Below are 55,106 nucleotides of genomic sequence, written 5' to 3'. Positions count from 1 at the left end.
AGGCAGCTTCATTGAAATTGATTACGAAGCGCGCATTGCAAGCAATAATCGCATGTTTGATACGACTAAAGAACGTATTGCAAAACAAAACGGGCTTGAAGGCTCGCCAAAACCGCAACGCATCATTATTGGCGCGCAACACGTTATCAAAGGTCTTGATGCTGAACTCAAAAAACACACCGTTGGCGATTCATTTTCAGTTATTATTCCTGCACAAGATGCATTTGGTTCACGAAACCAAAAACTCGTGCGTCTTATTCCGCTCAAAGAATTTCGCGAAAAAAACATGCGACCACTGCCCGGCATGGTTTTGGATTTTCAGGGCGTGCAGGGAACTATTATGAGCGCGTCAGGCGGCCGCGTGCGTGTTGACTTCAACCACCCGCTTGCAGGACGAACCGTTGTGTATGATGTGACGATTAATCGCGAAATTACTGACAAAAAAGAACAAATAGGTGTGATTCTTGATGTGCGCTTAAACGAGCAAAACCCTGATATTACCATTGCAGACAAAAAAGCAACAATCACTCTTGCTCAGAAACTGCCAGAACATTACACAAAACACATTTGTGAAGAAATCGAAAAATACACCGGTCTTAAGGCAGAATTTGTAAAAAAAGAAGAGAAAAAAGAAGATACAACAGAAAAGAAACCTGCTAAAACCCCTGCAAAGAAAGCCGATAATGAATAATCATAAGATACATTCACTTTTATCTTTTTAATTTTTTACAAGCACAATGTTTGTTCCTTCCCGTTTTACGAACTGCTCTTTACCGTTAATAATTGCAAGCGCAGTGCATTCATCTAATGCAACACCTTCAAGATTGAACTTTCTGCACGCATCACGAAGCACTTGCTCGTTATCTGTCTTATTGCTGTGAACATCGCAAATCATTCGAACAATACCGGTGCCACGAATGAGTGTTTTATCATCAGTAATTCCATACGAGCACAACGCGATTGCGCCTGCAGAATTGCCTACAATGACCTTTGTTTTGCTCAAAATCTTTAGTTGGGTTTCAAGACTGAATTTCTTTAATGATTCAAGCAGCCACTTTGTTTTACCGCCCCATAGGTAGATAATATCCGATTCTGATAATTTCTTAATCATATCCTGTAGAGAATCAGTTGCTTTGAGTGCCTGCGTTTTGAAATGGAGTTCATCTCGATAAATCTTGTTAAAACGATCAAAGGCTGAGGACTGAAACTTTTCTTCAAGAGCAAAAGGAATCAATACTGCAGTTGCTTGTTTTGGAACGTGTTTTGCAATCTCTTTATCAATATAACGTGTTTCACCACGTTCAGGATGTCCGCCACCAATAAGAAACAGTTTCATAGTGTTATTGAAGTGAGTTTGTCTATATCCTCCTTTTCTTAGTTTAATTAAGGCAATTGTACTGTTTTCTTAATTTGCGTATCTTTTTCAAGTCCAACTCTGCAAATATAATTCCTTCACGTTTCTTGATTTTATTCAAAACGTTCATCGGACTACAAATATAGCTTTCCCCTAGAACTTCGTCTGTGAAAGCGTCGCAACTTACAAAATATGCAAGATTCTCAAAAGCTCTTGCGAGGGGAATGCTTTGAAACACTTCTTTTGAGATGTGTGCGTTATCTAACAGATACGACGGACAAAACAATATTTGAGCGCCTTGTTTTGAAAGTTTTTTTACATATTCTGGAAATGCAAAATCTCAACAAATAATAATCCCAATCTTGCCAAAATCGGTTTCTACAACATGATTGTCTGTTCCAGGAACAGACTCACCTAAGTCAAGACCAGGAAATAAATGTACTTTGCGGTACACATATGCAATGTTGCCCGTGCGGTTGATAAGGATTGCAACGTTAGAGACTTTTTCCCCTTCTTTTATGTGTGCCCCAATAATTGCGTAAATATTATTTTTTTTGCAACTTGCTTTAATTTGCTCAATTTCTTTGCAGTGCATGTCCAAAAAGTCTTCACCAAGGCATGATTCAGGAAAACACACAATATCTGTATCTTTGAACGCAGCTTTTTCTATGTATTCTAGCACTTTAGAAACATTCTTTTTGAGCTCGTCAAACAGTTCAATTTGCGCAAGAGCGACTTTTGCCACAATCCTTTGCACATTTCTATTTACTTAAATACGTTCACGTTTATTTTACTACAATATTGTAGCGAAAAAAAGAATTTCGTATGCTTAAAGTAAATAAAACATATAAAGAAGCTCTTGCTCTAATTGGGATGTCATGGATATACTATCCTCGGGGAGTGGCAGCTTGTTTCAACCCCCTCAACAATCACAATCGCATTCTGTTAAAGAGTTTAGAAGCGAGCTTTCGCGCACAAAAGATGTTGACGCAGAACTTGAAGAACTTCTTGCAACAAAGCGCGCAACAATCCGTGTTATCGGTGTTGGCGGTGCGGGTAATAATTCGCTTACGCGCATGAGCGAGATTGGCATTAAAGGCGCAGAACTCATTGTTGTAAACACTGATGCGCAGGATTTACTCGTCGCACTTGCTGACAAGAAAATCTTGATAGGAAAAGAAGCCAGCAGCGGCATGGGTGCTGGAAGCAATCCAAAAGTCGGCGAAGAAGCAGCGCGTGAATCAGAATCAGAACTCAAAAAATCACTTGCTGGTGCTGACATGGTCTTTATCACGTGCGGTCTTGGCGGCGGAACGGGCACAGGCGCAGCACCAGTCATTGCTGAGATTGCAAAAAAGAATGGTGCACTCACTGTCGCTGTGGTGACGCTTCCCTTCACTATTGAAGGAAACAAGCGCATTGAAAACGCGCTTTATGGTCTTGAGCGCATGGAAGGCATTGTTGACACGCTTATTGTGATTCCAAATGATAAACTCCTTGAAATAGCACCAGACCTCCCGCTTCAAACCGCGTTCAAAGTAGCTGATGAAATTCTTACAAACGCGGTCAAAGGAATTGCTGAGCTTGTCACAAAACCGGGTCTTATCAACCTTGACTTTGCAGACATTCGCGCAGTTATGGGTCAGGGCGGTGTTGCCATGATTGGTGTTGGCGAGAGCGACTCGGAAAACCGTGCAGTTGAAGCAGTTGAAAAAGCGGTGAACAATCCCCTTCTTGACGTGGACATTACTGGCGCTAAAGGCGCGCTTATTAATGTTTCTGGCGGCCCAACTATGACCCTTGATGAAGCAAAAGAAGTGGTTGAAGCGGTTTCGTCGCGTCTTGATGAGAATGCGCAAGTTATTTGGGGCGCGCACATCACTGATGACATGGACACGGTTATTCGAACCTTGCTTATCGTGACTGGCGTGAAGTCGCCGCAAATTTTTGGCCCACGAACAAGAACGACTGACCGTCGTAAAAAAGAGATTGAAAATGACTTGGGCATTGAATTTATTTAGTGAGTTGCACAAATCCTAAAAAACACGTATCCTCTTTGTCTTGTTTATGAGCCGGCTTGAAGAGTTCTTGCGTGTCCCTGATGCGCTTATTAGTTTTAAGACCACATTCTTTCGAGAACCGTATCTCATGTCCAGCTATTATTTGCTCATGGACAGGTATCTTTTGGAGCATGAACGCGTGCGCGTTGGTTCAATTGCGTCTTCAGACGGGAAAGAAGCGTATTCGCTAAGCATGATTCATTTGCTGCTTCCAAAACACATGTATGAGATTCATGGTTTTGACATTAACCCTGCTGGTATCAAAACCGCACGTGAGGGTTGCTATACTATGACGCGCACGTTTGATGACCTCTTGCGCGGCCTTTCGTATGTTTCAATCAAACAACCAGAACTGGATGCAACGCGAGATGAACTCCTTTCTTTTTTTTCCAAGCAGCAAGCACATGACACATTTACGATTCCTTCCTGCATCACGCGCCCCTGCACTTTTCATGTGATGGATGTGATGGATGTACCCAAAACAGAGGGGTATGACGCGATTATGTGCCAAAATTTTGTCTACCACTTTAAAAAAGAGGGCATGCTTTGTATTCTTGAAAAACTGGCGGGCATGATAAAACCCGGTGGCGTGCTTGTTCTTGATGCATGGTACCCTCCAGAAAATGAGTATCATGCCCGCTTCAATGAAGATTATTTTGAGGTGATGCGCAAAACACGCCTGTTTTCTCAAAAGAACGTGCGCGTACTAAGCGATTTTTCGCCGCACAAATAGGCTGGGTGTTTCCACAACCTTTAAAAATGTGGTTTCTGTTTGTTACATAATGAAACTTAACACGGTTGGTGACAACCTAAGCAGAGTGTTTACAAATCTCAAATACTCGCTTGCCCACTACCGACGCGTACTTCGACGAACCAAACGACCATCAAAAAGAGAGTTTATCGATATTGTTAAAATTACGGGCATTGGTATGGTCATTATGGGCGTGATAGGTTTTGCACTACAAACACTTTTTGTGTACGTAATCAAACTGTGATGTATCATGAGTGACGAAGAAAAACAATATGGAGAAATATTCATTGTCCGCGTTACTGCCGGCAGAGAATCACAACTTATTAGCCGTCTTTATGCACGACTTCTTAAAGAAAACCACGGTGTGTACGCGGTTTTGCGCCCAGAACAAATCAGAGGCTACTTTTTTATTGAAGGAGCAAATATTGACGCAGTTAAGGAAGCAGTATATGGCCTTCGCCACGCAAAAGGCGTGATTGAAAACCCAATCGCGTTTGTTGATATTGAACACTTTTTCGAACCAGCAGTCAAGAAAATGGTCATTGGCATCAACGACATTGTTGAACTTATCAGCGGACCCTACAAAGGCGAGAAAGCGCGTGTTAAACGCGTGGACAAGGCAAAAGAAAAAGTCATTGTTGAACTGCTTGAAGCTGCGGTGCCAATTCCAATTACTATCAGCCTTGATAGTGTGCGCGTGATTGACCGTGTAAGCTCAAAAGGAGAAATATGACTCTCTACCCAAACACATAAAAAGACCCTACGTTTTGAGGTGCATCACACATGAGCGAAGAAATCATTAATTTGATGGTTGAAGGCGGCGCAGCAAAAACTGGCGCAACCCTTGGCATGAAACTTGGTCCGCTTGGTATTAACCTTGGAAAAATCGCACAAGATATAAACGATGCAACCAGCGGTTTTAAAGGCGTTGAAGTTCCTGTCACGCTCACTGTTGACAAAAAAACAAAAGAATACACCATCAAAGTGGGCACACCCCCTGTTCCTCAGCTTATCAAAAAGCGCGCAAAACTTGAGAAAGGCAGCGCAACCGCAGGAACCGCGTTTGTTGGAGACATTCCTGTTACTGAGCTTATTGAGATTGCAAAATCAAAAGTGTCTGGCACTATTTCAAAAGATGCAAAAGCAATGCTTGGACAAGTTGTTGGAACATGCGTGAGTATTGGCGTGACAATTGACGGCAAAAACCCGCTGGAAGTCTCAAAAGCGGTTAAAGCAGGCGCGTTTGACGCGCAACTCGCCTAATTCTTGTGGTAGTAAGATTTAAAAATCAATGCAGAAGGGGAATTGGGAATGATTCAACTATGACACCAGATTACCCCGTCGCGGAGTTTATCACGTTCTTTCCGGGAAAGAGCATTGACTCTCTTGAGCAGGAAATGGGCAGACAAGATCCACGTGTACTCACTTTGAACACATTTCTTGGACTCCAAGACCTTCTTAAAAGGGAACTCAACGAAACAGCACTTGCTGTCTTGCTTAAAGATGAGTGGTACGTGCTTCCAAATACGCAGTACAATCCAGAGTTCAACAGTTTGCACGTGTGCCCAGAATCAAGTGTGCTTAACCTTCCCGCACAAAAACACGCATCATTCCGGATGTATGGCGGTCTTCGTGCGTTTGAAGAGTATGGTGACAACGAGCTTAAAATGTCTGATAAAGACATCATCAACACCCTTATGCTTGGCGCAGTCATGCAAAATTTTGAAACCCAAGAGCTTGGCGTGCTCTACATGTTTGGAAACAAACCCTGCTTTAAGTATCTTAGCGGAGACGTTAATGGAGAACTCACGCTTGGTGAATACCTGCTCAACACAGGAATCACCCCGCTTGGAAAACAACTTTCTAAACAGTAAATCTTATAAATAGCACGCGGTTTGTCTTGCTTACTTCACTGCTTTGGCAGGAGGTTTGACTCTACAATGGTAGAAAAACAAGCCGCGCTTGACGCGATAGCACAGCTAAAAGAGCAAGCGAAATCTCGCAAATTTACTCAAAAGTTTGACCTTATCTTCTCACTGCGCGAGTTTAACATCAAAAAAGGCGATAAAATTGATGACTACCTCCTTTTGCCGCATGGCACGGGAAGAACATCAAAATTTTGCGCGCTTGTCGGCAAAGAACTCATTGTTGATGCAAAAAAAATATGTGACACTGCTATTCTTGTTGATGATTTTGAAGAGTGGGCAAGCAATCCTCGAAAAATCAGAAAACTCGTGCGCTCACATCACTATTTTATTGCGCAAGCAAACATCATGCCTCAAATCGCGAAAACGTTTGGTAAATATCTTGGCTCAGTAGGGCGCATGCCAAACCCAAAACTCGGCCAAGTCATCGCACCAAACGCTGATTTGAAAGCAACGGTTACCCGAATTAACAAAATCGCAATCCTCAAGGCAAAAAAACAGCCAAACCTTCACCTGCTTATTGCAAACACAGAGATGGCAGATGAAGATATTTGGAATAATATTCGCGTTGTTTATGATAAAGTCTTAGCGGACTTACCAAAAGGAAAGCAACAACTCCGCCATGTCTTTATCAAACTCACCATGTCAAAACCAATAATCTTGGAGTGAACAGCACAATGGTACAACAGTGGAAAAAGGATAAAGTTGAAGAAATCAAGCAACATCTTCAAAGCGCAAGCGTTGTTGCCCTTGTTGACATGAAAGGACTTCCTGCAAAACAGCTTCAAGGCATCAAACAGGAAATCAGCAGTATAGTTAACCTTAAGATGACCAAGAAAAGCGCGATTCTCCGCGCGCTGCAGGGAAGCAGATATGAATCACTCAGAGAAAAGCTGGGGGACATGCCAGCACTCATGTTTACCAAAACAAACCCCTTCAAACTGTACAAAACCCTCAAAAAAAGCAGGGTAACTGCGTTTGCAAAAGCAGGCGACACGTTGCCAGTTGATGTAACAATACCTGAGGGTCCAACAGACTTTACGCCAGGTCCAATGATTGGCGAATTTGGTAAGTTCAAAGTAAAAACAAGAGTTGAAGGCGGAAAAATTGCAGTCATAAAAGACACCGTTGTTGCAAAAGCAGGAGATGCAGTTACTGCAGAACTTGCTTCATTTCTCAAAAAAATGGGCGTGAAACCAATGAAAGTTGGTCTTAACATGACCCATGCAATGGAAGGGACAACCGTGTATGACAAAACCGTACTTGACATTGATGAAGAATCATACCTACAGAACGTCATGCTTGCAGCACAACACGCGCAAAACCTCGCTGTTGAAGCAGGCATCCTCACTAAGGAAACGATTGAATTTGTTATTGTCAAAGCAGTACAAAACGCGAGAGGTCTTGCTCTTGAAGCAAGTATTCTCTCAAAAGATATGATTGATGAGCACATAGCAAAAGCACAGAATCAAGCGCTCGCACTCAAAAACGAAACAGGTGTATAATAATGGAATATGTATATGCGGCACTACTCATCCACAAAGCTGGAAAGCAAGTTGATGAAGCAACCGTAAAGAAAGTAATGGAAGCGGCAGGCGCAAAGCCTGACGAGGCCCGAATCAAAGCACTTCTTGCTGCGCTTGAAGGCGTCAACATTGATGAAGCCATCAGCAAAGCAGCAAGCGCGGTCGCTGTAGCAGCTCCAGCAGCAGGCGCAGCACCAGCTGGCGAAGCTCCAAAAGCAGAAGCAAAAGAGGAAGAAGAAGAGCAAGTCAGTGAAGAAGAAACCGCACAAGGCCTTGGAGCACTCTTTGGCTAAACCCAAAGACCTCCTCTAAAAACTCTTTTACTTTACTTTACCCCATCTTTTTGCTCTTATCAACCGCAACATTAGCAACGCACATTTCTTGCTTTGCTAAGGCGTGACACTTTTAAACCCTGACTTTGTTAGTGTGAGTTACTATGCCAGTAGAATACGCAGAATACAAAGGACACAAACTTATTGTTCTCAAACGCGAAGAAGACACAAAATTTCCTTTTCAATTTGGCAAAGGAAAAGCACAACTTATTGTGAAATATTTTGATGAAATCAAAAAATTCGCAGAAGAAGAGGACGAGCAAAAACCCGAACAAAGCCAATAAACTTGGCTTTCTTCATTTTTTCTTAAATTCCAAATTGCACACAATAGGGTAATGGTCTGATGCTATTTTAGCGCGTTGTGAGGTAATAATACGCGCATCCCTCACTTTCACATCTGCTGAGGTAAAGCAGTGGTCAATGCGCACGTTTGCAACAAAATTTTTTCTTACTGCAGGAGTAGGGTGTGTGGGTACTTTTTTAAACCCTTCAAACGCGTCTTGCAAACCCTGTTCGCGCAGGAACGGGATAAAACGCGCGTTTGTCAGGTTTTCAACTACGTTCCTGCCTTTTTTCTTGCCATCAAGGCTTTGCCATGCTTTAAGCAATTTTTCTTTGTCATACGTGTCTTCATCACTAATTGCGTTGTAATCCCCAACAAGCACAAACGGCTTTTTCGCGCTTTTCAAAACAGGTGCAATAATAATTGCGCGCTGCTCGTCAGTGATGACGGGGTGTGGGTGAAACACGTTCACTTCCAAACCCTTAATGCTTGCGCGTATCATGTTACGGTGTCCGGTGTCAACTGTTTTTGCGTGCATTGCTTGCTTTGAGAGAATGGCGTTGCCAAAAAACCAGTCCGTGTATGCTGCAAAGTACCCTGTGCTAAATCCAAACTCTGCTACGTACTCTTTAAACCCGTAATGCGCTGGTCCTGAGATTGCTTCATTGAGCACGAGCACGTCAGGGTCTTCTCGCTTGATAATGGCTTTTGCTGCGCACAATCGTTTCTTGTCAAGCGTGTGCAGCGTGTTGTCAGTGTAAAAGCCATACCAGATATTATAGCTCATCAGCTTGAGGCGCATATCATAGTGTAGAACTGTTTTGCTTAATAAGACCTCTCACGCTAGAGTTGGGAAAAAAAATAGGTAATAAATAAAATAAGTATTTGTTTTTTTTACGAAAAAACGTTGTTTATGCGTTGCGTACGTTAACTGCTTTTTTGCCGCGTTCGCCTTCTTCTACGTCAAATTCGACCGCGTCGTTGTCAGTTATTGAAACGTCTTCAGCAAGACCAGTTTGGTGTACAAAATAGTCTTCGCCATCTTCGCCGGTTATGAAACCGAAGCCTTTTGTTTTGTTAAAAAATTTTACTGTTCCTTTCATGGTTTGTTTCACTTTTTATTTTTTTGTTAATCAGAAATTATTTTTTTCGTGTGAGGGTTCTTTTAAAATTCCAATTACTGGTATAATACCATAACTAAAGCCTTTTTAGGCGTTTTGGTCGTGTTGCGCTTAGCTAATTTCTTGATTTGACCGCGTAAAACCACGTTAATCATGGGAAACATGTGAATAAAAAGTGTAAGCACGCGCTAAAATCGAAAAAAATAATTATTATCCTGCACGTTAAATCTTCTGTGAACACGAAAATAGAAGTATGCTATGACGTATTTTTAGACTGTGTTATGGACGTGTCAAAAAACTTTGACCTAGTTTTTAGTGATGAAACCTTGCAATATGGTCTTGATAAGAAAAAAGAAATAATAAATCGCGCAAAAAAAGAGTTTCCTGAATTCAAGAAGACTTGACAAAAAAGAAATCAAGCCGATTGAAGAAGAGTACAAGAAGTCATTCAATTGCAAGAAAATTGGTCGCATCACAATGAGTACCCAACAATCATTGAATTTGTGTGTCCTATGATTGATTCTTACTTGTAATTAGCTGAGTTTAGATATTAAAACGTATTAATTCAATAGTTTATGTGTAGAAACATTTATATATCTAATTTTAAGATAACGTTGTTACGGTGCTGTTATGAATACTAATCTGGAAAATATCGCTGATGAGGAAATCCTCATAAAAACGGAGAAAAAAGAGAAGAAACTGCTTTATAATGGAACTGAAGAGACGGAATTGAATCAATATCTTGACACAAATCCTCGCTATCACAACTGGAGCATGTCTTGTGACGTAGGTCACTAAACAGTATAATACTCTTTTTTTATTTTTATGTCAACTTTTGAATCCTTGATAATGAAACGTTACTCCGATAAGAATTTTGCTAAAAAATATTATGCTGCATCAAAAAATGGCCTAAAACCTTTTGAAAAAAAGCTTGTTGATACTTATCTTTCAAATACTAAAAAGCTACTAGTTGTTGGTTGCGGTGCTGGGCGTGAAACGGTGTCACTTGCCAAATCTGGTTTTGATGTTACTGCTATTGATATTGCGCCTGAGATGGTGCGACAAACAAAGAAACTCTGCGCTGAAAAAAAAGTTGTCGCTTCTGTTTTAACAATGGATGCAAGTTCACTTAATTTTAAAGAGAACACATTTGACGCAGTTCTTTTCTTTAATTGTGTGCTTGACCAAATACATTCTCATGTTAAGAGAGCAAAAACCGTTAAAAAAGCATATTCCATATTGAAACGGAATGGCATTGCTATTGCAGTTTCTAATAATGCCTTGCAACCGGGAGAGAAGTTTATGTATTGGAAAGAGCATGTTAAACATGGTTTTACTTACTTAAAAAACAGAAAACATGACTTCTTTGACCGCGTTTATGAAGATGACCTACCTGTTTATGTTCATCTCTCAACACCGTTTTACCTAAGAAAATTGTTTAAAGAATTCAAAACGATTCAATGCTCATCAAGTGATGCAATTATGGATAGAACTAAAGAAGGCGTATCAACCTATTTTGATCCTCTTATTATTATTGTTGCTAAAAAGGTGAAAGCATGAACTACTTCTACGCTGCTCCATTCTCGATAATTAAAAATGAACATAACTATTCTGTCCTAACTCAATTAGGGGGTGCTCACATACTTGATAAAAATACGCTTATCGAATTGCTGGGGCTATTAGGAAAAGAAGACAAGACGCAAACAGTAGGAGAAGTAGCAGTAAGTATGATATTAAACAGAGCCAAAAACGATTACAGCTCCTTTTAGACTCTCAAGTTCTCACAAAATCACAATACCAACGAAATAATTCCTTTAATTACGAAGCTGTCCTTAAACGAGTATTCAATGATGAAGGTTCTGTCGGAGATTTATTGAACATAGGCAGTTTAACATTAGCAAGCGTAAAATTTTGCCCCTCCTCAGGTAAGGGATGTTACGCTTTATATCTAGATCAAGTGAAAGATGCTGAAGTAGAAGAAAGCAGATTATTGCAAATTCTAGATGAAGCAGCTCACATGGGCTGTCAAAATCTTTCATTAAGTGGTGGTGAAGTTACTGCATCAAAACACAATCTTAATCGAACACTCAATCTTATGAAACACGCACGTTCCGTGGGAATTAATAAAATAGTACTGATAACTACTGGTTATCGTTTGGATGAACACATTGATAAATTTATTGGTGCTGGGGTAGACCATATTCAAATTTCCATTGATGGCCTTGAAGACTTTAATGATTCCTACAAACGTTCAGAAGGTGCCACAAAACGAGCGTTTAATGCAATAAATGCGTGCCGAGAAAAGGGGGTGCATTTTAGCACTAATAGTGTTGTTTCGCATTCAAATCTTGATTTGATGCCAAATTCTTACAACAACTTGTTAATGTTGGAGTGAGTAGTCCGCGATTCTCTAAAATTTTGACAGTGGATGAAGAGTTTGCATTAACTATTGATGACGCTAAACGATTAGATGCAATTGTACAAGAAATCAATACCTTCCCTGATATGAAGGCGACAAGCGCATTTAGTAACCCCTACATTCTTGAAGATCATGTGACCTGCGTGGCAGGAAAGTTGTCTGCTCATATAACCTATGCTGGAGAGGTTTTACCTTGTGCATTTATGAATGATAGAGGTTTAGGTAACATAAAGACTGTTTCCCTTCAAGAGTTATGGAATATACAAAACCCAGTTATGGATGAACTGTCCGATGGCGTTTCTTTAGATTCAAAATGTTCATCTTGTGAAGATAGACTCCATTATTTTGGTAATTGTATTATTAATTATGAGTACAATAAATCACGTTGCAAAAAATGAATAGCCTATTAAATCATCTTCTTCGAATAGAAAATAGAGTTGATACAGTTACGCCTACTCTTCAAAGTATAACTAATGATATCGGGGATAATAGTTTACCTGAAATAAGTAAGCAGCTGCAAAAAATTGTTTTTCAAGACTACAAGTTCGCATATTCAAAAAAGAGTCATAACTTCTTTTCATTTATTGATACTCGTTTAGGTCATTGCGTTGATTTTTCTCTTCTCTACTATTTTATTTTTGATACTCTTGAAAAAGAGAGTAGTATCATTGCAGCCCCGTTCCATGCCCTTGTGCATGCAACTGATAAGGCGGATAATTATTATATTGAATCTACAGATGGAAAACTTGCAAATCTTGATTTTTATATATCTACAAGAAATATTCCCGTCAAATCAATTGAAAATGAGATATATCTTTCAGATTTACGTGATAATGATGTTATCGCAATTTATCTTAACAGAAAATCTGAATTATCTATTATGCAAGAAGATTTTGAGAGTGCTAATACTATTTTGAAAAAAGCATTAATCTACTCTCAACGCGTGCCGGAAGTATACTATAATCTTGGTTGCGTGAGCAAAAAATTGGATGCAATTGATGAAGCTGCACAGTATTTTACTTCTGCAATTAAATTACACTCAAATTTCTCTCAGGCGTTTAATAATCTAGGAACATGTTATATTCAAAGTGGTAATCGTAAGAAAGCAAAATCTTGTTTTAAACGAGCTATTGAACTTGACCACTCAAAAGAAGCAGAACACAATCTTTTGCAACTGCTTAATTCATAACCATCAACGGCTAGTATCTCTTTTTTTGAGGGTATAAATTGCTAGTCTAATGCATCACCATATTTTTTTCTATATTAAGAGATATTTTTCTGATTTATTGTTAGTTGCAGTTAAATTTGCTCGTTTTGTTAAGAATGCTCTATTTAGTAAACTATTTGCTGTGGCTTTTTGTTCTCTAGTCTCAAATAATCCATTTTTCACGTTGATCTTTAGTGAAAATATGATGTTTTTCTAATTTGTAGGTATCTCCTGCTCAATACGCACATCACGTAGCCGCTTTTCCTGTTTGAGCGCTTCAAACACGCGCTGGTAAAACCCTCCTGCTTTTGCAGTATTGTGCACGCAAAACAGGTCAAAACCGTTCTCTTTTGCGCGTGTAACCACAAATGCTAAATTTGAAATCTATACTTTTATTTCTGTTTAACATTCTTTGGGTGTGCAAAACCCCCGTTGAAAATAAACCACTTTCGACGCCTTTTTAATACACATATGATAACAATTGTTATGAAAATGTGGTTTCTTGTTCTCTTTCTTGCGCTTGTTTTGTTCCTTCCTGCGCTTGCCTTTGTTTCAGGCGGGTTTACCGGAAAGACCGTTGTTATTGGAGAGTACAACGCGCCTGTTGAAGGTTCGCATGATGCTCTTGCATCAAGCACGCAGAGTGGCGTGTATGTTGGCGGTCTTGCGCCTGAGTTTAGCGTGCAACTCATTAATGGAGAGACATTCTCACTCTCAGATGCAAAAGCGCGCGGAGAATGGTCAGTGCTGTATGGATTTGCCACGTGGTGTCCTTTCTGTTCAAAAGAGATTCCGCTCATCCAAGCTTCGTACAAGAAAAACGAGCCTGCTGGCGTGAATCTTATTGGCATTGATGTGGACATCACTGAATCAGCGCAGCAAATCAAAACCTATCAAGAAGAAAAAGGCGCGTCTGCTTTTGAGTTTGCGCAAGGCAATCGTGACATTCTCTTAGACTATCAAATCCAGAGCACGACAACAAAAATTATTATCAACCCGCAAGGCATCATTGAATACATTGGAAGCGGCGTGTTTAGTGAAGAAAACTGGGACACTATTTTTGCCTTTGCCGCACAAAGCCCATGATTGACATTCCCCTTGTTTCCTTTGCTTTTTCTGCCGGGCTTGCCGCTTTTTTTGCGCCTTGCGCGTTTGTACTGTTGCCCGGCTACGTTGCTCACCAGCTCGCATCAGAGTCAAAACATTCACGAGTCGTGCGAGGTCTTTGGTTTGGCGGTCTTGCGTCACTTGGTTTTAGCGCTCTTTTTTTTGTCATAGGTCTTCTCATTTTGCTTTTTGGTCAGGCAATCAAGTCAATTCTTCCTTTTGTCGTGGTCGCAACCGCGCTTGCGCTCATCACAATTGGTGCATTGCAACTTTTTGGAAAAGAATTCTTTTTTTCTCTTCCAAACATTCGTATCAAACCAGATAAGAACGGCTCAATTCAGAGTGTGCTGTTCGGGTTCGCATATGGGGTTGCGAGTCTTGGCTGCGTTTTCCCGCTTTTTCTCACTGTTATGGTCTTAGCATTCGCATCAAAAACCGTGCTTGGCGCTACTCTTCCCTTGTTTGCGTATACTTTTGCCATGACTATATTAATGGTTGGCGTGAGCGTACTTGCCGCGACAAGCCAAACACTTCTTTTATCTAAACTAAAAAAATCAATGCCTTACATCAAAAAAGCAGGCGCTTTGATACTCATACTTGCCGGCTTGTACATGCTGTATTGGGAATTCACTACGCTCAGGTGACGGTCTTTTAAAGCATTGCCAAGCACATTTGATTTTGTAAAAGACCCTGACTGGTGATAACGCAAGAACCGTGGATGATTGCATTGATATTTTTTTTACCGGTCACGTGTTATATATCCTTAAATTTTGAATTCGTATATCTTTTCTTTTATGCGCATTGCAGATATCCCAAAATCAGAGCGCCCGCGAGAACGATTATTTTCTTATGGCGTTTCTTCATTGAGTACTGCTGAACTGTTAGCGCTTATTCTTGGTCAAGGTACGAGGGATATGAATGTAATTGATTTATCAAACAGTTTGTTGTCCGAGTTTGGTTTTGATTGTTTTGCTTCTTGTTCACTTAGTGAATTGAAGACGATTAAAGGTGTTGGGCCTGCAAAAGCAAGTCAAATTTTGGCACTTGTTGAATTTACAAAGCGCTTTACTAGTTCTAAGATGCGGGGTGTTCGTTTTTTGGGAGGTAACGACGTGTTTAATTATTTGGCGCCTAAAGTGCGGGATTTAGATAAAGAGCACTTTTTTGTCTTACTTCTTGACTCTAAAAATCGTTTAATAAAGGACTCTGCAGTGAGTGTGGGTATTTTGAATAGTGTTCTTGTGCACCCGCGCGAAGTTTTTAAGCTTGCAGTAAAAGAAAGTGCAAACAGTATTATTGTTGCGCACAATCATCCTTCTGGCGATCCTGCTCCTTCACATGAGGACGTGGTTGTTACAAAACAATTGCAAGAAGCGGGTAAAACATTGAACATTCCACTCCTCGACCATGTAATAATTGGAAAAGAAGAATATTGGAGTTGGAATGAAAATGAATAATGGTCAATTTTAGGAAATGAGAATAAATACCCTCTGCGCGGTTCTTATGTGTGATATGAAACAGTAATCAAAAAGCTCACTACTTATGTGAATGATTATATGAATACAAAGCGAGTCGTACTTTCCGCACATTATCAGGTTCAAGTCCGCAAACGCAGAGGTATCTCAACAGGTTGGTTTATTTCAAAACTTAAGAATCTTGAAGCAATAGAATTTGTTGAAGAGGAAGAGCCAAGTAGTGAGGATGGTGATATTGCACGTTTTCAAGGATTATTGTACGATTCATAGAAATCAAGTTTCTGCTGTGAGAGATACAGTTGGTCATTTAATTAAAGATTCACCACCGTGGTTAGTGCTGTTAGGAGCGGGTGTTGTTGCGTCTTGGTTTTTATTCAACTAAAACTCAAGAGGGTACTGTAGACGGTGCAGTAATTAGGGTATTATTATACAGAAATATATAAATATTGTTATTATATATAGATATATAATATGTCTGTATCAACAGTTGCGCATAGTCCAACATTAGACTCAGTACTTATGGTAGAGCGAACTGTGCAAAGACATAGCCAAGAATGTGGAAAATATCAATTATGGAAGAAACTTCCCAAAAAAATGATGTATCAAACATTTCAAGTAATACTGGACTATTTAGAGAAATCTGGAAAAATCATTGTTGATAAAGATGGATGTGTTATCTGGACATACAACCCTCAAAGAATCCAGAAACTCATAAGAGAAGAATTGATTTTTAAATGAATAAGAATATTACTGTTGGTTTTGTTACTCAAAAGCTCAGAAAAGAGTTTGAGTCTCTTAGACAAGGCGTATTTGAAGACGCAAGATTATATGACGCTATTGACAACGCTACAGACGAGTTAAAGAAAGATCCGACCTGTGGTACGAGAATAAAAAAGAGCCAATGGCCAAAAGAATACATAACAAAATATGCTATTACCAACTTATGGAAATACGACCTTCCAAATGCATGGAGATTGATATATACCATCGAAACGGATGAAATAACAATTATGAGTATTGTGCTCAAGTGGATAAATCATGATAAGTACGAACGAAAATTCAAATATTAACTTGTGCTAACTCCCCCTTAATCTTTATAAATTAATTCTCATTAAATGTCAATTATGCCTGTATTGACTGACAAGGAAATTAAAAAGAAGTACACAAAAATATTCCCTCAAGACCCAGACCGGTACTACCCTACAAAATACTTGAAATCAATGGGCTTTGTGCGCGGACAATGCAGTAAGTGCGCTAGGTACTTCTGGAACCAAGACAAAAACCGAAAAGTCTGCGGTGACGTGTCTTGCGTAGGCAAATTTAGCTTTCTTGAAAAGCCACTCGCAAAAAACCACTTCTCATATCTTGACATTTGGAAAACATTCTCAAAACACTTCAAAAAAGTCGGCAACTACACACCAATCAAACGCTACCCCGTGGTCGCACGATGGCGAAGCGACTTGCACTTTGTGGAAGCAAGCATTGACGACTTCATACCCTACGTGGTTAATGGTGTAGTAAAACCACCCGCAAACCCGTTAACCGTGCCGCAATTCTGTTTGAGATTTAATGATATTGGAAATGTTGGCATTACCGGCAGTCACTATACTGGTTTTGTTATGATTGGCCAACACCGATTTGAAAAACCACAAGACTATGACACAAACGCGTACATGAAACACTTATCCTCATACTTCTTTGACGTGCTTGGCCTTGACCCAAAAGAATTAACCTATCATGAGGACGTGTGGGCAGGAAGCCAAAACTTTGGACCAAGCGTTGAACTCTTTGCAGGTGGCATTGAACTCTGCAACCAGGTTTATATGCAATACCACTATCTTGGCGGCAACCCAGAATTTGAAGACTTGAAACTCAAAGTTGTAGACATGGGTCTTGGCCAAGAACGCGTCGCATGGTTTTCAAACAATGCACCAATCAGTTACGAATCAACGTATGCGAGCGTGCTTGAAAAACTCAAACGAGAAACTGGCGTCAAAATGGATGCAAACATCATGAAAAAATTCTACCCCCTTGCGGGCAGACTCAATCTTGATGAGACTGATGATATTAACAAAGAATGGGCTGGCATTGCAGAAGAAGTGAGTATGAACGTAGATGCGCTCAAAAATGCAATTCTTCCACTCCAAGCACTCTATTCAATTGCAGACCACACGCGAAGCTTACTCTTTGCATTATCCGATGGCGCGCTGCCTTCAAACAGTGGGGGCGGATACAACCTACGCGCAATTTATCGACGAGCATATGACTTTAATCGCAAGTACAAATGGAATCTTGATTTTGGACAAATTGTTAAATGGCATGCTGATGCATTGAAGTCACAATACCCTGAGCTTCAAGACCACTTAGATGACGTGCAGAAAGTCTTGGCTGTTGAAGCAGAAAAATATGAAAAGACATTGGAAAACATTGCGCGCATCATTAAAAGTATCAAAGGAAAAATCAAGACTGAAAAGATGATTGAACTCTACGACAGCCACGGCGTCACGCCACAATCACTCAAAGACGCAGGCGTTGATGTAAACGTTCCTGATGACTTTTACTCATTAATTGCAGAGCGCCACCGAAAAAGTGATGAAAAAGAAGAACGCTACTTGCTCAATGTTTCAGATATCAAAAAAACTGAGAGACTCTATTATGCTGACTACAAAAAAGATTCATTCACCGGAAAAGTAGTCAAAATCATTGATGATTACGTGATACTTGACAAAACCATATTCTACCCAACAAGCGGCGGACAACTCCATGATATTGGCTATTTGAATGATGAACACGTTATTGACACCATTGTCCAAGACGGAGTTATACTGCACAAAGTGGAACACGCAAACAAATTCAAAGTTGGCGACGCCGTTAAAGGAAAAATTGACAAGGAGCGAAGAATCAAACTTGCAAAACACCACACAAGCGTGCACATCATCAACGGGGCAGCACGAAGCGTGTTAGGCGCCCATGTGTGGCAAGGCGGCAGTGAAAAAACACCCCAAAAAGCACGACTCGACATCTCGCACTATGAAGCGCTCTCAAATGAGCAAATGCGTGCAATCGAGAAAAAAGCAAATGAAATCATCAAAAAAGCAATTCGTGTTGAAAAGTTTGTGCTCCAAAAAAGCGAGGCAGAAAAGAAATATGGGTTTATCCTTTATCAGGGGGGTGCAATACCGGGAAGCGAATTGCGCGTCATTAAAATAGCTGATTTTGACATAGAAGCGTGTGGTGGCACACACCTTGATAATACTAAAGAATCAGAACTCATCAAACTCACCAAAAGCACAAAAATCCAGGACGGACTTGTCAGATTGGAGCTTAAAGCAGGAGAAGCCGCTAAAAAATACACCCAAGAACTCACTGACGAAGCAAACCACGTGTCAAAGCTGTTAGGATGCTCATACAAAGAGATGAGCGCTCTCTCTGATGAGCTCTTTCTTGTGTGGAAGCGAGTTCGAAAAGGAAAATCTGGCAAATACACGCGTGGAAAATATGTTGAGGCAAAGCCAAAAACGTATGAACAAATGCTTGCTGTAGAAGAAGCACTTGAAGACGCGGCAGACGTGCTTCGAACGCAAAAAATCAAAACACATCGCACGGTTGAACGATTCTTAGCAGACCTTGAAGCAAAAGGCGCGCTCAAATAACCTCCTTTTGTGTGGCTGTATGTTAGGAAAACACCGGCATCTCGTAGTCGCGCTTCTTCTTGTGCACAATGTTTAACAAACAGGCTTGCTCTTTACTTAGGATATGGTAAGTATCCTGTTTTTTGTTTTTGCGTTCTTTGCAGAAGTGGCGGGGACCATGGCCGGCTTTGGCTCGTCAACTCTTTTTCTGCCTCTTGCCTTGCTCTTTTTTGACTTTAAAACAGCACTCCTGCTTGTTGCAATCTTTCACATATCAGGAAACCTAGGACGTCTCACCTTCTTTCGACATGGCCTTGACAGAAACCTACTTTTGCGCTTTGGTGTTCCAAGTGTGATTGCTACTGTTATTGGTGCATTACTGGTGAACTTGATTGTTCAGGACGTGCTCAAACTCGTGCTGGGCATCTTTCTTCTTGCCTACGTGTTTTTTGCATGGCATGGGCAGCGCTCTTTTAAACCAACAAAACAAAATAGCCTGATTGGCGCAAGCCTGTCTGGATTTTTTGCAGGACTTATTGGAACAGGTGGCGCGTTGCGCGGCGCGTTTTTAAGCGCATTCAAACTCAAAAAAAGCGTGTATCTCGCAACTGCAGCCGCAATCTCACTTTCTGGTGACCTCATGCGCATTCCCATCTATTTTGGTAGTGGATTTCTTTCTCCAAACTTGTACTATCTTATTCCAATCCTGTTTGTTATAGCTATTTTTGCGTCATTTACTGGAAAAAAAGTTGTTACCAAAATACCCCAAAAAACGTTCAGGAAATGGGTTCTTTTTGCAATTGCGCTTGCAAGCCTTACATTCATCTATTCGGGCATGCGCGCGGTGTTACTGTTTTAGAGAAATTCTTCAATTGTTTCCAAATGAGTATACACGCCCTGTGTATCAAGAAGGGATTTCATAGTTACTCAAATTCAATGAGATAATTTCTCTTATCACAATCTCCATAACACAAACGCAACGTATACATGCCCTGCGTTAAATAATGTGGTGTCGTAAAATTTACTTCTATCGGGATTGAAAGCGAGTCAGTGCTGTTTTTGATAGTGATAGCAGAATACGCAAAAGAAACAGCATAGTCTGCGGGCACTTGTATGGTACTACTGGTAAACGCTCCTTTGTCATTATTGTATTTGAGCCATTGGATTTCTTCGCGAAGGTCATGTATACTCTGATAAAATTCGCGCACGCCGTCAACCTGTTGGTATGCGTTGTACGCGTAAAAACTCAGGCTTGCGCCAATTGCTCCAAGAAATAAGAAAATAAGAAAACTAAATCCAAGTCCTTCAACGCCTTTGCGATTCATTGCGCGACGCCAACTAGTATTCCACGCTCAACACTCGCATCAGTTTTAACAACAACAAGACTAACTGAAATTTGGTCGCCGTTGCTTGCAAGAGAACTAAGCCCAAATGTAAGCTGTCTAGTGCTCTCGCCGGGCTGCAGTGTTCGGTCAGTATTTGAGGTGTCTGTTATGCCGTTAAAGCTTGCATTAATGTAATCAATGTCAAGCGCAGTTACGCCGGTGTTTACCAGTGCCACTTTCAAATCGCCCGTGGTTGCGTTAAAGCTCCATGAGAGAACGCCCACATTTTCAAAACCAGTCACATACGTGTTGCCACGCGCAGCATCAATAACAAGGCCGGTTGTTTGTTCGCTGATTACACTTGTTGAATCTTCAACACTTGTTTGGATAGTATTTGTCATTTGCACGGCAATACCAATCACCAGTGCGCCAACAAGCGCGACCACGACATATTTGAGGGGAAGACCTTCAATACCTTTTTTGTTCATCATTGTATTATCACACGCCAAATGATAATTTGGCAATTACAACCGTTAATGCGTAGATTAATACGGTTATTGGCAACATGCGGGCTAATTTGTGTTTTAAAAGATTGTTGTCCTTCCCATACATAATAAACACGGAAAAACGAAGCATAATAACTGCAAAAATGAGCATGTAAGCGCCAACAATAAGGTGCAATATACTTGAACTGATGCCGGTGCTTCCAAAAAATGAAAAGAATGAAACACCAAGACCGCTCGCATCCAATTCAAGCCGCGTTTTTGTGAGTGCACCCTCAATCAGTTGATTTAAGACAACAATTAACCCGCCGATTGCTGGCGCAAAAAAGATAGCAGTACTTTGGATCATACCCATGCTTTGGCTCAGTTTGTTCTGCATATCATACTCAACACTCTTTAAGCTCATCAAGTGTTCATGAAACGCAAAGAGGGTCTTAGAAACAATACCACTTCCTTTCATGTGTGCAACACTCAAAAATCGGAATAATGCATTAACACGTTTTGAATGAACCGTTCTGAGCACGCCAACATTCTTGTCAAAAAATGCATCTTCAATGCTTTTGTGATGGTTTTTAACTAGTTTCCATGCACCAACAAGAATTTCCTCAAAACCGCCTGCGCCGCTACTTGCATTTTTAATCGCTCGCTCAAATGGTAAACCATTATCAAGCTCACTTGCAATTGCGTATGATACATCTGCGAGTTCATCATCAAGCTGCGATTCTTTTTTCCACTGCAAAAAACCTCTTCTGCTCGTAACAAAGCAGTACACGCTTGTGCTAACACCAAGTGCAAGAATAAGCGGCATTGTGTCAAGAAAACTTACAACGTTTCCAAGCGTGCCTGAGACAACAAGCAAACCCTGAGACTGAAGCAAGGAGAGGACTCCTGGAAATGCAATAACCGCGCCAGCAAACACGGCAATGGCAAGTGCGCGAAAAGAAAAACCACCTTCAATGCTGTGCGTTTTACTCACCACAACCGGTTTTTCCATGAGTATTATAGTTGTGTATGCAAATATGCCAATTGCAAGCACTCCTAAAATACCAATAATAAGACTCAGCATGTTTGACGATTCAAACACATTAAGGATTGGAAGAATCGACACAAGCGCAAGAGGAACAATGGTGCCCACACTAAATACAACAAGCGAAGGCGTTACTAATCGCTGAGAAAATTCAGTAAGGTCTCTTCGCACTTCATCCAAAAAAGAGGACAGGCTCTTGTCAAGAATTGTCTGGCGTTTCTGTTCATTCGATTCACTGAGGCTTGCTCGCACTAAAAATAAGCAGCGCTTAAATCCGCGTGAATACGCGCTGAGCATAAGCCCTGTTTTTGTAAGTGCGTCAGTTATTCTTCCTTTTCGCACGCTCTCTTGCACGATGTTTCGCAACACTTTTCTAAGAAATCCCTCTTCAAATTCTGTTGCATGCGTGATTGCCCATTCCACATTTGGTGAGAGTTTAAGATACGAAACTAGCTGAGCAAGAATTAATGGAGATGATGAGAGTGAGTCAACAACACGAACACGCGCACGAAATTGAGGGTATATCCATATAATCCCTGCGCCGATTGCGCCAAACAACACCCCCAGCCCAGCAAAAATAAGCGGGCTTACGCCAAAAAAAGACATGATAATACCTAACACTGAGAATATAAGAAACAAAAAAAGAAAAATACCCTGTGCTGCATAAAATACATCATGTGGACTAAGAGTATAAGATACTATTGAAAGATAATTCTCTAAATTATTCTCTGGAATGTTTGCAATAAGATTGAGTCTAAATGTCCTGCAAATAGTTTCGTAATTTATCTTATGTCTCATACTGTTTCAATATTTTTGATAATTCATTTTTTGCGAGTTTTGCATAATTTTTCGTGTTAGAACGTGCTATTTCTTGTTTTATTGGGTTGAACCGTGTTTTAAGTTCTAAAAAACGCACCATGTCTATGATATTTTTCTGAGCAAGCATTTCATAGAACACCGCACCGCATGTGATATGGCGGAGCAATTCGCTAACATTTGTTTGTTTTGAAAATGCAATTCGTTTTAGAATGCTTGAATTTGTTAAATTCCTGACAGAAAACACCTCCCCTGCATACACACCAAGTGTGATGAAACCCGACTCTTCCATGGGAGTTTGTGTCCAATCTTTTCCGACTTCGGTGATTCCCACTACTTTGCGCGTTTTTTCTAAGCTTCCTGTCTTTTGCAGACTTGCAAGTGAGACAACAACATCTGTTGCCTTAAAGCTGCTTTGCGGAACGCCAAGATCATGCACAACACGCTCAAACGTGTCTCGCGCGCCTGAACCGTGAATAGTGCCAAGAACTACGCGACCTGCTGCGCCTATACGCATAGCTTCAAAAAGGGCTCGTGCTTCGCCACCCCTGACTTCGCCTACTACAAGAGCGCTCTCACCAAGACGCAAGGCGGAATGGACGGCATCTTGTGCACTTAACTCATAATTATTCTCTTTTGTTGTTGCTTTTGTGCGCACGTGCTGAATTTTAAAGCCCAGTGCCCGCAACTGAGAAACAGGAAGTTCTGCAGTATCTTCAATCACAATTGCGCGATAGTGCTTTGGCACTTCCAAGAGCAATGCATTAAGAAGCGATGTCTTTCCCGCTCCGCGAGCTCCGGTTATGAGAATTGCACTTTCTCCTTCAACAAGAAGGGAGAGTAGCGCTGCTGTGCGTGCGCTTAGCGTCTTATTTTGCACAAGACCTGCAAGCGTGAATGGTTTTGTTGTGCGTTTTCGAAAGGCAAATGCAATTCCACTAAAGGTAAGCGGCTCACAAATACCTGACACGCGCACTCCATACTCATCAAGACTAGCATTAAACACAGGATGTGCTGCATCAAATGGTCTCCCGCTCATAATTCTTAGCTTGCTTGCAATCTTTTCGAGCTCTTCATCACCCACATACACATTTGTGTTGCACTCACCATACTGTTCGTGTAATACATGAATCGGGCTTTGTGCTGGAGAGTCAACAAACACATCCTGTAGTTTTTCATCACGAAAGAAAAGTTCCAACACCCCAAACCCATCTGAATACCGCGAAACTACATCTTGCAAGGGCGCGCTATCAAGACGCACTTGTTTTTTCCCTCTTCCAAACTCTTCTTCAACACGCGAATCAAATGCAGTATGTGCTGATTCAATATCCTTCATGCTGAGCGTGCATTCTACCGGTTCAATAACGTATGTTGGCGCAAGCTCGTGTGTTTTTATAATGCGAACTGTTGCTCCTGGAATAGGATACTCTTCAAGCACGCTGCCATGCGCATTACCAAACACATAGGAGACAAAACGCGGAATCAAACGGCCTTTTGCATTTTTTGGCGCTGAAATCTCATCTCGCGTGTACACCCTGCTAAAACGCACCCCCATAAATGCAATCATATCCGGCTCGTGTTTCAAAAGCGCATCTTTAAACTCCTTTTTTTCACATTCTTTGTCAAGCGCAACAATACTTTTAGAAGAACAATCTACTTCCAACACCCGCAGCCCCGATTTGTTCACTATTGAGTAGTTACTGTTCATGTTGGTTGTTTTCAAAAATCAGCAGTTACTTTATTATTCTTGCGGTAATATCACACCTCCAGGCATGGTTTTTCTGCCTTTGTAAGGCACGTTTTGGTTTACCAGAATCCTTTTAAGCGCTTTGACAATTTCACACGTCAATTATGATTGAATCCTTGTTCACCACACTTGCCATCATTTCTGGTATTGTTTGCGCTGAATTTCTTGCAACTGCTTCTTTTGGCTCGTACCAAAACAAAGTTGCAACTGTTCTTGAACTCGTGGGCATTATTGTTTTTGTTAACCTGATTTCAAACACGCTTCAAATACAGCCCTCCCTTTTTATTATTATCATTGTTGGTTTTATCAGCGGTTTTTTCCCTGCTCTTACAGTTAAAGCAGCGGTGAGCTTGTATGTCCGCCGGGTGCAACCACAAAAACGCCTTAGTGAAAAATCAATGCTCATACAGCTTATCAGAAGTTTTCAAAGTGAAGGTGTTTCAAAACTAAAACTTGAGCGCGCATTCAAACGTGCAGGTATTACAATAGAAGAGTATCTAAAATATTTCTAAGAACAGATAACCGCACAGTCTCTGCCAAATACATAATACGGAAATGCGCGGGATGTCTGTGTGTCTTCATATACAAACACGCGCAGAGGGGCAGGAAGACCCGCACACACGTCAACACCCCAGGTATAATTTGTTTGGTTGAGCGCATTACATTTGTCCTGGTCAATTGAAGGACAGACGCATTGGGCAATTGATTCGGGGCTAAGCCCTTTTGTTGTTTCAATATATTTTTTTGCAGGGTAATTTGTGATAACCGTTCTATTCTCTGCGTGCTCAAACGCGAGTTTTGATTCATTTCCAGCAGAGAAAAAAGTGTATTGAGTCGTGATACTGGTGTCGTTCCATTCAAGAAAGCCTGGAATTTCATCTGAACTGTTTGTGTATTGGCTTGCACGAATAATTTCAAACGAGTGATTTGTATCATTAGTAACAATGCTTCGTTGAATCGTATATTCTTCAAAACGCAATCGGTCAAGAAGGTTATGATAGCTAAGAAAATTGCTTTCTTCCCGTGAGACATATGACATGATGCTCAAGGTTATGAAAAGCGCGCCTAGCAGAATGCTTATTCCAATCACTGTTGTTGAACTCATAGGCTGGGAAAAACATTGATGACCTTATAAGTGTTTATCGCAAGATGCCGATTATTGTTTGCACACAGCGTATCATAACTGGTTTTCCGCTCCCGCCTTTGTATGTGGCAACTTTTTTGTTTTTCTAGTATGCAACAAAATTCCTTTTTGACTGTTCTTTGTTTGGATACGCTTTTGCACCCTCGTAATCCAGGAAAAAAATAGGTGTTTCCACTGCTCTTCATTCTCGTGATGGTCTTTTGAATTCCCACTTAGTTTGAGCGCGTTAAATACATTTTTCTTTGCGTACACTGCGTCGAGAGGAAATATGATTTCATCAAGTGTTTTTGCCGTATTCAGCACTTGCATACGGGTTACCAGCTATGCTTAGTCTTAATGTGTGCATTCTTAATAATTATTGCCATTACCTATGCTTTTAGTACGTTTTAAGCATCAATTATTTATTTGCAGCATTCCTGTATATTGCACATGGGTAAACTTGTGTATGTTATCATTGATGGACTTGGTGATGAGCCAGTGAGCTTGCTCAAAGACAAGACCCCCCTTGAAGCAGCAGAAACCCCAAACCTTGACTATTTTGCGCAAAAAGGAGCCCTTGGGCTCGTGCAAAACTTTCGCATAGACCATAAAGAATTCATTGCAGAAAATGGCTCAAACTTTGGCGGCATCAGCTTGCTTGGCCAAAACCCACGCGACACAAATTGGAAACGCGGACCTCTTGAATCACTTGGCGCTGGCGTGAATTTTAGGGAAGGAAAAGACCTTGCTATTCGCTGCAACCTCGCGTTTGTTAATCTTAAAGGAGAGGTTGAAAACCGCCGGGCAGGACGCATCTCAAACGAAGACGGACACACTATTATTGAAGAAATCAAAGAAAAAATCAAATACAGCGGCGACTTTGAGCTCAAACACACGCTCAGACACCGCGCAGTGCTCATTCTCAAAAGCTCTCAACCCCTTGGTGAAGAAATTCGCGGTTCAGACCCCATTGAAGAGGGCGAGCATATGAGACATGTGCTTCCCACTAATAGGGCTGAAGAGAATGTGCGTTCAGCAAATATGCTTCGCTCATTTGAAGAGCGCGCGCACGAAGTCCTGCGCCAAAGCAAATCCAACAATGACCGGCGAAGCAAAGCAGGATACCCTGTCACGCACCTTATCACACGCGGTGCAGGCACCAAACTGCCTGAGCTTCCGGTATATGATAATGTTGCAGCAATCTGCACCTCGCCTGTTGAGTTTGGTCTTGCAAAAGCTGCGGGCATGACCATTCTTGGCATTGAAAACGTAACTGAAGAATATGAAAAAGACATTGAAAAAACCGTTGCCCTCCTTAAAGACCAGTGGGGAGCGCACGAAAAATTTGTGATTTTTATCAAAGGACCTGACACGTATGGGCATGAAGGAAACTCAATGAAAAAGAAAAACTGCATCGAATACCTTGACAAAACCCTTTTTGCTTTTCTCAAAACCCAACTTAGCGCGCAAAGCGATGTGCTCTGCGTTACTTCAGACCATGCAACGCCAACAAAACTCATGCGCCATGCAGCAGAGCCAATACCCCTTCTTATATGCGGAAAAATCAAACCCGATACGATGAGCAATTTTGCAGAAAAATATTGCGAGCGCGGTTCTCTTGGTCTCATTCAGGGTTATGATGTGATAAAAAAGCTCTACCAACTCTACCGGCAATAATGCGTGCATGCCAGATACACTAAAAAAGATTGGTTGCGCAGTATTAACACCTGTTTCCAAGCAAAAAACTTCAAGAACTTCTCTACCTCAAACGCGATGCAAACCCCAAGAAAATTAAATTCACGCACAACGACTTAGAAGAGATTCCGCTCCAACTATTTGCTTTCAGATTCACGGAATAACAACGCCTCTGCACGTTGTATGCATGGGTGACTCACACAATGGAAATCGAAGTTAAAATTCTCAACATAAACAAAGCAGACGTAGTGCGCACGCTTCACGCGCTTGGCGCGAAAAAAACGTTTGAAGGAACCGTCCACTCCTATTTTTACGATTTTGATGATAAACGATTAGGGCACGAAGATAAGATACTGCGCATTAGAATGCTTGGTCAAACTGCACTGCTCACGCTCAAAAAAAGGGTCAGCAAGAAAAAAGCAAAAATCATGCATGAACATGAAATACGCGTGTCAGACCGGGACATTCTCATGAGCATTCTTTCAGACTTGGGGCTGAGCGTGTGGGATGCTGATAAAAAAACACGCACCTCCTACGAACTTGACACAGTCCACGTTGACATTGACACCATACCGGGGATTCCCTCCTTTCTTGAAATTGAAGCGCCTAATCTTCAAACACTTAAAGACTACGTGAAAAAACTCGGCTTTTCTATGAAGCACGCAAAACCTTGGTCGCGCCAAGACCTCTTGGACCACTACCAACACTAAATCCTTTTTTTTTAGAATTTGACAGGGTTATGTCTGGATGTGTGTCACCAAGAATGCTGCGCGCAAGAGTAAGACCCTTACTGTGAACACTAGAACGTGGGTAGCTAATGTGGTGGCGGGCAATGCACCTGTTGTGTTATGAGATTTTCTACTTCCAAAAGTCTTTAAAATGGGAAATGGCGTGGTTGATTCATCACGTGAACTGTTTGGCAGTATTATCGGGCCACTTTGTGTTGAGACTATTCTCATCCCAGAACTCGAACTTTACTGCTTTGAAAATTGCATACAAACTAAAACACGGAACACATGAGGAACTTACCCTATGATACTCGTCTTTGATTTTGGAAGTCAAGTCGCGCATCTTATTACGCGAAGAATCAGAGAGCTTGGCGTATACGCAGAACTCATCGCACCAGATACGCCCGCACAAAAAATAAAAGACCTAGAACCACAAGCGCTCATTCTTTCAGGCGGACCAAAAAGCGTGTATGAAAAAGACGCTCCAACTATTGACCAAAACATCTTTGCTCTAGGCTTGCCAATTCTTGGCATTTGCTATGGCCACCAGCTCATGGCACAAAGCCTTGGCGGAAGCGTACAAAAAGGAAAAGGCGAATACGGTAGCACAATCATCAACGTGCGCGACTCATCAAACCTTCTCAAAACATTCTCTCACGAACACGAAGTGTGGATGAGCCACTCTGATTATGTTCAAACGCCGCCTAAAGGATTTCTTGTTACCTCACTCTCAAGAAATGGCTACATTTCGAGCATGGCACACCAAAAAAAGCAATTCTACTCTGTTCAATTCCATCCTGAAGTCACGCACACGAAAAATGGTCGTGACGTGTTTGACGCGTTTCTTAGCAGTATTAATGCAAAACGAGACTGGAGCTTGCAGGACTTTATTGAACAGAGCATGCAGAGCATCAAATCGCGCGTGGGAACTAAGAATGTGCTTATGGGTGTGAGCGGAGGCGTTGATTCAACGGTTGCGGCAACCCTGCTCAACAAGGTAATTCCAAACAATTTGCACTGCGTGTTCATAAATAATGGTTTACTGCGCGAAGGCGAATTTGAAGAAGTGATAACCTATTTTAACAATTTCAAAAACTTTCATGCAATTGATGCAAGCGACCGTTTCCTTTCGCAGCTCAAAAACGTAACAGACCCTGAAGAAAAGCGAAAAATCATTGGCAACACGTTCATTGACGTGTTTGACAAAAAAGCGCAAGAACTCGGTGACTTCACGTATCTTGGTCAAGGCACGATTTATCCTGACCGTGTTGAGAGCGCGCAAACGTCAAAAAACGCGTCAAAAATAAAAACGCACCACAACGTGGGTGGACTGCCAAAAAACATGCGACTTTCTGTTCTTGAACCATTAGCAGACTTGTACAAGGATGAAGTCAGAGCAATAGGTAGATTGCTTGGCATCCCAAACCAGCTCATTGACCGCCAGCCTTTTCCGGGTCCGGGACTTGCAGTTAGAATTGTTGGCAGCATAACAAAAGACCGACTGCGCATTGTTCGCGAATCTGATGCTATACTACGCGCAGAACTTATAACACAAGGCGTACCTGATTTGTGGCAAGCATTTACTGCGCTTCTTCCTGTCAAGACTGTTGGCGTGAAAGGAGACGAACGCTCCTATGAATACCCGGTTGTTATTCGGTGCGTGCGCAGCGTTGATGCTATGACTGCAGAAGCCGCGTGCCTTTCCCTTACGTTACTAAAACAGATTGGCGCACGCATTGCAAATGAAGTCTCAGGAGTAAACCGCGTATTATATGACCTGACTGATAAACCTCCCGGAACTATTGAATTTGAATAGCTAGCACTAGCCCTAACATATTCCACAGGAAACAAGGGGGTGCGTTGAAGTCTATCCAACACATTGCACAACCACTCACTCGTGCTTTTTTTGCAGAAAACCACTGATTTTTCATGCTCTGACCCTATGTTACTGGGTTTACCTAAATAAAACAGCACTTAACCTCACACAACACACTGAAAAATAGGCATTTAAAGAGTTCTTATGACTTATTTTATTAATATGAACCATCTTATTTCTTATCTAATTAAGATAACACTTTAAATATGATATTTAATTATATGTTATATATATTCGTATTAAAACTAACGAAAACAGCCGTTTTATTAGGGGACATGGCAATATTTTTTGTACTGCTATATTGAAGTTAATTAAAGCGTACAGTAACGGTTTAGATTTGGATAACTGCAACACCCTGTTTTGTAAGTTCTGTTTTAAGCCAATCCTTGCGTTTGGTTGATTTCTTGTCAAAAAGCGCTACTGACGGGCGCGGAACAGTTTTTTCAACCATTTGCTGCACAAGCTCATCTGTTAATTTAGATATAGCATACTTTGGACAGATATGTCCCACAGCGTATATACTGTCTAGAATTGCTTTTGTGTGTTTGTTAGCATAATGTGAACCGCCAAACCCTATTGCAGAATGCTCACACTTTAACGGAGCGGTCAAGAGCTCATAACAAACTTGAGTGATTATCTCTCTGCCTTTTTGCCATTCCCACTCTTTTTTTGAGCCTCCAACTTCAACAAAAATGCTTGGAGACTGTGTGTACGGCCCATGGTGGGTCACTTCAAGGCCGACATCACACGCGGGGTCAGGGTTGTATTCGCGCAATTTGTGCAAGGCAAAGCGGATTGCTGCACTGTTTGCCCCTGATAGTGTGCACGCCTTGCCGCCATGGCTCTTGTCATCACTAAATAATCCGGTGCAGTGCGCAGAAAATAAGGGCTTTTTTGCCTGTGAACGATGTGTTGAGGGAAAAATAAACAGTTCCGCTTCAAAATCAAGGCCCGAAACGTGCAGCACGTCTGTTTTTGATATAATCATATAGTTGTTTCCGTTTTGATAGGTTTCAAACCCATACAGTTTAGGCGCAGAAACAAACCCATATTTCTCTTTGAGAATGTTGCCCACCGCGTTTCCAACTACGTTCTTTTCAGCAATAACAATGACGCGCATACCTTTTTAGGCAGTTTTTTGCTTTTAATTCTTGCGCGCAGCAGTGAGAAAATCTTTAAATACGCTTTTGCAGTTAAAGAGCACTAAGTGAAGCATTATGAGAATGATTGGACAGCGATTAACACAACTACGCGCACAGCGATTCCCTGTTGAGCAAAAAGCAACGCCCGGACCTATTAGCACCAACGCGGTCCCAAAAAACATCCGCATTGGTGAAGGAAAAATTGGCGAAAACATCCCGCTTATTGTGGAATACGAACTTAAATCAGGGTATACCTATGAAAAACCTGCAGGAAAGAACGCCGCAGAAATCATTGTTGCTGGCGAAGTCATCTTTGAAGCAACAAAAAAAGAATCAGACGAGCTCATTGCGGGCTGGAAGAAAGACAAATTAGTTGTAAAAGACTATATGGAAGTTGTTCTTCAGGCAATTCTAAATTCATCGGAAATGCACGCAATCACGCTTGCAAAAGACATGAACCTGCCAAGCCCTATTCCCCTTCCACGTGTTGGCGTAGGTAAACAGGAATAAGCATTTCAAAGCCGTTTTAACAGCGTGCATATCTTTTTTGTATCCGCGCATACAAGCGCGGAGAGTTCTCTTTTATTGCGTCGTGCCAGCGCCAGGACGTTTGCAATTCTTCTTCAAAATACTCATCAGAGAAAACATACCCCATAAAGAAGTGCAATTCCTTTGGAACAGGCTCATACAGTTCATTAATTGAACCGGGATTCTTTCTAAAGCGCTTAAAAATAGTAGTCTTCTCTAGGTTCCTTTCATTAAAACGCTGCTTTTTATGCACATATGTGTCAACAGCAGTTTTTGGAAAACCAAGATTTAGACCAAACACGTGGTCATCTCCTGTTGCGTGGGCGTACACAAGATTGCTGAGCGTTTTTGGTGTTGTTGCAACAAATAACTCGTCATACGTATGAAACTCAAGCGGGTTGTGGTAAGTATACACATTCTCTAGTTGTGTTTGTTTTCTTGACGATGTACGCGCTTTAGCGGTGTGTACGCGTGGTGCGTTGCGTGAGGGAAGTGGAAGTGTTATTTTAAGAGATAGCAATTCAAACTGCGTTCTTCGCGTTTCAGTATGAAATAAACCCGTACGAATGAGCACATCACTAAGCGTGTACAAATCGTCTCTCATTGAACGGAGATGAGCCACATCAAAACCTTCTCGTTTCTCATAGCAAAAATCATGGGTTTGTAGTGCAATCCATGTTCCTGGTTTTTCATCAAGCACAAGCAATGCAAGATTCACCTGATCTATGAGCCGTAGTGGCACACACAACTCTTCAATTTCGCGTAGTGCGCCCATTCTTTAGGATATTTGCACGTTCTCTTTTATGCATTGTGTTACTTGATAGAGTATCTCTCTTGTTTAAACACCTGTTAAGAACTCTCACTTTCTAGCACTTTTTTCTCTAATTGCAGAGCAGAAATAACCTTTATATTGTTTAAACACCTGTTTAAAGTCATGCAAAAACAAACAGAAACTCACCTAAAAAACATTCTAAAGACCCTTGCAGAAGCAAAAAAGGCAGGAGAAGACTTTCTTTGGATACGTGAACTCTCACGTCGCTGTAATTTAAACCCTGCGACTGTTACGTGGTGCATTCACCGTTATTTGTGGGAGAAAATTGAATTTATTGACGTAGACTCACTTTTATCAAAAGGCCTTAAAATCCAGCCAGTCTCACTTCGCGAGCATGTGTATCAAGAAATCCTCAAGAACCAAAAAACTACTTAGTCTCTCACTTTTTTCTCTTTATAACGGTCTTCTGCTTTGTGTTAAAAACCTCTCACTTTTTGCTGTAGTTTCCTAAACCACCCTACAGGTCTATTTTGGGCAAAGCCCCTCTTTTCCCTCACATTACTTAGCTGCAATAATCCACACCTTTGGATTCCTTTTCTCTGATAAATTCTCATTTTGCCTGCGCGCACCCTGTTCTAACTGTTTTGTAACCCTCACTCTTTTTGCAGCGGTTTTGACCTGTTTTTTAGTTCTTACTCTCAAAAACCTCTCACTTTTATTAACTTCATTATTGAAGATAATTAAATCGCGTTTAATCGCACTCTTGTCTGTTTCACGTCTTTTTTGACTGCGCGTTGTTCCGTTTTTTACTATGGTGTCTTTGTCTCACAAAAAGCATTAAATTGTGAAGAAAATATGCACTACATACATGTTGGTTATTGTGTTGACACAATAATTAAAACATGTTGAAACATATGTCCTTATTGTTGAAACAATAAAGGGCGTCTGTTGGAGCATGTTTGGTTGTGTTGAACTGGTTGGGATACACTGCTGGGACATGTTGGAGCAAAAACATTTTATTTAGCTAATGTGTTGGAAAACATGGGAGGATTGATGGGAATCTTTAACCTGTTTAAAAAACGCTCTAAAAGCGCTGAAAAAGAAAAAATAAAGGAGGAGACGCTTGATTTATCAAAAATAAGCACTCCTAGGCTTGGAGAAACGATTGACAGCTGGCAAAAGCAGGTTTCTATCCTTGAAGAGCATCCTTTAAGCCAGGCGCGCGTGGTGAATACCCAAATTCTTGAATCCATGGGTTCGGTAATGAGCGGAATTCACTCAAAACTAGACGATTTAAAGAAGTTGGATGAGATTTTAGAGGCTCTAGAGGCGTTAAAAACAGAAAAAAGCACTCAGATTACCGAAAAAGAGCCAAAAAGCGTTCTGGAATCCGCGTTAGAGCGCATTGGTCATTTGTCTGTAAAGGATCGTGATGTTATCCAGCTGCTAGAAGCGCAAGGTCCGCTTTCTGCGCGTGAAACAGGCAAAGAGCTTGAAGTAACGCGCTCAACAATATCGTACCGGCTCAATCGCCTCTATCAGATGGGTCTACTGGAAAAGATGGCGTCAGGGCGTACTATTAAATTTAGGATACCTAAAATGGACAGGAAACTATAAGAATTTCTTAAAAGTTTTAATGTGTTTGATATATGTTTGTTATGTGTTGGAAATGTTGAAAAATGCGCGTTTTTTGTGCTCAGTAAGTCAGGGTATTTGGTGCATTTTTTTGACCATGGTCCAAAACGAGTATTATGGGTCCATGCGTATACTGTGTTCTCTAAAACTCCCCCAAAGTAACCATAAAACGGCATTTTATGGACTTTCTGTGGTGGGTAAGCATGCTTGTTCCAGCCCCATATATAAATGTCTATTATACAAGAGATTTATCACTTGACAAACAGTTAGTTGGGCGTGTATCCTTTGTTCCAACACAAAATAGAGAATCTAGCAAATAGGGGATAATCTACTAAATAATAGATTTATCACAAAATAGGGTGTATTTTAATTGTGAATTTTTTATGCACTATTGAGTCTAGTAATAGGGAGATTGTGTGCACATTTTATGCACACATAACTTCTTTTTGGGTACTTTTTTGAGCAATTTTTTACGTGTTTAAGCTATAGGTATTTGGCACATATTTTTTTGCGTGTTTGCCGTTTTTTGCGTCTAGAAGACGAAAAAGTAACAATCTTCTATTTAGTAGACAGAAATTGGCAGTTTGAAAAATCCGCATTTTTATAACCCCCTGATTACAGGACAAAAGAGGGTAATTTTATTATTAAAGAGACTCTAGCTACTTAGTGGAGGCTTGTGCTATTTTGATTTGCTATGTTTGACAAGAACGTTATCAGAAAAGACGTTCCCTTTAAGGTTATGTTTCGCAGCCTTCTTAATAAACCTAAAGGAGGCGGCGCTTATTTTGATATTGCTGAAGACTTAGTCATGTACGCACGTGAGCGGCGCAGACGCGTTGAAGGCTTTTATTTAGCCCAGTTTGTTGATGATAACAAAAACGTGTATGCGCGTAGCTCTGTTTACAAAGTTGCTGCTCTTCTCAAACAATTAGGCATGCTTGAATACTCTGGTACGGTTGGTCTTTGGCGCATATCAAACGAGTTTGGCAATGCAGGAAAACGCATGTACCGCTGGTGGCGCGAGTTTGTGCAGGGTGAAGCCCTTAGCGAGGAAGAGCTGGACGTGGGTGATGGGTAATGCACGTTTCCCCGTTTAGCCATGGTTGTAGCGTTCGAGCACTTCTTTTTCAAACTCAAAGTCAGCTTCTTTGAGAAATAAACTGGCCAGATCAAGAAAACAGAAGCGACACAAGCAGTTGTCATCATCCTCTTTGCCCATAAGTTGTTTTTGCCATGCTATTCTCTTTTGCATGCATGCAATAACCTCGCGTGCGTGACGATGGCTTACGTTTTTGCTGATAAACTCACGTGTCACTGACATGAGGTTCTTTGCGGTATTTTTATTTACCGGGTTGGTAATTGTTTCCCCGCAGCGTACGCAGGCGTTTTGAAAAGTTTCATGTTCCAAACCTTCTAATCCGTATTTTATCATTTGAGACACACCCCCTGTTTGCTAACTTGCAAAACGAAAAAACAGAAACACAACACGAAGCGAGTCTCACCATGTCAGACATGTATTTACGGGAAATACCTTGCCAAACAGACGAGACATACTTTGCATTGTAGCTAATAAAAATGAAGGTATGCCAAGATTAAAAACCTTTCGAGAATCCTGCATTTAGTGGTTTTCTAGTTCGTCTGTAATGTGTTTGTGAAGTCGTTCGAGAAGTTCGCGTTTTCCTTCAGTACTGATAACATCACTTCTGCCTCTAAGCACAAGTCCGTGCGCAAACGGGCTTGGAATCGTACTTTTTCTTCCAAACGCAAGCTGTATTTTTCCTGTTCTGATGCCTTCAAGCACGCGTTTTGCGTGTTCAATGTCCATTGCGTCGTTAAGGATTTCACGATATGTTTCAGTAAGTAAGGGAAAGTTTGGTATTTCCTTGCAAATTTGTAGTAATGCGCCTGCATTAATTTGTTGTTTTCCAACACTAATCGCGTTCCCTCTGTAGTTTCGCAGTATCATAAGCCCGCGTGCGGCAACGTGTCTGAACCTGCGCTTGAGAATTTCAGTTTTATCAAGCGATTTTTTTGCAATGGATTCTATGTTAGAATCAGTAATCGCACCAAGAACTTCATGAGAATCTACTTCAACACCGTGGGGCATGCGTATCATAAACCCGTTATCAGTTACGCTGATGACAATATTTTTTCTCTCTCTTCTGCCTATCAAAAATGCGTATGCGCGCGATAATACGTCATTTACTCTCCGGCCATACAATGAGTGCACAATGATATTTTGTCTGCTGTCTTCATAATAATTTTCAACAAGAATCGTGTTGTGTGCTGGATGGTTTTTTATCATTAAATATTTTTGCACACGGGCCTGCTCTTTAAAGTAGGTGTAGATTGCCTGTGCAGCGTATTCATTTGTGTGGCATTCTTTTCGTAGCCAGGCAATAACCTCCTCTTTGGTGTGGTTTTGTTTTAGTTTTTCAAACATAAGGTGTCTGAATTTTCCAATTTCAATGGCAAGGTCAAAGCTAAGCGGCAGCATTTCACTCACCCAGCTTGGAATGGTTGGTTCCTTGTCTCCTGCTTTGTTTACGGTAACAACCATATTTCTGGCGTGCACAAACTCGTACACGTTTCCGCCAATCACGAATCTGTCGCCTTTTTTGAGCTTTTCAACAAAATCTTCATCAAGACTGCCAATCAAATCCTTGTCTCCATTTGCCTGATTTGCATATACTTTAACGCTTGCACTTTGCGGAATCGTGCCAAGATTTGTAAAGTAGGTAACGCGCGTCCCTCTGCCTCTTTTGCCAAACTCTTCTTCAATTGGGTCATACCAAATCTTGCCATATACATGCTCTTCATCAAGCTCATAATTTTTTCCGCCAAGATAGCGAAGAACCTGCACAAAATCGTCGCGCAAAAGTGTGTGATACGGGTATGCTTTTTTGACAAGCATAAATGCTTCGTCCACGTGCCATTTCCTGGTAAGGCTCATGCCAAGCACGTGTTGTGCAAGTACGTCAAGCGCGTTTTTTGGGATGTGCACCCGGTCAATTCTTCCTTTGTATGCTTCGCGAATCATAACCGCGCACTCAACAAGGTCATCACGGTCATTAACAATCATGTTGCCAATGCTCGTTTCGTGCAATTGGTGGCCTGCTCGCCCCACGCGCTGCAAAAGCCGGCTCACACTTTTTGGCGAGGCCACTTGCACTACCTGGTCAATGTATCCAACATCAATGCCAAGTTCAAGCGAAGTTGATGAGCACACTGCTTTTAGTTCTCCTGCTTTGAGTCTTCGCTCGACTTCAAAACGCTGTTCGCGCGAGAGTGAGGAATGATGCGCACCAAGCGTGTTGGCGTATTTTTTTCCAAAACGATTTTGCAAGTTCACAAGAATGCGTTCAGTTCCGCTGCGCGTGTTTGTGAAAACAATTGATGTCTTGTGTGCGTGTATAAGCTCGTGCAAGCGCGCGTAAAACCGGTCAGTAATTATGTGCATAGGCGTGTGAATCAAATCAGCAACGGGCGTTGCAAGCGTGATGTCCATTTTCTTGATGAATTTTGTATCCACAATTGTACAATTCTCTTCACCACCCATGATGTAGCGGGCAACTTCTTCTAAAGGCGCGATAGTTGCCGAAAGACCAATGCGTGTGAATGAGTGTTCACAGAGTGCGCGCAACCGTTCAATGCTTAGTGAGAGGTGCGTGCCGCGCTTGTTGTCACATAAGGCATGAATCTCATCAACAATCAGCCATTTAATGCCAAACAATTTTTTGACAAATTCCCTGCTGTTGAGAATAATCGCAAGCGATTCGGGTGTAGTGACAAGAATGTGTGGTGCTTTTCGAAGCTGTTTTGCACGTTCATTTTGCGGTGTGTCACCGGTTCGCAGACCAATACGGACATCAGGCAAGTCCCCGGTGTAGGTGTTAATCTCTTCAAGTGGTTTTTGTAAATTCACATAAATGTCATTATTTAATGCTTTGAGCGGGCTTATGTACAAACAATAAATCTTGTCCTCAAGTTCACCGCGCACTGCGAGGGCGTATAATTCGTTAATTACTGAAAGAAATGCAGAAACGGTTTTACCACTTCCTGTTGGGCTCGAAATAAGCGTGTTTTTTTGTTCGTGAATAAGCTTAAACGCGTATTTCTGAGGCGGGGTCAGGTCCTTGAACTTTGAGAACCAGCAAAGCACGTATGGGTTGAGAAACGTTGCTACTTCTTCTTTGCTGTATTCATCGCGAGCATATTCTATCATTGCGCATCACACCCTCTCAAAATCACATTAAAAGCTTTGCGAAAAAAAAGCGTGCGCGTCGGAGAGTGGCTGCGCGCATACAGAGAAGAGACTATACACCTTGCTCCATTCCGGAATCCCAAAAGCATCACACTGCATGATTATGGCTGCTCCCGTCAGGGTCTGACCCGTTCACATACACTGCAATCGGTTGGGGCGGAACTTCGTCGCTTAGTATATAGGCTTCACCGGTACGCAACGCAGCGCCTCTCCGACTTCAACACCATCGTAACGCCCGTTTATGGTAACAGGTGAGGGCGAGCCACCCTGTCTAGCACGCGAAACACTAACACATATGCGCTTTAAAAAACTAACCCCCACCTAAAAGCAATGCTTATTATTCTTATTTGTTCCTAAAGAAGATATATGTCAAAAGTCTCTCGGCTTCATCCTCTCTTAGAGTTCACGCTTCGAAAGCTTGAAAAACCGTTTACCACAAATTATCGGGAACTAGTCCGAGCCTTCTGCGTGTCAATTGGCCTGGTGCAGCCTGCTGATTCGCGCGATGTAATTGTTGATGTTCTCGTAGCGCTTCTCAAGTATCGCCCAAAACAAAAACTCCTCTACACGCAGGACGTGCAAAAAATAGTCTCAGACTATCGTGCACATATTGGTCTTCCCGTGGTAGGGGTTTCGCAATCAAATATTCTAAGAGCACTTAAAATTCTGCGCACAAAAGGTATTGCAGAAGTTGTCTCAGGAGGATACCGCATTAGGGAATGGTCGCTTCTTACCACTGTATTTGAAACGCATCTGCAGGAATACTTGATAAAAACAACAATTGAGAGAATAAAAGAATACAGTGATAGAATAGATTCTATCACTTAGCTTGGTTAAGGAGTTTGACAAGACGGTCAAGTGTCTCTACAATTTGGTCTCCAATAGGGCTCAGCTCGATTAGCTTCAGGCGTCCGTCCTTGTTGAAGTCAATAAGACCCTTCTCTTGCATTTCACTCAACACACGAACTGTATGGGAGTATGTGCAGTCGGCCTCTTTTGCGATTTGAGACGCATAACGTTTACGTCTAGTTTTTTTGAGACTCAACGCGATTTGTACGGGTTTTTCGCGTAGAAATATCTGCAACATTTCATTCTGAATATCTTTTCTTCTCATGTTTCAGCACCACACCCGCATAGGTCTTGCGACGTATGCGTTAAGTATCAGAACAGAACCGTGCTTTTAAATGTTTCCAAACAAAATCGGAAAAAAATGATACGTCTCAGATAGTTTTCTATTCGATTTTTGCAAGAAGGATATCTTCTTCTTTTACCGTCTGTCGCTTTGCGTGCTTTGCAAGCTTGTAGGCTTCCTTTGAGACTGATTTGCCTTTTTCTTCGAGAATCTCTGCAAGTGCTTTTACTGCTTCTGCACTGACGCGTGAGACTCCTTGGCGTTCTCCTGCTATTTTTGCAAGTCGTTCAATAGGTGCACGTGGAAGTATCATAGTATCTCTTCTGTTCTTTTTTGCATATAAACATTATCGTTTGATATGTTTGCTTTAAAGCTTCTATGCAAGTGGTCAATCTGGCGGTCAAGATATTTTCCTAGATGCTTTCCATGGGGTCTGATATGTCCAGAAAAGTTTTGAGGGATATGGAGGAGTTCGTGAATCAACACTTTTTCTTTTTCCTCATCAGGAAGTTTGTCAAAGCGCTCAGAAATTACCTCGATAATGTAGTGGGGTGGCGTATCAAGTGCGAGCTGCCAGATGCGAGGGAATTCCCAGCACCGCGCATATGCTCTTGTTTTTGAACCCTTGCTTCGCACGCATACAACTTGCTCTGGATTGATATAGTGCAAACGCAACGCGTCAACGATTAAACTTGTTTTGTGCTGAATATCATGCGCGCGCTCAAAGCGTATCATGCAACAGTTTCCTCCTTATTCTTTTAGATAGTGTTATTGTTTTTAATGATATATGTTTTAGCCGTTGAAGTTTTGGGATGTGCGGTGATTAATTTTTTCTTTTTTTATGATATTTGAGATGAATTCTAAGTACTCAATGTGGAGAACCCTGTTCTTTTCAAATAACTCCTTTCATCTCTTGACCTATTGTGACAATAAACGCGGAGTCCTCACATTAGATTGTTGGCTCTCCGCTACTAAGAAATTATTCAAGGTTTCTTTTGATAGGTAGGTATTGTAACACTGCTTTGCAGAACACGCGTTTCCCGTCTTTTTGAAGTTGCGGTTGTTTGTGATAGTTTTTAAGAATATGCAGGCGATAGTTTGACCGTACATAGCGGAGTTGCATTGCGCTAAGGCCTGTTTCTGCTATGTAGTGCGCAGCGTTTTCTACAAATGAGTTACTTGCGTTTATGAGGGGTATTAAGAATTTCTATTATAAAGATAAGCAACTCTTTCATAACTTGTGCGCTCTTTTTTTCTTCGACAAGCGGACAGTATTCCACAATATCAGCACAGACAAGCCTTTTTCCGTGCAAAACATGCCTAATCTCTTCTTTGAGTTTTTCAAAACTCCATCCCTTTTCTGTAGGATAGGCAACACCAGGCAGGTTTTTGGGGTCAAGCACATCAACATCAATGCTAATGTACACGTGGTCAGTATTACTTTCACGCAGAGCACGCATAGCATTTTTCTCCTGTAAAGTAGTATAGCGAACGCCATGCAAAGAGAGCCTATCTTTGAATGAGCTCATCACTGATTGCGCTGTTATGATTTCTTCATCTACAAGGTCGGGGTGAGCGTCAAAGCTGTGAATCTGTGCTTTTGAAAAAACCTTGAGTGCGCCATAACTGATAGAATGGTCGCCGCCTATCATAAGTAATGGCTTGTTATATGTTGCTGCTTCGCGAACCGCACGTTCAATTTCCGCATGCGTGCTTGCAAGATTAAAGGAGTCAAGAAATAAGCGTCCGTAATCAAGAATTTTGACAGGAGTTTCTAGCTCGCACACCATTTGATGAAGTTGTTTTGCGCCCTGATTCTGCCCACGACGTCGATGCGCGCCAATATCTGATGCAGCAACAAGGAGGATGATATCTGCATTTTCAACATTACTTGTTATCATAGTTTTCTTTTACAATATCTCTAATTTTTTCAAGATACGTGCTGAATTGTGTCATACCAAATTCTTTTGGCTCTTTTTCTTTTGTTTGAAACCTTTTGAGCTTTGCGCCCCACAATTCTACGGTTACACTTAATTCAAGAGAGGTGTTATAACCCAAAAAATCCCATTTTGCTTTGAGAAATTCGCCAAGCGAGAGTTCCTGCGGTTCTACAAGCGCCCAGAATTTTCCCCAGAAAAGAATGTCATTGACTTTTCTTTGCGGTTCTTCAAGGTATGCAGTTCTTGTTGGCTCCATAAGCTCGTTATAACATTCGCAGATGAGGTTGTTTGTTTCGGCGCTTAGTTTCTTTGTTCTAAGTGTACTAACAAGATAGTGCTCTAACTCAGCTTCACTAACTGTTCCGTTGGTGAGATTTTCTAAGGTATTTTGCAACATGTATTCATTTGTCATGATTTTTTTTTAAGTGGACTGGGCGAGGTTCGAACTCGCGGCCTCTGGCTTGCGAAGCCAGCGCGCTACCAACTGCGCCACCAGCCCGGTTAAAGAGTGGTACACTGAGCACATCGCTCCCGTCTTTAAATAGCTTACGCGCGAGTTTCCAAATAAGTGCGAAATGCTTCAAGGGCTTTTTTGTGCATTGAATACTCATTTTTTTCTGCGAGACTCATTTGTGCAAACGTTCGTGTTTTGCCGTGAGGAATAAAAATTGGGTCCCACGCCCAGTGGGTTCCTTGTGGTTTTTTTGGCACGCGACCGCGCGCCACACCTTCAAAATAGTGTACATCCCTTCCGTCATGGTAGCCTAAGGTTGTGCGTGCAGTAACATCCGTGTTTTTCAGATTGTTAATAATTGAACAAATTGTTTCAAGACCTACCGTTTCATAAAAAAATTTGATAAGCGGACCGGGAAAACCATTGAGCGCCTCAAACTCAAGAGACACGTCCCATACAAATACTGGTTTTTTAAGAATTGCATACGCTTGGTTGATTTTGTGCGCGACAACGTCTTGTGGTGTTACTGATTGAATCTCCTCTAGGTCAAGCGCGTAGTGCTCAAGAGTTCTTCCAAGAATTGACTCTGCTTCGCGCACTTTGTTCAGGTTTCCTGTCAAAAGAACAATACCCCCCATGTTTTGTTGGATAAGGTGTCTCTTTTTATGGTTTTAGGCGTTGTTTCATCACTTGAACTAAGTAAATCTTTTTAAACATCCCCTCTTCTTTGCGTGCATATGTCCCCCTCATATGTATCACCTCCTTGGTCAGCGTACATGAATCAGTTGCATCCCGGATGGTTTCACAAACTTTTTAATGCTACGGTAATGCCTTGCGTGTCGCTTGATGTTGAGGGTGTGCTCGCTGATGTTCATAGTGTGTGGATTAACAAATTCAATAAGGATTTTGACATGGATATTTCTTTAGAAAATATTTCGCACTATGATTTTAGTTCTATCCCGAAAAAATACCATCCCCTTAAGCATTTTATGGATTACACACGCGACCTTTGGGCAAAGGACTGGGAGTCTATACCGCTTGTTGAAAAACAACCACATCTTGCGCTCGATAAATTTGTGGGTGAAGCGCACTATCCACTTGACATTGTGACTGCGCGCAATTCTGACGTTCTGGTTAAAGAAAAGGTTATATCATGGCTCAAACACAATGACCTTCTTGAGTATTGCAGAAACGTTCATTTTACGGACGCGCACAAAAAAGCATTATTATTCTATGATTTCTATATTGATGATAACCCTTTTTTGCAAGAAACACTTGAACCCTGGCAAACACAAATCGTGTTCAAGCGTCCATGGAATGAAAGCTTTGTTGAGACTCATCAGTTTATTTCGAAGAAATCTCTTGCAGGAAGCTTTGTGCATATTATGACTTATGACGCTCAAGCACGCCTTAGTCGGCTTGCGTTTAGTCGTTAAAGAAGTAAAGCGCTGTTCTTTCGTGTTCTGAATAGGTCAGTTATATCATTCATCTTGGGAGGTGTCAATCCGCCCATCGCTCATCATTACACGAGAGCACAGCAATAACAGTGCTCTCCCTTTCCCCTTTTAAAGCTTGTGAGCTTAGACAAAAAGCTTGCCTTTTTCTTCAAGCGTACGAATGTAGTCCTGTATCCACGCAGCGTGAGCTTGTAGTTGGGTAAGATGGGTTTGGTCATGAACAGGCAGGCGTGCTTGCAGAGACATGTATTCATTTATGGGTCGCAGCGTTTCAAAACGCTCAGTCCGTTTTAGGCTTCCTTGCACGATTTCATACACGGGAAACAAACCTGTTTCAACTGCCGCGCGCGCAATGCGTATTGTGTTATCTGATTCACTTTTGTGCTCATACGGGCATGGCGCGTAGATAAGCACAAATGAGGGTCCTTTTGTTTTCATACCTGCCTGCACTTTGGCGTATACGTCAGCAAGGTTTGCAATGCTTGTTGTTGCTACATACCTGCACCCTTGTGTTGCAAGCGTGAGCGCAAGACTGTTTTTTGTAGTAGTCCGTGTGATGGGCGTGTGCAAAATGCACACATAACAAAAATCATGGTCACGATTCATTGCATCAGCAAGACTTGCAAGGGCGTGGCTGCGCGTTTCACGCTCGCTTGCAATCACAAGCACGTTTGGTTTTTCTCGTGCGTCATATCTGAGTTTGAGTGCTAGGTCAATACCCGATACAACTGAAGGAGCATCTCGTGTTGTTGCATATACCCATGCAAGACGCCATGCAGTTTTCGGGTACGTATTTGCATGCGCGTGCCATTCATCTGTGGCATGCACAAGAAGCGTGTTTTCTCCTGCTGTTTTGCCAATGGCGCGCAGTGCGGTTGCAACTCCGCATCCTGTGCACGACGTGTGTCCGCTTACAAAATAGTCTTCTTCTGGCAGTGTTTCTGTCATATGCTTGAATTCACCCAATGTTGTTTTCCACTTGCGCCAAGCCTGAGCATTGTTTCAATGTCAAACTTGGTTATGCTTCGACCGCCCACGCCTGCAATGATACTGGTACATTTCTTTTTTTCAATTGCTGCTTTTACCTGCGTGTAGAGCATACCCATTCCGCTTGGGTGCGCTGCTCTTTCAAGAACAATCACTTTTTCTGCATGAAGCAAGGCGCTGCGAACATCTTCGCTTGGAAATGGGCTGAGCGTTCTGATTCGCAATAATCCCAGACTCGCCTTTGTCTCATCAATGTACTCTCGAATCAGTCCGCACACACTACCCATAGCAACAATAACTGTCTGAGCATTCTCAACTTGATAATTTTCAATCAACCCGTTTCCATACGAACGTGAAAACACGTCTTTGAATTCTTTATTACTCTCCCGAATCCGTTCAACCGAGTGCTTCATAGCACTATCCTGCAAGCGTTTGACTTCGGTAAACGCATTTGCCCCAATCACACCGCCAATGCCCAGCGGTTTTTTTGAGTCAAGCGTGTCTTGTGCTGCATATGGCTTTAAAAACGCACGTGCTTGTTCTTGGCTTGGCACGGCCACACTTTCGTACGCGTTCGAGGTTGCATGCGTATCAAAACACACCATGACTGGCAAGCGCACATCGTTATGTTCGCTTATCATATATGCCTGCATAACGGTGTCAAAGACTTCCTGATTGGTTTCGCACACGATTTGAATCCAGCCCGTATCTTTTGAAAATAAAATATCACTATGGTCATTTTCATCATTTCGCGGCGCGCCTGCCCCTCTGCTTACCACACTCATAACCACGGGCTTTCGAAGCCCTGCTATGGTGTGAAGCAATTCATGCGCGCGAAGAAGGTCTTGGCCTGATGCGCTTACAAACGTGCGCGCTCCAATAAGGTGTGCGCCAAGACACATCCCTATTCCTGCACTTGTATTATCCACTGGCACGAGTTTGCTTGTGCTTTGTCGTATGCGTTCAAGAAACTGCGTCAGCCCATCATCACGGGTTTGCATGTTAAGAGGGATAATGTCTGGTTCGCATATTGCTGCAGAAATGGCTGCACTTTCGCTGCCTGAGAGCGTGTTTATTTTCCCGCGTTTGACTTGCACATTCATGCGTGTTCATCCTCCATGTGTATCTTTTTACTCTCTGATTCTGTTGCGCACACACCACAGCCTGAGCAATACCTGTCATCAAGCTGGTATGTTCCCCGCTCATCTTTGAAAAACGCGCCATCAGGACAGTATCCTGCAACGCGCGCAAGCTCATTTTGTGGTGCACCCGGTTCAATTACTGCTCTTCGTGTCCGCCCCGCTCGTCGTTCATTCTCGACCGTGCTTGCAGGCTCTGTAATAACACCTGCGTGCTCAAATTTCATGAGAGAATCACCTCTTTTCTGACATGTTCATACATTTGTTCAACCACGCGTTTTGCCGATAGTTGACCTGGTTCGTAGACACTTTCAAGCGCGTCAAGCGCGTGTTTGAGACTGAGGCGTGTTGTTGCGCCAATAAACGCGCCAAGCATGGCAAAGCCAAGCAGAGCAGGGGTTTTGTTTACATACTCGTTTGCGTTTACAAGAAACGTTGGACGAGTCTGACCATTTTCAATGCTCTTTTTTGCTGTGTTAATGATACATGCCGTTTCTTTTCGTACATACTCACTAATCACATGTTCAGCGCTGAGCGCAGGTTCAAAAAGAAGCACGTAATCTGCTTTTTGCATATAATCCCGAGCAGGTATTGGCTGTTTACTTACCCTGATAGACGCGTGAACAATAGAATTTGCAGTATTCTGTTCGCCGCTCACGATACCGCGCGCATGATACCCCTGTTCGCTAAACGCGTGCACCATAACGCGCGTTATTTCAGAAACACTCTGTCCTCTACGCCCTGCAATAAGAATACTAAGCATGCAAACCTTACGCATGTGTTCTGCCGTTATATTTATTATTATACTCAATCTCTAACATTCTATGATGCTAAACTGGCGTAAAACACGTGCGCTTCTTGCTCGCTATAAGATTCCTCTTATTACCTCACCGGTTGTGACAAAAAAAACAGAGGTTGACAGCTTTCTTGCACACCATAAGAGAATTGTTCTTAAACTTTATTCTCCAAAGGCATCGCATAAAACAGAACAACACCTTGTTTTTACTGATCTCTGTTCAAAACAGGAGGTACACCGCGCGTTTTTAGCGCTTGTTTTGTCGCAAAAAAAGTTCGGTGGAGACATTGTCTGCCAGCCTCACTTAGATGGTATTGAACTTATCATAGGGGGTATTGATGACGCCACCTTTGGTCCAGTAGTTATGGCCGGAAGCGGGGGCATTTATGCTGAGTCACTTCATGATGTTGCGTTTCGTCTTGCACCCCTTTCAGTCTCGCAGTCAAAACAATTAGTTAAACGCACGCGCGCATACGCTCTTGTAACCAGCGCGCGAAATAAACAGCTTGACGCAAACACCCTGTATGAGGCTCTTTCGCGCGTGTCACAGCTTATTGCCGGTGAGCGCATTGCTGAACTTGATATTAATCCTTTTGTGGTTTCAAAAAACGGCGCGTTTGCGCTTGATGCGCGTATTATTATGAAAGAAGACCAAGCACGCTAATCGCGTCTTGTGGTTCATAAAATGAAGGAACGCCCTGCTCTTCTAATGTGCGTATTGCCGCTTTAACGTGTTTGCCGCCAACAAAGCAGGCATAGCACGGTTTTTTGACTTGTTTTGCAAAAGCAATCAGGTTGTTTGCGGTTTGCAGGGTTTGTGTCATGGCAAGGGGTGTGAGAATAACAAGCACTGCGTCAAAACAATTTTTTTGTTTGAGCGCTTCTTCAAACACGCGCTTATAGCGAAGAGCGTTAGCATCGCCTACAATATCAATAGGATTTTGTTTACTCCACGCCTTTGGCAAAAATGGGTCAAACCGGGACGTGTCAATGCGTGCAAGTTCTAACCTGTTTTTCTCAATTTCGTCAGCACTCAAGACGCCAAGACCTCCTGCATTAGTAATGATGAGCACACGCTTTCCCTTCAAAACCCCCTGTAGTGCTGCAGCTTGCGCGGTTTGCACGAGCTCACGAAGCGTGTCAACTCGTTTTATGTTATACTGTTCAAACACGCCTGAAACAATGCGGTCATCACTGGCAATTGCTCCGGTGTGTGAGCGTGCTGCTTTTTTTCCTGCATCAGAAATGCCTGCTTTAATTGCAATCACTGGTTTTTTTGCTTTCTTGCAGGCATTTAAAAACGCGCGCCCATCCTTAAATGATTCAAGATATACGCCAATACTTTTTGTTCTCATATCTTTTCCTGCATGTGTGATAAGTTCTGTGTTTGACAGGTCAAGTGCATTGCCTGTTGAAACAAATAACCGCACACCCTGTTTTTGTCCATCAAGCATGTCAAGTATGCTATCCCCTACTGCTCCGCTTTGCGAGATGAGCGTGATTGTGCCGGGGCGGATGCTTCCTTTAAAAAACGTTGCATTAATGGTGCTTGTTGCAAACCCAAGACAGTTTGGTCCAAGAATACGCATCTTTGCGCGTTTTGCAATGCGCATAATCTCTTTTTCACGCTCAATTTCACCAATTTCTGAGAATCCTGCACTGATAATGACTGCGCCCCGCACTTTTTTTTGCGCGCATTCTTCAAGCACGCGGCTCACTATTGGTGCAGGAACTGCAATAAGAGCGAGGTCAATTTTTTTTGGCACATCTTTGATTGATGCATATGCTGGTTTTCCCTGAATGCGTGCAGCATGGGGGTTTATGGCAAACACTTCAGTACTGCTTTGAGAAACATTTTTGAAAAGCACGCCGCCAACGCTTTTTTTGTCGCGCGACGCTCCAATAACGGCAACGCGTGTTGGGTGGAAAAACCACGAGAGCATATGAGGACATGCTCAGTGCGTATATAAAAAATCATGTGATGCAGTTTCCTAAATTATTTATAGGATACCGTGCATTACAGTGAGGGAATGAAAAAATCACCGGGTTGTCTCATCTTTTTTGAAGGTGCGGATAAGAGTGGCAAAGGAACGTTGTGGGCGCTGGCGTGTTACGCGCTCAAAGAGAGGGGTTACTCTGTTGAAGGGGTGACATTTCCTGATTATTCAAACATTCATGGACTATTAGTTGATCTTGCGCTTCGCTCAGAATTTGCAAACAGTATTCCTGAAGAGGTAAAAGCGCTTAATTACGCAGTTAATCGCGCATATGTTACTCCAACTATTAAGAATTCGCTTGAGCAAGGAAAAATCGTGGTGTGCAAGCGAAGCCCGCTTTCAAATGTGGCCTATCGCGTTGGCCTGAAAGGCGCTGACCTTGACGTAGTGCGAGGTCTTGATGCGTATTTTCCTTCTGCAAACATTTCGCTTTTTCTTGACATAGATGAAGACGTAAGAAAGGCGCGAACAAAAAATGGTCAGAAAGCAGATGAGCTTGAGCGCATGAATCAAAACCCGGTTCGCGACTTATACTTGCGTATGCACGACGCGCATGACCCTGAATTTTCTCAAAAGTTTCCCGCGGACTTCAAATTTGTGCTTGATGCGTCAGGAAGTATTCAACAAAATTTTGAGCGCGTGATGGGGACACTTGACAGCGTTCTTGAAAATTACGTGCTCTCAAAACAAGCCACGCTCTCGTTTGTGGGTATGCAGGAGCCAAAAAGCCTTGAGCGCGTGTATGAGATGCGCATTAAAGAGCTCTTTTCTTCGTATGTTGCGCGAAACCCGCAAAAACAAGAAGTTAACACGCTTGACGAACTCGTGTGCGTTTCAGGAATAGACATTGATCCAAAACCATTTTTTGAAAAGCACGCGCGCTAATACCCAAATGGGTTTAAGATATGGAGTAAAAATATGAGTGCAGCCAGTAAAACAGACGCAAACAATACCTTGTCTGGTCCAAACTGAAGCAAACTGCGTGATTCTGAGAACACACGGTTAAGCCCGCCTTGACTGAAAGGAAGTGTGATTTTATTGTCTTTTGCCATTGCTAGTGAGAAAAATACGGGTTTTGCTTATTAATATTTCTAAAAAGAGAGAAGTGTTGCGTGGTCGGGTAGTAGTCCACCTTCTGTTATCTCGACGGTATTTGTCTATGCGTCTTTTGATGCTCAAAAAGAACCGTTAACGTTTGTTTTCGGTTCGTGAGCGCGACTTGCACCATCAGGGTTGGCCGTTTCATCCTCAAACCGCACATCATATAGTTTCAATGCGAGAGGTCTCGTTTCTGCTCCAGAGCCACTTCCTTCGAAGTCCATGTCCTCATGACTGATTGTTTTTAGTGGTGGGTGGACCTTCCTCACTTCAAACAATGGAAGCGATAACCGTCCTCCCGCGCCACGCAACAACCAAGAGTATCAGAATGCCTTTTTTAAGGTTTGTGGTCTTGTTTTTCTTTGTTTTGCCGGTGTGTTACATCGCGAATAGATGCAATAGTGAGCGAACCACCATTTATGTTATTGTGTGTTACTGTTAATTCAACTATTTTTTTATGTCCTGTTTTGTCAATAAGTTCGCTTTGAATAATTTCTCCTTTTTTTGGGTCTTGACCTGTTTTGTGCAATTGTTTGAACCATTTGCTAAACGTGCCATATTTTTTTTCTGAAATAATGTCTGAAACATTCTTTCCTTGCGCGTCTGTTTTTGAGAAGCCCAGTAATCGTGTTGCAGCAGGATTCCAAAGCACGATTTTTGCTTTTTCGTTGATGCCAATAAGAGCATCAGGCGTGTTTTCAATAAGAAACACGGAACGCCGTTCAAGTTCTTCTTTTGCTTTTAACACTGTGCCAATCCCTAAGTCCTCGCGTTTGATACCAACTTTTAACACAGCAAGCTTAAGGCTGGTGAGAATGCGCTGCAGCGATACTACTACTTCATTAATTTCTTGAACTCTGCTGTTTTCAAACGTCACATCTAAATCACCATCTGAGATTTTTTGAATGTTTTTTGAGATATGTTTGAGCGGTTTTGAGATAGTGACCATTTGGAAAACTGTGGTAATCATAACCACTGCTATAAGCAGCAGACCAAGAAGTGCAATAACCGTGTTTGGCGCTTCGCGCGTGTACATAAAGGTAATGTTTCCAATCCCTATTGAGAGGATAATAATAATCAATGACGTGCCAGTAAGATAATGGAGTAAGCATATTCTCATGAGAACACCGCCTTGACTTGTTTTTGTAGTAGTGCACTTTGTTTTCGCGTGAACACGTGCATGGTTTCAAGTTCTCTAATATGCGCAGAAATACTCTGCTCGTTTATTGCTCCTTTTTTTTGGATACTGTTAACTTCATCATCTCCGAGAATGCCAAGAGCGTCTCTAAAAATGGCGCGCACCCTTTCTTCGCGTGTATGCTGTTCTGAAAAAATGAGTGTTATTGGTTTTTGTTCTTTTACTGGTGTGAAGGGCACAGTAAAATAAAAGATTGAACCCGCTCCTTTTTCTCCTTCAATCCATATTCGACCATTTTGGGATTGAACAATGCCACGGCAAATAGTAAGACCAAGGCCGGTTCCTGTTCGTTCACGCTGGAGCGTGGTATCTTCTTGGAAAAAAGGCTCAAACACGCGTTTTCTGTTTTCTTTTGCAATGCCCACGCCAAAATCTTGTACGCTTACAAGCACGTGATTTTCTTGCTTTTTTGTGCGCACAATAATGCTTGCATTTGGTTTTGAAAACTTTATTGCATTATTAATCAGATTTCGAAGTACCTGAGAGATGCGTTCCGGGTCAAAATCAAAAAGCGGGATGTGGGTGAGTTCTGTTTTGATGTGAATATTTTTTTCAGGTATGAAATTTTTCATCTCTTCAACAACTGCCTGGATAATTAGCGTTATATCGGTTTTTACAAATTTGAATTTAAGACGTGCAGCTTCAATTCGCGATATTTCAAGAAAATCGGCAATAATTGTGTCCAGGTGATTTGTGTTTTTTATAATTATGTTAAGCGCTTCTTTTTGTTCCTTGTTTATTTTTCCATAATACCCTTCTAGAATCATTTGAAGATGGGCTTTCATAGGAGTCATAGGGCTTCTAAGCTCGTGAGAGGTGATTGAGAGAAATTCTGTTTTTGCGTTATCAAGCTGGGTACGTTGTGTATCAACGTTTTTTAGTATTTGAACCAGTTCATTAAAATTTTTTGCAATGTTTCCAATCTCATCATCTGCGTAGTTGTTGAGGGTGATGTTGAAATCTCCTCTTTTTAGTTTGCCAAACGCTTCGGTGAGCTTATAAATTGATGCGCTAAATTTTTTTATGTAGAGCCACCCTGCCCCAAGCACGCTGACGCCGACAAGAGAAGTGAGCATGATAAACAAACTTTTTGTTGTTATTGGTTGCGTTATTCCATACATGAGCTGTGCTAGAAGGGAAAGCAGTGCGAGCGCTATGATGATTGTAAATTTTGTGTGAAAACATAGTTTTGTTTCCATGTATATCAGAGTCGAACTACTTTGTCAACAAACATCGCGCACTCTTTGAGCACGGTTTGTTGCTCAGCAATGTCAACAATATAAATAAGCGCGCGTGTTTTGGTTTGGCGCACCTTGTTTGTGAGCAAACTGATAAATTGTGAGATTTTTGCGCTCTTTTGATATATGAGCACGTTTGAGATGGAGTCAAACACGAGGTATGTGAATTTTTTTTTGAGCAATTTTGTGATAAGAATTGAGATTTCACTCAAGGCACATGGGTTGCTCACGTGCACGACACGCGCTCTTTTTTTTGGCACGTCATGAAACGAGCTTGAAATACCATCCACGTAAAACACGTTTTTTCGCGCGTTTTTTGGCAATTCTTCTTCAAGTGCGTCACACGTTTTATTGAGTGTGACATAGCATGTTTTTTTCTTGCTTACTAACCTGCCAATCTCGAGCACGCTATCATGATATGTTTCTGCAGGAATGACAACAAGAAGTATCTGCTCTTTTTCAAGTTCTTTTTTTACATATTGGGTACTGTTCATAGAGAAAGTACCTGTTTGATTTTTTCGAGTAACTGCTTAACATCAAAGGGCTTTTGCACAAATCCCACAATGTTACTGCCTTTAAGCAAATCTTCCCGTTCTGCTTCTGAAACGCGTATAACGCTCAAAAACAAGACGTTTGTTTTGATTTTTGGCAAAATCTCTTTTACCGGAGTTCCGGGCATCATAATATCTAACAACACCAAGTCAGCGTTGTCATTTTTGAGTTTTCTTAGGCAATCATCACCATCAACTGCAGTACTGATTTGAAACCCTTCTTTTTCAAGAAGCACTTTTAGCATGCTTCTGATATCGGGCTCATCATCAACAATGAGTATTCGCTGTTTTGTAACTCTTTTTTTCATGGGGGTCATCCTCCTTTGAGCACGCGGTTAACATGCCTGATAAGTTCGTGTGGTTCAAAGGGCTTTTGAATAACTCCCTCAACATCACGCGTATCAATTTCACGCTCAGGAATGATTGTAATGTATCCAATTTTTAGGTTGTAGTCTCTTTTTTTTCGCAGCAGTTTAACAATATCGCATCCTTTTCCTCCGCATACAAGCACATCAATAAGAACAAGGTCAATATTGTGTTCTGAGATAATGCGCATGCAGTCTTCTTTGTGTGTTGCCTGAAATACTAAGAATCCTTCATGCTCGAGAATTTTTCTTATCGCGTGTACGTCATCATAATTATCATCAACAATGAGTACACGAACCACCATTATCCGTTTGGAGTCAAAACAATCCTCCAAAGAAAACAGTGTTAATTTGTGTATAAAAATCTTGTGGGAAGCTTTAAAAATTTTCACACTACCCTGTTGCTTACTATGTGTGCAATACTTGGGCTCTTCAATACGCATTTTGATATCGTGCGGGGTCTTGAACTCATGCGCGCTCGTGGCAATGATGGGTCTGACACAAAACCGCTTAGCTATGGATCTGTTGGTCATACTCTTCACGCGCTCGTGGGCCATATTTCCCAGCCTCTTGTGCGTGAGGGCAATGTTCTTGTTGCAAATTGTGAGATTTACAATTGGCAGGAACTTGCACAAGAATACAATCTAAGCGCACAAAATGATGCCGACCTTCTCTTACGGTTACTTAATACTGTTGGCGTGAAAAAAACCCTGCCCCTTCTTGATGGTGTCTTTGCTTTTATCTACGCAACGCCCTCACAAGTCTGGGTTGCTCGAGACCTGCTTGGCATTAAGCCTGTTTGGTACTCTGCTGAGAACGGCTTTTGCGTGGCAAGCGAGAAGCGCGCGCTTGAAGTGTACAATCTCAACACTGTTTTTGAGCTTCACCCGCGCCACTTACTTGAGTATTCTGTTGAAAAAAACGAGCTCACACGCCACGTGCAGTCATTTGTGTTACCTCCTGAACAGGAGGTATCCCGCGCTGACGCGTTGATACGCGTGCGCGAACTGTTGCAAATTGCGATTCGAAAGCGCGTTGCAAACGCAAAAATGGGGGTTCTCTTTTCAGGGGGTCTTGATTCGCTTATTATTGCTTATCTTCTCGCACGTGAAAACGTGCCCTTTACGTGTTATGTTGTTGGCATGAAGGGAAGCAAAGATATCTTGCATGCAAAGCGCGCAGCAAAAGCACGCGGACTCTCTCTTGTTAGTGTTGAGGTTAGTGAAGATGACATAAAAACCGCGCTCACAAAAATTATCCCTCTTATTCAGGATACGAATGTTGTCAAAGCGGGTGTTGGCCTTGTAACCTATTTTGCAAGCAAACGCGCGCACGAAGACGGATGCAAGGTGCTGTTCTCTGGTCTTGGCGCTGATGAGCTTTTTGCTGGCTATGCGCGACACACTCGCGCAAAAAAGGTGAATCTTGATTGTTATAGCGACCTGCTTAAGCTCTTTGAGAAAAATACGTATCGTGATGACGTGCTGAGCATGCACAACACAACCGAGCTGCGCTTTCCTTTTCTTGACAAAGCTCTTGTGCAGTACGCGCTTTCTCTTCCTTCTGCGCTTAAAATAAGGGATGGAAAAAATAAGCAGGTGTTACGCGATGTTTCCCGCGCGCTTGGCATTGCTGAAGAATTTTCAGAAGAGAAAAAGCGTGCCGCGCAATACGGTTCTGGTTTTGACGTGTTTATTGCAAAACAAAGCACTAAAACCAAGTCTCATTATCTCAAGCAGTTTTATCCACGACCAAACGCGCGACTTGCCGCGCTCGTTTCAGGCGGGAAAGATAGTATTGCTGCTCTTCATTTAATGTACAACCAGAACTATGAAATAACGTGTCTTGCAACCCTTGAATCAGAAAATAAGGATAGTTTCATGTTTCACACGCCAAACACGCATTTAGTGCAATTACAAGCATGCGCTCTTGGCATCCCTCTTGTTGTAGCAACTACAAAAGGTGAAAAAGAAAAAGAACTTCTTGACCTTAAATTGTTGCTTGAAAAAGCGCAAAAGCAGTATGCAATTGAAGGCGTGATTACGGGCGCGCTCTACAGTAATTATCAGCGAACCCGCATTGAAGCGGTGTGCGAAGAACTTGGATTAAAAGTGTTTAGCCCGCTGTGGCATGTAAACCAATATGATTACATGAAATCCCTTTTCAAACAAGGATATGCAATTACTATAAGCAGTGTTGCCGCAGAGGGTTTTGACAAGAACTGGATTGGAAAAATCCTTACGCGTGCTGATGTTGAGAAACTCAAAACACTCCAGCAACGGGTAGGCGTTAATGTTGCGGGAGAAGGGGGCGAGTACGAATCATTAGTTCTTGACGCGCCTCTCTTCAAAACAAAACTGGTACTTAAAGAATTCAAAACA

69 protein-coding genes, 1 tRNA gene, 2 other RNA genes and 1 pseudogene (1 of these 73 only partly in view) are annotated in these 55,106 nt (G+C 41.9%); 39 read left to right on the top strand and 34 right to left on the bottom strand.

Annotated elements, in window-relative coordinates; all coding sequences use genetic code 11:
* A protein-coding gene (locus COT72_03265; protein PIO00155.1) for a peptidylprolyl isomerase crosses the window boundary here: on the top strand, positions 1–691 show its 3' portion. 14 nt of this gene lie to the left of the window's left edge; 691 of the gene's 705 nt are visible here — the last part of the coding sequence; its start codon lies off the left edge, out of view; the stop codon is at positions 689–691.
* A gap of 27 nt (positions 692–718) precedes the next feature.
* On the opposite strand, the gene COT72_03260 is transcribed toward COT72_03265, so the two are convergent.
* Both COT72_03260 and COT72_03255 read right to left on the bottom strand, forming a co-directional pair.
* Positions 719–1,336, bottom strand: coding sequence for a hypothetical protein (locus COT72_03260; protein PIO00154.1), 618 nt, complete (start codon positions 1,334–1,336; stop codon positions 719–721).
* A 358-nt stretch (positions 1,337–1,694) separates the two neighbouring features.
* Positions 1,695–2,111: a hypothetical protein gene (locus COT72_03255; protein PIO00153.1), complete on the bottom strand. Its 417-nt coding sequence runs from the start codon at positions 2,109–2,111 to the stop codon at positions 1,695–1,697.
* A 121-nt stretch (positions 2,112–2,232) separates the two neighbouring features.
* On the opposite strand from COT72_03255, the gene ftsZ reads away from it, so the two are divergent.
* The 10 genes from ftsZ to COT72_03205 all read left to right on the top strand — a co-directional run bounded on the left by ftsZ (position 2,233) and on the right by COT72_03205 (position 8,232).
* The gene (gene ftsZ, locus COT72_03250; protein PIO00152.1) at positions 2,233–3,375 is read left to right on the top strand and encodes a cell division protein FtsZ; all 1,143 of its coding nucleotides are present in this window, start codon (positions 2,233–2,235) and stop codon (positions 3,373–3,375) included.
* Between the two features lie 46 nt (positions 3,376–3,421).
* On the top strand, positions 3,422–4,147 hold the full coding sequence (locus tag COT72_03245) for a hypothetical protein (GenBank protein PIO00151.1): 726 nt from the start codon (positions 3,422–3,424) through the stop codon (positions 4,145–4,147).
* 49 nt (positions 4,148–4,196) lie between these two features.
* A complete protein-coding gene (locus COT72_03240; GenBank protein PIO00150.1) occupies positions 4,197–4,409 on the top strand; it encodes a protein translocase SEC61 complex subunit gamma in 213 nt (70 codons plus the stop codon).
* A gap of 6 nt (positions 4,410–4,415) precedes the next feature.
* On the top strand, positions 4,416–4,898 hold the full coding sequence (locus COT72_03235) for a transcription elongation factor Spt5 (GenBank protein PIO00149.1): 483 nt from the start codon (positions 4,416–4,418) through the stop codon (positions 4,896–4,898).
* Between the two features lie 50 nt (positions 4,899–4,948).
* Positions 4,949–5,428: a 50S ribosomal protein L11 gene (locus tag COT72_03230; protein ID PIO00148.1), complete on the top strand. Its 480-nt coding sequence runs from the start codon at positions 4,949–4,951 to the stop codon at positions 5,426–5,428.
* Between the two features lie 59 nt (positions 5,429–5,487).
* Positions 5,488–6,039 (top strand): hypothetical protein, encoded by a 552-nt coding sequence (locus COT72_03225; GenBank protein ID PIO00147.1) that lies wholly within the window; start codon positions 5,488–5,490, stop codon positions 6,037–6,039.
* Between the two features lie 66 nt (positions 6,040–6,105).
* Positions 6,106–6,759: a hypothetical protein gene (locus COT72_03220; protein PIO00146.1), complete on the top strand. Its 654-nt coding sequence runs from the start codon at positions 6,106–6,108 to the stop codon at positions 6,757–6,759.
* Positions 6,756–7,595: a 50S ribosomal protein L10 gene (rplJ, locus tag COT72_03215; GenBank protein PIO00145.1), complete on the top strand. Its 840-nt coding sequence runs from the start codon at positions 6,756–6,758 to the stop codon at positions 7,593–7,595. The genes COT72_03220 and rplJ overlap by 4 nt, the downstream gene beginning before the upstream one ends.
* Before the next feature lie 2 nt (positions 7,596–7,597).
* Complete coding sequence (gene rpl12p / locus COT72_03210; protein PIO00144.1) at positions 7,598–7,909, top strand: 50S ribosomal protein P1; 312 nt, start codon at positions 7,598–7,600, stop codon at positions 7,907–7,909.
* Between the two features lie 143 nt (positions 7,910–8,052).
* Positions 8,053–8,232: a hypothetical protein gene (locus tag COT72_03205; protein PIO00143.1), complete on the top strand. Its 180-nt coding sequence runs from the start codon at positions 8,053–8,055 to the stop codon at positions 8,230–8,232.
* Between the two features lie 12 nt (positions 8,233–8,244).
* Here COT72_03205 and COT72_03200 read toward each other — a convergent pair whose 3' ends face one another.
* Positions 8,245–9,033, bottom strand: a complete 789-nt coding sequence (locus COT72_03200; protein ID PIO00142.1) for a hypothetical protein — start codon at positions 9,031–9,033, stop codon at positions 8,245–8,247.
* A gap of 109 nt (positions 9,034–9,142) precedes the next feature.
* The gene (locus COT72_03195; GenBank protein ID PIO00141.1) at positions 9,143–9,334 is read right to left on the bottom strand and encodes a cold-shock protein; all 192 of its coding nucleotides are present in this window, start codon (positions 9,332–9,334) and stop codon (positions 9,143–9,145) included.
* Positions 9,335–10,177: 843 nt separating this feature from the next.
* On the opposite strand from COT72_03195, the gene COT72_03190 reads away from it, so the two are divergent.
* The 14 genes from COT72_03190 to COT72_03125 all read left to right on the top strand — a co-directional run bounded on the left by COT72_03190 (position 10,178) and on the right by COT72_03125 (position 20,051).
* Positions 10,178–10,912, top strand: a complete 735-nt coding sequence (locus tag COT72_03190) for a hypothetical protein (GenBank protein ID PIO00140.1) — start codon at positions 10,178–10,180, stop codon at positions 10,910–10,912.
* The gene (locus COT72_03185) at positions 10,909–11,121 is read left to right on the top strand and encodes a hypothetical protein (GenBank protein PIO00139.1); all 213 of its coding nucleotides are present in this window, start codon (positions 10,909–10,911) and stop codon (positions 11,119–11,121) included. Before COT72_03190 ends, COT72_03185 begins: the two co-directional genes overlap by 4 nt.
* Positions 11,019–11,747 carry a hypothetical protein gene (locus COT72_03180; GenBank protein ID PIO00138.1) on the top strand — a complete coding sequence of 243 codons (729 nt, stop codon included), beginning with the start codon at positions 11,019–11,021 and terminating at the stop codon, positions 11,745–11,747. Before COT72_03185 ends, COT72_03180 begins: the two co-directional genes overlap by 103 nt.
* Complete coding sequence (locus tag COT72_03175) at positions 11,744–12,169, top strand: hypothetical protein (GenBank protein PIO00137.1); 426 nt, start codon at positions 11,744–11,746, stop codon at positions 12,167–12,169. The genes COT72_03180 and COT72_03175 overlap by 4 nt, the downstream gene beginning before the upstream one ends.
* A complete protein-coding gene (locus tag COT72_03170) occupies positions 12,166–12,960 on the top strand; it encodes a hypothetical protein (protein PIO00136.1) in 795 nt (264 codons plus the stop codon). Before COT72_03175 ends, COT72_03170 begins: the two co-directional genes overlap by 4 nt.
* A 49-nt stretch (positions 12,961–13,009) precedes the next feature.
* The gene (locus tag COT72_03165) at positions 13,010–13,195 is read left to right on the top strand and encodes a hypothetical protein (protein ID PIO00135.1); all 186 of its coding nucleotides are present in this window, start codon (positions 13,010–13,012) and stop codon (positions 13,193–13,195) included.
* Positions 13,196–13,449: 254 nt separating this feature from the next.
* On the top strand, positions 13,450–14,064 hold the full coding sequence (locus COT72_03160; GenBank protein ID PIO00134.1) for a hypothetical protein: 615 nt from the start codon (positions 13,450–13,452) through the stop codon (positions 14,062–14,064).
* On the top strand, positions 14,061–14,729 hold the full coding sequence (locus COT72_03155) for a hypothetical protein (GenBank protein PIO00133.1): 669 nt from the start codon (positions 14,061–14,063) through the stop codon (positions 14,727–14,729). Before COT72_03160 ends, COT72_03155 begins: the two co-directional genes overlap by 4 nt.
* Before the next feature lie 150 nt (positions 14,730–14,879).
* Entirely contained in the window at positions 14,880–15,542 is a 663-nt protein-coding gene (locus tag COT72_03150; protein ID PIO00132.1) for a hypothetical protein, read from the top strand.
* A gap of 99 nt (positions 15,543–15,641) precedes the next feature.
* Complete coding sequence (locus COT72_03145; GenBank protein ID PIO00131.1) at positions 15,642–15,830, top strand: hypothetical protein; 189 nt, start codon at positions 15,642–15,644, stop codon at positions 15,828–15,830.
* 201 nt (positions 15,831–16,031) lie between these two features.
* Complete coding sequence (locus tag COT72_03140; protein PIO00130.1) at positions 16,032–16,298, top strand: hypothetical protein; 267 nt, start codon at positions 16,032–16,034, stop codon at positions 16,296–16,298.
* The gene (locus tag COT72_03135) at positions 16,295–16,630 is read left to right on the top strand and encodes a hypothetical protein (protein PIO00129.1); all 336 of its coding nucleotides are present in this window, start codon (positions 16,295–16,297) and stop codon (positions 16,628–16,630) included. Before COT72_03140 ends, COT72_03135 begins: the two co-directional genes overlap by 4 nt.
* A 45-nt stretch (positions 16,631–16,675) precedes the next feature.
* Entirely contained in the window at positions 16,676–19,213 is a 2,538-nt protein-coding gene (alaS, locus tag COT72_03130) for an alanine--tRNA ligase (protein ID PIO00128.1), read from the top strand.
* Between the two features lie 103 nt (positions 19,214–19,316).
* A complete protein-coding gene (locus tag COT72_03125; protein ID PIO00127.1) occupies positions 19,317–20,051 on the top strand; it encodes a sulfite exporter TauE/SafE family protein in 735 nt (244 codons plus the stop codon).
* A 64-nt stretch (positions 20,052–20,115) separates the two neighbouring features.
* Here the strand turns inward: COT72_03125 and COT72_03120 are convergent, their stop codons facing one another.
* The 4 genes from COT72_03120 to COT72_03105 all read right to left on the bottom strand — a co-directional run bounded on the left by COT72_03120 (position 20,116) and on the right by COT72_03105 (position 24,571).
* Positions 20,116–20,517: a hypothetical protein gene (locus COT72_03120; protein PIO00126.1), complete on the bottom strand. Its 402-nt coding sequence runs from the start codon at positions 20,515–20,517 to the stop codon at positions 20,116–20,118.
* Positions 20,514–21,005, bottom strand: coding sequence for a hypothetical protein (locus tag COT72_03115; protein PIO00125.1), 492 nt, complete (start codon positions 21,003–21,005; stop codon positions 20,514–20,516). The genes COT72_03120 and COT72_03115 overlap by 4 nt, the downstream gene beginning before the upstream one ends.
* 10 nt (positions 21,006–21,015) lie before the next feature.
* Positions 21,016–22,653, bottom strand: coding sequence for a hypothetical protein (locus tag COT72_03110; GenBank protein ID PIO00124.1), 1,638 nt, complete (start codon positions 22,651–22,653; stop codon positions 21,016–21,018).
* Positions 22,654–22,834: 181 nt separating this feature from the next.
* Positions 22,835–24,571, bottom strand: a complete 1,737-nt coding sequence (locus tag COT72_03105; GenBank protein ID PIO00123.1) for a hypothetical protein — start codon at positions 24,569–24,571, stop codon at positions 22,835–22,837.
* Positions 24,572–24,714: 143 nt separating this feature from the next.
* Between COT72_03105 and COT72_03100 the strand changes: the two genes are divergently transcribed.
* Positions 24,715–25,122 carry a hypothetical protein gene (locus COT72_03100; protein ID PIO00122.1) on the top strand — a complete coding sequence of 136 codons (408 nt, stop codon included), beginning with the start codon at positions 24,715–24,717 and terminating at the stop codon, positions 25,120–25,122.
* Here COT72_03100 and COT72_03095 read toward each other — a convergent pair.
* A complete protein-coding gene (locus COT72_03095) occupies positions 25,119–25,715 on the bottom strand; it encodes a hypothetical protein (protein ID PIO00121.1) in 597 nt (198 codons plus the stop codon). The two genes, COT72_03100 and COT72_03095, sit on opposite strands and share 4 nt — an antisense overlap.
* A gap of 72 nt (positions 25,716–25,787) precedes the next feature.
* Positions 25,788–26,063, bottom strand: a complete 276-nt coding sequence (locus COT72_03090) for a hypothetical protein (protein PIO00120.1) — start codon at positions 26,061–26,063, stop codon at positions 25,788–25,790.
* A gap of 120 nt (positions 26,064–26,183) precedes the next feature.
* On the opposite strand from COT72_03090, the gene COT72_03085 reads away from it, so the two are divergent.
* From COT72_03085 to COT72_03070, 4 genes are all read left to right on the top strand, one after another.
* A complete protein-coding gene (locus COT72_03085) occupies positions 26,184–27,410 on the top strand; it encodes a hypothetical protein (GenBank protein PIO00119.1) in 1,227 nt (408 codons plus the stop codon).
* 221 nt (positions 27,411–27,631) lie between these two features.
* Complete coding sequence (gene cyaB, locus COT72_03080; protein PIO00118.1) at positions 27,632–28,138, top strand: class IV adenylate cyclase; 507 nt, start codon at positions 27,632–27,634, stop codon at positions 28,136–28,138.
* 169 nt (positions 28,139–28,307) lie between these two features.
* The gene (locus COT72_03075) at positions 28,308–28,448 is read left to right on the top strand and encodes a hypothetical protein (GenBank protein ID PIO00117.1); all 141 of its coding nucleotides are present in this window, start codon (positions 28,308–28,310) and stop codon (positions 28,446–28,448) included.
* A gap of 12 nt (positions 28,449–28,460) precedes the next feature.
* The gene (locus COT72_03070; protein ID PIO00116.1) at positions 28,461–29,972 is read left to right on the top strand and encodes a glutamine-hydrolyzing GMP synthase; all 1,512 of its coding nucleotides are present in this window, start codon (positions 28,461–28,463) and stop codon (positions 29,970–29,972) included.
* A gap of 391 nt (positions 29,973–30,363) precedes the next feature.
* Here the strand turns inward: COT72_03070 and COT72_03065 are convergent, their stop codons facing one another.
* Positions 30,364–31,152 (bottom strand): hypothetical protein, encoded by a 789-nt coding sequence (locus COT72_03065; protein ID PIO00115.1) that lies wholly within the window; start codon positions 31,150–31,152, stop codon positions 30,364–30,366.
* 97 nt (positions 31,153–31,249) lie between these two features.
* On the opposite strand from COT72_03065, the gene COT72_03060 reads away from it, so the two are divergent.
* Positions 31,250–31,684 (top strand): hypothetical protein, encoded by a 435-nt coding sequence (locus tag COT72_03060; protein PIO00114.1) that lies wholly within the window; start codon positions 31,250–31,252, stop codon positions 31,682–31,684.
* A gap of 16 nt (positions 31,685–31,700) precedes the next feature.
* Here the strand turns inward: COT72_03060 and COT72_03055 are convergent, their stop codons facing one another.
* Positions 31,701–32,477: a hypothetical protein gene (locus COT72_03055; GenBank protein ID PIO00113.1), complete on the bottom strand. Its 777-nt coding sequence runs from the start codon at positions 32,475–32,477 to the stop codon at positions 31,701–31,703.
* 159 nt (positions 32,478–32,636) lie between these two features.
* Here COT72_03055 and COT72_03050 point away from each other — a divergent pair, with 159 nt between their 5' ends.
* From COT72_03050 to COT72_03040, 3 genes are all read left to right on the top strand, one after another.
* A complete protein-coding gene (locus tag COT72_03050) occupies positions 32,637–32,909 on the top strand; it encodes a hypothetical protein (GenBank protein ID PIO00112.1) in 273 nt (90 codons plus the stop codon).
* A 606-nt stretch (positions 32,910–33,515) separates the two neighbouring features.
* On the top strand, positions 33,516–34,091 hold the full coding sequence (locus COT72_03045; GenBank protein PIO00111.1) for a hypothetical protein: 576 nt from the start codon (positions 33,516–33,518) through the stop codon (positions 34,089–34,091).
* A 712-nt stretch (positions 34,092–34,803) separates the two neighbouring features.
* Positions 34,804–35,187 (top strand): hypothetical protein, encoded by a 384-nt coding sequence (locus COT72_03040; GenBank protein PIO00110.1) that lies wholly within the window; start codon positions 34,804–34,806, stop codon positions 35,185–35,187.
* Positions 35,188–35,202: 15 nt separating this feature from the next.
* On the opposite strand, the gene COT72_03035 is transcribed toward COT72_03040, so the two are convergent.
* The 3 genes from COT72_03035 to ffs form a co-directional block, all read right to left on the bottom strand.
* Positions 35,203–35,541 (bottom strand): hypothetical protein, encoded by a 339-nt coding sequence (locus COT72_03035; GenBank protein ID PIO00109.1) that lies wholly within the window; start codon positions 35,539–35,541, stop codon positions 35,203–35,205.
* 186 nt (positions 35,542–35,727) lie between these two features.
* Positions 35,728–38,334 (bottom strand): ATP-dependent helicase, encoded by a 2,607-nt coding sequence (locus COT72_03030; GenBank protein PIO00108.1) that lies wholly within the window; start codon positions 38,332–38,334, stop codon positions 35,728–35,730.
* 47 nt (positions 38,335–38,381) lie between these two features.
* Positions 38,382–38,655: signal recognition particle sRNA (ffs, locus tag COT72_03025), an RNA gene on the bottom strand.
* A gap of 84 nt (positions 38,656–38,739) precedes the next feature.
* Between ffs and COT72_03020 the strand changes: the two genes are divergently transcribed.
* A complete protein-coding gene (locus COT72_03020; GenBank protein PIO00107.1) occupies positions 38,740–39,201 on the top strand; it encodes a hypothetical protein in 462 nt (153 codons plus the stop codon).
* Here COT72_03020 and COT72_03015 read toward each other — a convergent pair.
* The 7 genes and pseudogenes from COT72_03015 to COT72_02985 all read right to left on the bottom strand — a co-directional run bounded on the left by COT72_03015 (position 39,194) and on the right by COT72_02985 (position 42,537).
* Complete coding sequence (locus tag COT72_03015) at positions 39,194–39,487, bottom strand: hypothetical protein (GenBank protein ID PIO00106.1); 294 nt, start codon at positions 39,485–39,487, stop codon at positions 39,194–39,196. The two genes, COT72_03020 and COT72_03015, sit on opposite strands and share 8 nt — an antisense overlap.
* Positions 39,488–39,605: 118 nt before the next feature.
* Positions 39,606–39,818: a histone gene (locus COT72_03010; GenBank protein ID PIO00105.1), complete on the bottom strand. Its 213-nt coding sequence runs from the start codon at positions 39,816–39,818 to the stop codon at positions 39,606–39,608.
* An 89-nt stretch (positions 39,819–39,907) separates the two neighbouring features.
* Positions 39,908–40,240, bottom strand: a pseudogene (locus tag COT72_03005) (metallopeptidase).
* Between the two features lie 440 nt (positions 40,241–40,680).
* Entirely contained in the window at positions 40,681–41,406 is a 726-nt protein-coding gene (locus tag COT72_03000; protein PIO00104.1) for a hypothetical protein, read from the bottom strand.
* Positions 41,393–41,857, bottom strand: coding sequence for a hypothetical protein (locus COT72_02995; protein ID PIO00103.1), 465 nt, complete (start codon positions 41,855–41,857; stop codon positions 41,393–41,395). Before COT72_02995 ends, COT72_03000 begins: the two co-directional genes overlap by 14 nt.
* Before the next feature lie 14 nt (positions 41,858–41,871).
* Positions 41,872–41,944: transfer RNA gene (locus COT72_02990), tRNA-Ala, on the bottom strand.
* Between the two features lie 47 nt (positions 41,945–41,991).
* Entirely contained in the window at positions 41,992–42,537 is a 546-nt protein-coding gene (locus COT72_02985) for a non-canonical purine NTP pyrophosphatase (protein ID PIO00102.1), read from the bottom strand.
* 99 nt (positions 42,538–42,636) lie between these two features.
* Between COT72_02985 and COT72_02980 the strand changes: the two genes are divergently transcribed.
* Positions 42,637–43,335, top strand: a complete 699-nt coding sequence (locus COT72_02980) for a hypothetical protein (GenBank protein PIO00101.1) — start codon at positions 42,637–42,639, stop codon at positions 43,333–43,335.
* Between the two features lie 144 nt (positions 43,336–43,479).
* Here COT72_02980 and COT72_02975 read toward each other — a convergent pair whose 3' ends face one another.
* From COT72_02975 to COT72_02960, 4 genes are read right to left on the bottom strand one after another with little or no spacing between them, the layout of a single operon-like run.
* Positions 43,480–44,304 (bottom strand): hypothetical protein, encoded by an 825-nt coding sequence (locus tag COT72_02975; protein PIO00100.1) that lies wholly within the window; start codon positions 44,302–44,304, stop codon positions 43,480–43,482.
* Entirely contained in the window at positions 44,301–45,446 is a 1,146-nt protein-coding gene (locus COT72_02970; GenBank protein ID PIO00099.1) for a hypothetical protein, read from the bottom strand. The genes COT72_02975 and COT72_02970 overlap by 4 nt, the downstream gene beginning before the upstream one ends.
* Positions 45,443–45,709, bottom strand: a complete 267-nt coding sequence (locus COT72_02965) for a hypothetical protein (GenBank protein PIO00098.1) — start codon at positions 45,707–45,709, stop codon at positions 45,443–45,445. Before COT72_02965 ends, COT72_02970 begins: the two co-directional genes overlap by 4 nt.
* A complete protein-coding gene (locus COT72_02960; protein ID PIO00097.1) occupies positions 45,706–46,260 on the bottom strand; it encodes a hypothetical protein in 555 nt (184 codons plus the stop codon). Before COT72_02960 ends, COT72_02965 begins: the two co-directional genes overlap by 4 nt.
* A 46-nt stretch (positions 46,261–46,306) precedes the next feature.
* Here COT72_02960 and COT72_02955 point away from each other — a divergent pair, with 46 nt between their 5' ends.
* The gene (locus COT72_02955; GenBank protein PIO00096.1) at positions 46,307–46,942 is read left to right on the top strand and encodes a hypothetical protein; all 636 of its coding nucleotides are present in this window, start codon (positions 46,307–46,309) and stop codon (positions 46,940–46,942) included.
* Here COT72_02955 and COT72_02950 read toward each other — a convergent pair.
* Positions 46,917–48,221, bottom strand: coding sequence for a hypothetical protein (locus COT72_02950; protein PIO00095.1), 1,305 nt, complete (start codon positions 48,219–48,221; stop codon positions 46,917–46,919). The genes COT72_02955 and COT72_02950 overlap by 26 nt on opposite strands.
* Positions 48,222–48,308: 87 nt before the next feature.
* Here COT72_02950 and COT72_02945 point away from each other — a divergent pair, with 87 nt between their 5' ends.
* A complete protein-coding gene (locus tag COT72_02945) occupies positions 48,309–49,160 on the top strand; it encodes a hypothetical protein (GenBank protein ID PIO00094.1) in 852 nt (283 codons plus the stop codon).
* Here COT72_02945 and COT72_02940 read toward each other — a convergent pair.
* The 7 genes from COT72_02940 to COT72_02910 all read right to left on the bottom strand — a co-directional run bounded on the left by COT72_02940 (position 49,157) and on the right by COT72_02910 (position 53,282).
* Positions 49,157–49,327: a hypothetical protein gene (locus COT72_02940; GenBank protein PIO00093.1), complete on the bottom strand. Its 171-nt coding sequence runs from the start codon at positions 49,325–49,327 to the stop codon at positions 49,157–49,159. The genes COT72_02945 and COT72_02940 overlap by 4 nt on opposite strands.
* A gap of 61 nt (positions 49,328–49,388) precedes the next feature.
* Positions 49,389–49,679, bottom strand: an RNA gene (gene rnpB / locus COT72_02935) — RNase P RNA component.
* 31 nt (positions 49,680–49,710) lie between these two features.
* Positions 49,711–50,493, bottom strand: coding sequence for a hypothetical protein (locus COT72_02930; GenBank protein PIO00092.1), 783 nt, complete (start codon positions 50,491–50,493; stop codon positions 49,711–49,713).
* Positions 50,490–51,770 carry a hypothetical protein gene (locus COT72_02925; GenBank protein ID PIO00091.1) on the bottom strand — a complete coding sequence of 427 codons (1,281 nt, stop codon included), beginning with the start codon at positions 51,768–51,770 and terminating at the stop codon, positions 50,490–50,492. The genes COT72_02930 and COT72_02925 overlap by 4 nt, the downstream gene beginning before the upstream one ends.
* Positions 51,771–51,775: 5 nt before the next feature.
* Positions 51,776–52,303, bottom strand: a complete 528-nt coding sequence (locus COT72_02920; protein ID PIO00090.1) for a hypothetical protein — start codon at positions 52,301–52,303, stop codon at positions 51,776–51,778.
* The gene (locus COT72_02915; protein ID PIO00089.1) at positions 52,300–52,677 is read right to left on the bottom strand and encodes a hypothetical protein; all 378 of its coding nucleotides are present in this window, start codon (positions 52,675–52,677) and stop codon (positions 52,300–52,302) included. The genes COT72_02920 and COT72_02915 overlap by 4 nt, the downstream gene beginning before the upstream one ends.
* Positions 52,674–53,282: a hypothetical protein gene (locus tag COT72_02910; GenBank protein PIO00190.1), complete on the bottom strand. Its 609-nt coding sequence runs from the start codon at positions 53,280–53,282 to the stop codon at positions 52,674–52,676. The genes COT72_02915 and COT72_02910 overlap by 4 nt, the downstream gene beginning before the upstream one ends.
* Between COT72_02910 and COT72_02905 the strand changes: the two genes are divergently transcribed.
* On the top strand, positions 53,136–55,106 hold a 1,971-nt coding region (locus COT72_02905; GenBank protein ID PIO00088.1), incomplete at its 3' end, for an ATP-binding protein. The two genes, COT72_02910 and COT72_02905, sit on opposite strands and share 147 nt — an antisense overlap.

Source organism: archaeon CG10_big_fil_rev_8_21_14_0_10_43_11 (assembly GCA_002763265.1).
Lineage (GTDB): Archaea > Nanobdellota > Nanobdellia > PEZQ01 > PEZQ01 > PEZQ01.
The sequence above is the reverse complement of the archived record's forward strand: the minus strand, read 5'-3'. Positions and strand labels throughout refer to the sequence as shown.

Coding starts and splice junctions, on each gene's coding strand:
- COT72_03015 (PIO00106.1), bottom strand. CDS start 39,487: ATGAGAAGAAAAGATATTCAGAATGAAATGTTGCAGATATTTCTACGC.
- COT72_03060 (PIO00114.1), top strand. CDS start 31,250: ATGAGAATGATTGGACAGCGATTAACACAACTACGCGCACAGCGATTC.
- COT72_02955 (PIO00096.1), top strand. CDS start 46,307: ATGATGCTAAACTGGCGTAAAACACGTGCGCTTCTTGCTCGCTATAAG.
- COT72_02940 (PIO00093.1), bottom strand. CDS start 49,327: ATGGCAAAAGACAATAAAATCACACTTCCTTTCAGTCAAGGCGGGCTT.
- COT72_03190 (PIO00140.1), top strand. CDS start 10,178: ATGTCAACTTTTGAATCCTTGATAATGAAACGTTACTCCGATAAGAAT.
- COT72_03225 (PIO00147.1), top strand. CDS start 5,488: ATGACACCAGATTACCCCGTCGCGGAGTTTATCACGTTCTTTCCGGGA.
- COT72_03150 (PIO00132.1), top strand. CDS start 14,880: ATGCGCATTGCAGATATCCCAAAATCAGAGCGCCCGCGAGAACGATTA.
- COT72_02925 (PIO00091.1), bottom strand. CDS start 51,770: ATGGAAACAAAACTATGTTTTCACACAAAATTTACAATCATCATAGCG.
- COT72_03045 (PIO00111.1), top strand. CDS start 33,516: ATGGGAGGATTGATGGGAATCTTTAACCTGTTTAAAAAACGCTCTAAA.
- COT72_02930 (PIO00092.1), bottom strand. CDS start 50,493: ATGAGAATATGCTTACTCCATTATCTTACTGGCACGTCATTGATTATT.
- COT72_03135 (PIO00129.1), top strand. CDS start 16,295: ATGAATAAGAATATTACTGTTGGTTTTGTTACTCAAAAGCTCAGAAAA.
- COT72_03105 (PIO00123.1), bottom strand. CDS start 24,571: ATGAACAGTAACTACTCAATAGTGAACAAATCGGGGCTGCGGGTGTTG.
- COT72_02950 (PIO00095.1), bottom strand. CDS start 48,221: ATGCTCTCGTGGTTTTTCCACCCAACACGCGTTGCCGTTATTGGAGCG.
- COT72_03030 (PIO00108.1), bottom strand. CDS start 38,334: ATGATAGAATATGCTCGCGATGAATACAGCAAAGAAGAAGTAGCAACG.
- COT72_03165 (PIO00135.1), top strand. CDS start 13,010: ATGCATCACCATATTTTTTTCTATATTAAGAGATATTTTTCTGATTTA.
- COT72_03205 (PIO00143.1), top strand. CDS start 8,053: ATGCCAGTAGAATACGCAGAATACAAAGGACACAAACTTATTGTTCTC.
- COT72_03035 (PIO00109.1), bottom strand. CDS start 35,541: ATGATAAAATACGGATTAGAAGGTTTGGAACATGAAACTTTTCAAAAC.
- COT72_03050 (PIO00112.1), top strand. CDS start 32,637: ATGCAAAAACAAACAGAAACTCACCTAAAAAACATTCTAAAGACCCTT.
- COT72_03245 (PIO00151.1), top strand. CDS start 3,422: ATGAGCCGGCTTGAAGAGTTCTTGCGTGTCCCTGATGCGCTTATTAGT.
- COT72_03020 (PIO00107.1), top strand. CDS start 38,740: ATGTCAAAAGTCTCTCGGCTTCATCCTCTCTTAGAGTTCACGCTTCGA.
- COT72_02915 (PIO00089.1), bottom strand. CDS start 52,677: ATGACCCCCATGAAAAAAAGAGTTACAAAACAGCGAATACTCATTGTT.
- cyaB (PIO00118.1), top strand. CDS start 27,632: ATGGAAATCGAAGTTAAAATTCTCAACATAAACAAAGCAGACGTAGTG.
- COT72_02965 (PIO00098.1), bottom strand. CDS start 45,709: ATGAAATTTGAGCACGCAGGTGTTATTACAGAGCCTGCAAGCACGGTC.
- COT72_02945 (PIO00094.1), top strand. CDS start 48,309: ATGAAAAAATCACCGGGTTGTCTCATCTTTTTTGAAGGTGCGGATAAG.
- COT72_03085 (PIO00119.1), top strand. CDS start 26,184: ATGGGTAAACTTGTGTATGTTATCATTGATGGACTTGGTGATGAGCCA.
- COT72_03090 (PIO00120.1), bottom strand. CDS start 26,063: ATGCAAGTGCTGAATACGGCAAAAACACTTGATGAAATCATATTTCCT.
- COT72_02960 (PIO00097.1), bottom strand. CDS start 46,260: ATGCGTAAGGTTTGCATGCTTAGTATTCTTATTGCAGGGCGTAGAGGA.
- COT72_03155 (PIO00133.1), top strand. CDS start 14,061: ATGATTGACATTCCCCTTGTTTCCTTTGCTTTTTCTGCCGGGCTTGCC.
- COT72_03140 (PIO00130.1), top strand. CDS start 16,032: ATGTCTGTATCAACAGTTGCGCATAGTCCAACATTAGACTCAGTACTT.
- COT72_03235 (PIO00149.1), top strand. CDS start 4,416: ATGAGTGACGAAGAAAAACAATATGGAGAAATATTCATTGTCCGCGTT.
- COT72_03000 (PIO00104.1), bottom strand. CDS start 41,406: ATGATAACAAGTAATGTTGAAAATGCAGATATCATCCTCCTTGTTGCT.
- COT72_03145 (PIO00131.1), top strand. CDS start 15,642: ATGAATACAAAGCGAGTCGTACTTTCCGCACATTATCAGGTTCAAGTC.
- COT72_03100 (PIO00122.1), top strand. CDS start 24,715: ATGATTGAATCCTTGTTCACCACACTTGCCATCATTTCTGGTATTGTT.
- COT72_03260 (PIO00154.1), bottom strand. CDS start 1,336: ATGAAACTGTTTCTTATTGGTGGCGGACATCCTGAACGTGGTGAAACA.
- COT72_03115 (PIO00125.1), bottom strand. CDS start 21,005: ATGAACAAAAAAGGTATTGAAGGTCTTCCCCTCAAATATGTCGTGGTC.
- COT72_02910 (PIO00190.1), bottom strand. CDS start 53,282: ATGGCCCACGAGCGCGTGAAGAGTATGACCAACAGATCCATAGCTAAG.
- COT72_03055 (PIO00113.1), bottom strand. CDS start 32,477: ATGGGCGCACTACGCGAAATTGAAGAGTTGTGTGTGCCACTACGGCTC.
- COT72_03075 (PIO00117.1), top strand. CDS start 28,308: ATGGGAAATGGCGTGGTTGATTCATCACGTGAACTGTTTGGCAGTATT.
- COT72_03170 (PIO00136.1), top strand. CDS start 12,166: ATGAATAGCCTATTAAATCATCTTCTTCGAATAGAAAATAGAGTTGAT.
- COT72_03240 (PIO00150.1), top strand. CDS start 4,197: ATGAAACTTAACACGGTTGGTGACAACCTAAGCAGAGTGTTTACAAAT.
- ftsZ (PIO00152.1), top strand. CDS start 2,233: ATGGATATACTATCCTCGGGGAGTGGCAGCTTGTTTCAACCCCCTCAA.
- COT72_03040 (PIO00110.1), top strand. CDS start 34,804: ATGTTTGACAAGAACGTTATCAGAAAAGACGTTCCCTTTAAGGTTATG.
- COT72_03095 (PIO00121.1), bottom strand. CDS start 25,715: ATGAGTTCAACAACAGTGATTGGAATAAGCATTCTGCTAGGCGCGCTT.
- COT72_02970 (PIO00099.1), bottom strand. CDS start 45,446: ATGAATGTGCAAGTCAAACGCGGGAAAATAAACACGCTCTCAGGCAGC.
- COT72_02985 (PIO00102.1), bottom strand. CDS start 42,537: ATGGGGGGTATTGTTCTTTTGACAGGAAACCTGAACAAAGTGCGCGAA.
- COT72_02920 (PIO00090.1), bottom strand. CDS start 52,303: ATGAACAGTACCCAATATGTAAAAAAAGAACTTGAAAAAGAGCAGATA.
- COT72_02975 (PIO00100.1), bottom strand. CDS start 44,304: ATGACAGAAACACTGCCAGAAGAAGACTATTTTGTAAGCGGACACACG.
- rpl12p (PIO00144.1), top strand. CDS start 7,598: ATGGAATATGTATATGCGGCACTACTCATCCACAAAGCTGGAAAGCAA.
- COT72_03125 (PIO00127.1), top strand. CDS start 19,317: ATGGTAAGTATCCTGTTTTTTGTTTTTGCGTTCTTTGCAGAAGTGGCG.
- COT72_03110 (PIO00124.1), bottom strand. CDS start 22,653: ATGTCTTTTTTTGGCGTAAGCCCGCTTATTTTTGCTGGGCTGGGGGTG.
- COT72_03010 (PIO00105.1), bottom strand. CDS start 39,818: ATGATACTTCCACGTGCACCTATTGAACGACTTGCAAAAATAGCAGGA.
- COT72_03200 (PIO00142.1), bottom strand. CDS start 9,033: ATGCGCCTCAAGCTGATGAGCTATAATATCTGGTATGGCTTTTACACT.
- COT72_03185 (PIO00139.1), top strand. CDS start 10,909: ATGAACTACTTCTACGCTGCTCCATTCTCGATAATTAAAAATGAACAT.
- alaS (PIO00128.1), top strand. CDS start 16,676: ATGTCAATTATGCCTGTATTGACTGACAAGGAAATTAAAAAGAAGTAC.
- COT72_03120 (PIO00126.1), bottom strand. CDS start 20,517: ATGAATCGCAAAGGCGTTGAAGGACTTGGATTTAGTTTTCTTATTTTC.
- COT72_02980 (PIO00101.1), top strand. CDS start 42,637: ATGTCCCCCTCATATGTATCACCTCCTTGGTCAGCGTACATGAATCAG.
- COT72_03070 (PIO00116.1), top strand. CDS start 28,461: ATGATACTCGTCTTTGATTTTGGAAGTCAAGTCGCGCATCTTATTACG.
- COT72_03065 (PIO00115.1), bottom strand. CDS start 31,152: ATGCGCGTCATTGTTATTGCTGAAAAGAACGTAGTTGGAAACGCGGTG.
- COT72_03220 (PIO00146.1), top strand. CDS start 6,106: ATGGTAGAAAAACAAGCCGCGCTTGACGCGATAGCACAGCTAAAAGAG.
- COT72_03230 (PIO00148.1), top strand. CDS start 4,949: ATGAGCGAAGAAATCATTAATTTGATGGTTGAAGGCGGCGCAGCAAAA.
- COT72_03160 (PIO00134.1), top strand. CDS start 13,450: ATGATAACAATTGTTATGAAAATGTGGTTTCTTGTTCTCTTTCTTGCG.
- COT72_03195 (PIO00141.1), bottom strand. CDS start 9,334: ATGAAAGGAACAGTAAAATTTTTTAACAAAACAAAAGGCTTCGGTTTC.
- COT72_02995 (PIO00103.1), bottom strand. CDS start 41,857: ATGACAAATGAATACATGTTGCAAAATACCTTAGAAAATCTCACCAAC.